This window comes from Ditibartonella apihabitans (genome assembly GCF_002007485.1).
GTDB lineage: Bacteria > Pseudomonadota > Alphaproteobacteria > Rhizobiales > Rhizobiaceae > Bartonella > Bartonella apihabitans.
This window is the reverse complement of the sequence record NZ_CP015820.1, coordinates 576,715-634,385: the sequence shown is the minus strand read 5'-3', so window position 1 is coordinate 634,385 and position 57,671 is coordinate 576,715. Positions and strand designations below refer to the sequence as shown.

Below are 57,671 nucleotides of genomic sequence, written 5' to 3'. Positions count from 1 at the left end.
GAAATGATTCTTTATGGCGGGTTGAAGGCATGGATTGCGCAGCCTGTGCAAGAACCATTACCACCGCTTTGGAGCGCATGTCGGGCGTGGAAAATGTCCATGTTTCGCTCACCAGAGAAAGACTGACTTTAAAAGCGGATAAAAGCCGTGTGAGCCCGGAAGAGATAGAAAAGACAGTCGCATCGCTTGGTTATCGCCTGCATAAAATCGACAATGACCAGCCGCTTGAACAACAAGAAGAAAAATACTGGTATCAAACACAAAAAGGCCAAGCGGCGATCTTGTCCGGTGTTCTCCTTGCTCTTGCATATATTGCATCGACGTTTTTACCACATTTGTCATTCTGGTTTTTTACGATTGCCGCACTCGCTGCACTTCTTCCGGTTGCAAAACGGGCGTTTGCCGCATTGAAAAATGGCAGTCCCTTTACGATTGAAATGCTGATGACAATTGCGGCTATCGGTGCCATTTTCATTAATGCAACCCAGGAAGCAGCCGTGGTTGTCTTTCTCTTTTGTGTTGGCGAAGTGCTTGAGGGAGTTGCAACAGGTCATGCACGTGCGGGCATCAAGTCATTAAGCAAGCTTGCGCCTAAAACCGCTTGGAAAGAAGTCAATGGCAAGCTTGAAGAAGTCCCTGCCGAAAGCCTTCAAATTGACGATATTGTTCTTGCAAGACCGGGCGATCGTTTGCCGGCAGACGGCGTTGTTATTGAGGGAACCTCCGGTGTAGATGAATCGCCGATTACAGGCGAATCGATTCCCGTAACAAAGACAATCAACAGCAAGGTTTTCGCCGGCTCCATCAACAATGAATCAACATTGCGTATTCGTGTGGAAACCAAGCCCTCCGATAATACCATTGCACGCATCATCTCGCTTGTCGAAGAAGCACAGGATGCGAAAGCCCCGACAGAACGTTTCATCGATGCTTTTTCTAAAGTCTATATGCCAATTATCGTCGGTATCGCTATCCTCGTCGCCATCATCCCTCCACTCTTTGACGGGCAATGGAGAGAATGGACCTATCGCGGATTGGCTCTATTATTGATCGGTTGCCCTTGTGCGCTTGTTATTTCTGTACCGGCAGCTATTGCATCCGGACTTTCGACCGGCACCCGTCATGGTCTTCTTGTCAAGGGCGGGAACGTGGTCGAGACTTTATCGAAGGTCGATTGTATAACATTCGATAAAACCGGTACTTTGACCAAAGGCACACCTGTTGTCACAGATGTTGTTGCAACCGAATATTCGGAAAACGAGGTATTGCAACTTGCCGTTGCTTTGGAACGGGAATCGAGCCACCCGCTTGCTGTTGCCATTATCACCGAAAGCGGAAAACGGAAAATCGAAGCCGTTTCGGTGAAAGATGTCAAAGCCGTTGCCGGTAAAGGTATTATTGCCGAATGGAAAGGCAAGCCGGTTTTCATCGGAGCACCGAGATTTTCAGGCGATTACGGTGTTATCGGCCAAACATTGCAAAAAAGTGCTGACAAATTCGAAAGCGAAGGAAAAACCGTCGTCGTTGTTCATCATGATGGTAAGGCAATCGGCGTTATTGCAATGCGCGACGAGCCACGGGACGATGCGCTCGCGGCTTTGGAAGAACTCCGCCGGTTGAACATTGAAGCCGTTATGCTGACCGGTGACAATAAACAGACCGGAGAAGCCATTGCAAGAAAACTCGGGCTTGCAGTCAAAGCGGAATTGATGCCGGGCATGAAAGTGGAAGCCATCAAGGAACTTGGCAAAAATCATATTGTTGCTATGGTGGGCGATGGTATCAATGATGCACCGGCACTGGCAGCGGCAAATGTCGGCATTGCCATGGGCTCGGGAACCGATGTGGCATTGGAAACAGCCGATGCAGCCATATTGCGCAACCGCGTGAGCGATATACCGACACTGATTTCGCTTGCCCGAGCTACCATGTTGAATATCAAGGAAAATGTTGCCATAGCGCTCGGTTTGAAGTTGATTTTTCTTCTGACAACAATCTTCGGCATTACAGGACTTTGGCTTGCTGTTATGGCCGATACCGGAGCGACTGTTCTCGTCACACTCAATGCTTTGCGGCTTTTATTATTCAAAAAATAAAATGGCTCGAACGAGCCATTTTTCCAAATCATAGTGAGCGAATGATTATAGAGTTGCCGAATTATTTTTTAGTGCATTCAAGCGATCAAGAGCCGGGCCGAAACCATCAAGCTGCACGAAGAGATTATCCAGCGGCTGTTCATTATTTCCGGCCGAAGTTGCTTTGACATTGAGTTGTTTACCAGCGCGCAAAGCCTGAGTTGACGTTTTGTCAAAGGCAACAGGAACAATGCAACCGACAGGCATACAGGTACGAACGCCGGTTTCGACAACCGCCTTGGTATCATCAACCTGAAGCTTTACGGGTTTGGAAACCAGAATGCCGAAAGGTACAACAATAACACCGGAAACATCGCCGTTATTATTTGTCGAAACATTCATGCTGATGACCGGCTGGTTCTGGTTGTTAACTTCCTGACGGAGCAGAGCGCAAGCTTTTTCGCCATTTTGTATGGCACAATTGACGGTCCACAACCCATAGGTTTCAGTCAACGACGATGCACCATTCGGCAACGTCGCGGCATTGGGCCTGCCCCCCTTATCATTAGCGGCGGCGGCTGATAAAGTAGAACAAAGTAAACCGGCCACAAAAAAGGAACAGAGTAAACGTTTCATATTAAAATTCTTTCTGGAAGTATTTTCCCCGATATTCGAAATTCAGCCAAAATGTATAAAGAAAGTTACGTGTTAAAACCAGAAAAATTTCATTCACTTGACAATATCAAGCAATGATATGCCGGAACTCGGCAACAACTTTTTCGTAAACGGCTTGTTTAAACGGCACAACCATCATCGGAAGTGCTTCCAGATCCACCCACTTCCACTGATCGAACTCTGCTGTATTGTTTGCGGGAGGTGGATTGATCGCAATTTCTTTGTCATCACTGGTGAAGCGGAATGCAAACCATTTTTGTGTTTGCCCGCGATATTTCCCCTTCAACGCAATGCCGACGAGCTCCTTAGGCAAATCATATGTCAGCCACCCTTCAGTCTCCGCAATCAATTCTATCGAACGGACACCGGTTTCTTCATAAAGTTCACGTTTTGCCGCTTCAATCGGGAGTTCACCCTTGTCAATTCCCCCTTGCGGCATTTGCCATATTTTGGAAGCACCTTCGAGCTCGCTTAAACGGTTGGTAATTCGCCGTCCGGCCCATACCTGATTGTCTTTGTTAAACAAGGCGATTCCAACGCACTTACGGTAAGGCAAATCTGTCTTGTTTTTTTGTTTATCCATATCGTTTTTTGTCATCTTTTATTACCAAATGTGTTGCAATCCGAAATCATATCAAGATTCTATAACGGTTTGATCAAGCCTGCCACCCCTAAGTTATATTTTAAAAATCGGGACCTTCCGTTTCAGATCTTTCCTTTAGAGGGCAAGCTTCCAAAGCACGATTTTGACAAATAAAAAGCGCGTTGAACGCGCTTTTTATTGTATTCAATTCGGAACGCCTTTTTGCGGATTTGGCGGAAAAGCAGCATTGGCCATTTCACCACGAAGCAATTTATAGGCTTCATTCAGTTGGATATCATCTTTCTGGTCTTTCGGGACAAAGGCGGCAGAACCCGAACCCTTATCATCTTCCTGATTACCCTTGATATGTCCCTTCAATTCGGATTCGCCCAAATTGACGTCATAGCCTTTATATTCATCAGGCAATGGCTGGTCGACCTTGATATCCGGCGTTATCCCTTTACCCTGAATTGAAGCGCCCGAAGGTGTGTAATAAAGCGCCGTTGTCAGACGCAAAGCACCATTATCACCAAGCGGAATAATTGTTTGTACCGAACCTTTTCCGAATGACTGTGTACCAAGAACTGTCGCACGGCGATGATCCTGCAAAGCACCAGCGACAATTTCGGAAGCACTGGCCGAGCCACCATTAATGAGAACAATTAACGGCTTGCCATTAGAAATATCGCCCGGCTTTGCATCAAAACGCATGACTTCTGCCTGATCACGCCCACGCGTTGAAACAATTTCGCCTTTATCAAGGAATGCGTCGGATACACTGACAGCCTGATCCAGCAATCCGCCCGGATTCAAACGCAGATCAAGGACATATCCTTTGAGCTTGTCTGACGGAATTTTTGACTGGATGTCTTTAATGGCTGCCTGAAGGTCATCATAGGTTTGTTCGGTAAACTGGATGAGACGCAAATAACCGATATCACCTTCGACCCGATATTTGACGGCCTTGACTTTGATAATATCGCGAATGACAGTAATTTCGAGCGGTTTATCGACACCATTACGGATAATTGTCAGTTTGATCGGTTTGCCGACTTCGCCACGCATTTTGCTGACAGCATCGTTCAAAGTTTGCCCGCGCACCTGCTCGCCATCAATTTTGGATATAAGATCGCCAGCAAGAACACCGGCCTTGGAGGCGGGTGTATCCTCCATTGGCGAAACAACCTTGATAAGGTCATTTTCCATTGTTACTTCAATGCCCAAGCCGCCAAACTCGCCTTTGGTGGAAACCCGCATATCTTTTGCTTCTTCGGCATTCATATAGGAAGAATGCGGATCAAGCGAGGTCAACATACCATTGATCGCATTTTCAATGAGCTTTTTGTCATCCGGCACTGTCACATATTGTGCCCGCACGCGCTCGAAGACGTCACCAAAAATGGCTAGCTGTTTATAGGTGTCACCGTCATTATTAGCTGCAAAGGATTGCATCATAATCATCGAACTTGCGCCCAGCAATGCACCGGCAGCTAAAACAGTCAATTTACGAATCATTCTGGTTCCTTCCCGACTTACCAGCCATCCACCATGGTGCCGGATTTACAGGTTTACCTAGTTTTCTGAACTCAATGTAAAGCATCGGAGTAGTTTTGCCTATATCCAAAGACGCCGCGCTAGCAATTTGTTGATTCCCCATCGTGCCAAGCGGTTCACCTGAAAGCAAAAATTGTCCTTGCACAACATTAACCTTGTTCATGCCCGCAAGCAATATATGATAATTTTGTCCCGTATCAAGAATAACCAATTCTCCATAGGAACGAAAAGGTCCGGCATAAGCAACCACACCATCGGCAGGTGCAGTTATAATAGCACCCGGTTGCGTTTCAACAGTATCCCCAAGGACTGCCCCGTTGTTTTCCCCGAATTTCTGCACAATTTTTCCGGCTGCAGGCAGAACAAGACTTCCCTTTTTCCCTTCGAAATCGAGGTTGCGTGTCAATTCGGTATCTTCATTTTTGAAATTATTGTCCGTTTTGTCCTGACGTGATTGACGCTCGAGCTCGGTTAACAGATCTTCAAGCGATTTGGCTTTTTCGGAAAGCTCGAGAACATTTTTACGCTGTGTTGCCAATTCGTTTTCCGAAGTTTTTTGCAATTTTGCTTTTTCTTCAACGAGCAAACTTAAACGTTTTTGTTGTTCTGCCTGTAATTGAACCTGATTTTTCAACTCGTCATGTTGTGCTTTGATAGAGTTTTCAACTGCTGTCATATCCTTGAGACTAGCCGACAAGGACAATGTTTTTTCGCGCATTTCCGGAACAAGCGTTCCCAAAAGTGCAGCACTACGCACAGATTTCAGGGCATCACCCGGTTCAACCAGAATAGCCGGCGGAGGATTTAGGCCCATGCGTTCAAGAGCAGCCAGAACTTCAGAAAATTCTCCTCTGCGACTTTCAAGATCCTGTTTGACTTTCGACTTTTCATCATAAAGTCTTGTTAATTTTTCCTCACTCTGAGCTATTTTTTCGGAAGTTTCACGCTCGCTTTTGGCTGCTTTGACAATCTCGGAAGTCAAGGTTCGCTGATCTTTTTTAAGACTATCAACCTGACTGGCCAATTGCGCCATTTTCTGGCGTGACAGCGTCATGGTCGCGCGAATGTCATTTAATGCTTTATTAGCAGCTTCCTTATTCGCATTTTCATCTGCAAAAGACCAATATGGCCAAAACAATATCAAGCATGCAACGACACCTCCCCGACTTAAAGAGGATAAAATCTTACCAACACGCATGATAATGCATTTTATCATTCTACCAATTCGAACTGCTCTAAACGAAAAAGTTATAAACGCATCAGACTAAGATCGTGTTAACAAACAGGTAATTTAACAGTTTTTCGCTAAAGCCCGATTTTACACGCGATGATAGGGGTGTCCACTTAAAATAGTTGCGGCGCGATAGATCTGTTCGCTAAGCAAAATGCGCGCGATCTGGTGAGGCCATGTCATTGCGCCGAATGATAACAATAAATCGGCCCGCTTTCGTACTTTTTCACAATGCCCGTCGGGACCACCCAAAGCTATCGTCAGATGTTTGCAGCCGGCATCACGCCAATCTTGCAATTTACGGGCAAACTGAACCGATGTCATTGACTTGCCGCGTTCGTCAAGAACAATAAGACGACTCCCCTCTTGCAAAGTGCCAAGAAGGTTCTCCCCTTCTTCTTCCATCCTTTGATTGGCGTTTTGTGACCGGCTCTCCACAATTTCATGGACATTTTGAAAGCTCAGCCCCAATGACGGAGCCAATTTTGAAAAACGGTCAAAATAACGGGTGACAAGTTCCTGCTCGGGCCCTTTTTTCATACGGCCGACGGCAAATACCGAAATCTGCACGTCAATTTTCTCCGACTCGCAAATGAATCCGGTCACCCTCGTCGGACGTGTTCCACATCTTTTCGAGATTATAGAATTCCCGTGTTTCCGGCCGGAAAAGGTGCACAATAATATCACCGAGGTCAATCAGCACCCAATCGCACTCACTCAAGCCTTCCACTCTGGTTTGACCTTTATTACAATCTTTCATGGCATAGAGAAGATGGTCCGCCAATGCCGAAACATGGCGCTGCGAACCGCCCGAAGCAATCACCATATAATCGGCTAACGGGGAACGACCACGAAGATCAATAGTAACAACATCCTCCGCCTTTGAATCATCAAGGCTCGAAAGAACGCGTTGCAAATTATTTTCAACGATCAAACCGGTATTGTCGGCTTGTAAATTTTCTTGGGTCGCCGCGTCTTTGCCAATTCTATTTTTCTTTTGTGTCACAATAGTTTTTTTCAGATTATTCACCTTTCAACCCGATATAAATTCTCGTTTTTACCACCAGTTTCTTGATTAATAAAAGTTACAGACTTGCCGCTTTTTTTCAAGGAAATCAGTATTTTTCTTATTTTGCCCTTGCTCGCCGCTTCCTCTCTACTTCGCGTTTTTCTGCCGCAAGCCCGTAGAAGATGCATAAGAGCGTCGGCCATGGATATATCCCCATGCGGGAGGTTTTTTATAGGGCAGAGCGCCGACATCATATTCTTTAACACGGAATTTCCGGAATGTTTCCGCCATGGGAGAAGAAAGTGCCGACATTGAGGCCGATGGCCGGTCAATAATAACAATCGGGATCATGGCCACAATCTTTTTCCATTCCTGCCATTGATGAAATGTCGCAAGACTATCGGCACCCATCACCCAGACGAAACGAATATTGCGATGGCGAGCGAGTATATAGGAGAGCGTTGTGATCGACGTATAGGATTTGATTTTCTTTTCAAAGCCGGTAATTTTTATGCGTGGGTCGTCAACAAGTTCGGCACTTAAACGCATTCTCTCATGAAGTGGCAAAAGCCCGCTTCTGTCTTTCAGAAGGTTTCCGGGGGTCACCATCCACCACAACTCATCAAGTTTCAATCGACGAAGCGCAATTTTTGCAACGAGGAGATGTCCTTCATGCGGCGGGTTGAACGACCCGCCAAAAAGGCCTATCCGGTTGCCGCTTTCGCAATGCGGCATTTTGTTTTCATATCGAAAAAAGTCATTCAAGGACGTATCTGCCCGTTACCGTTGACATGATATTGAAATGTCGTCAATTGTTCGACACCGATCGGACCACGCGCATGCATTTTGCCCGTTGCGATACCGATTTCACCTCCGAAACCGAATTCGCCACCATCAGCAAATTGTGTCGACGCATTGTGCATCAGAATAGCGGAATCGAGACTTCTGAAAAACAGGTCAACTGCCTTTTTATCTTCGGCAATAATCGACTCTGTGTGGTGGGATGAATAACGGTTGATGTGATTGATTGCACCCTCTACACCATTGACTGTCTTTATCGATACAATGGCATCAAGATATTCGGTCGACCAGTCAGCTTCTGTGGCAAGCTTGGCACCCGGAATTTTATCGAGGAGATCGTCACTCACACGAATTTCGCAACCAGCCTGTTGAAGTGCAATAATAACCGGAACGATCTTATCGGCAATCGCTTTGTCAACAAGAATAGTTTCCACCGCACCGCATATCCCTGTGCGCCGCAATTTGGCATTGATAATTATCTTTTTTGCCATGTCGAGATTGGCAGATTTATCAACATAGATATGGCACAAACCTTCAAGGTGGGAGAACACCGGAACACGTGCTTCCTTCTGTACACGCGCAACAAGACTTTTTCCTCCTCTCGGAACAATAACATCGATATTTCCATCAAGACCGGTGAGCAATTCTCCCACCGCGTCACGATCGACTGTGTCGACAAACTGGATAGATTGTTCCGGCAAACCGGCAGACTTCAAGCCTTCAACCATTGCTTCATGAATAGCTTTGGACGACAGGAAACTATCGGAGCCACCACGAAGAATAACGGCATTGCCGGCTTTCAGGCATAAGGCGCCTGCATCGGCAGTCACATTAGGCCGGCTTTCGTAAATGACACCTATAACGCCAAGGGGTGTGCGAACGCGCTGGATTTCTAACCCGTTCGGGCGTTTCCATTCACTCATAATTTCGCCGACAGGGTCGGGAAGACCGGCAATTGTATGAACGGCATCGGCTATCGAAGAAATACGTTTTTCATCAAGCAAAAGCCGGTCGACAAGAGCTGCACTCATGCCATTTTTTTTGGCTTTCTCTATATCTTTGGCATTGGCCGCCAATATATCAGCTTGATGGTCGCGAATATTTTTAGCAATTGCTTCAAGTGCTTGCGTCTTTTGCTTTGAGGGGCTAAGCGCCAATGTCCGGGAAGCCGAGCGGGCATCTTTACCCATTTTCAAAAGATTGTCGTGCAAACCAGCCATGAAAAACTTCCCTTGTTAACCACCGTTTTCCGGCAGTTAGCCACATCACATCCGATAACTCAATATATATTATGACCGGCAAAGTCCGTTAAGCTCAAGGAACGATATTTATAATATAAGCCCGACAAATATTATTGATAACGAATGTTGACTAACTCCGCAAAACCATGTCATTGCGATGAACCATTGCAGATCTTGGTTCATAACCTAAGACAGCTTCAATCTCGGAATTTTTCAATCCGATAATTCGATCAGCCTCATCGCGATCATAACTGACTAATCCTCTTGCTATTTCGAGGTTGTCCTTGTCGACAATCGCCACCGTATCACCATGGTGGAAATCCCCTTCGATGGCGACAACACCGGCTGCAAGAAGTGACTTGCCTCTTTTCAAAGCATGAACCGCCCCCTCGTCAATCGTCAATGTACCGGATGGATCAAGCTGTCCGGATATCCATGTTTTCCATGCACTTACGGGCTTTTCGCTCGCTGCAAAAAAGCTTGCTCTTTCACCTTGATCAATAGCCGCTAGTGGATGGAGGCGCTTACCCGAAGTAATAATCATTGCCGTTCCGGATTGATTGGCAATTTTGCCTGCTTCAAGTTTTGTCTTCATTCCGCCCCTCGATAATTCGGAAGCGGCAACACCCGCCATTTTTTCAATAGCCGGATTAATCGAGCGGATATAGGGGATGAACTGCGAATGGTCGTCAAGATGCGGCGGCGCAGAATAAAGACCATCAATATCGGATAAAAGAATGAGGAGATCCGCCCCCATCATTGTTGCAACGCGTGCTGCCAGACGATCATTATCGCCATAACGGATTTCACCGGTTGCAACCGTATCGTTCTCGTTAACGACCGGAACTGCGCCAAAATGAAGTAACGTATTGATTGTTGCCCTTGCATTGAGATAATGGCGGCGCTCTTCCGTATCGACGAGTGTCAGAAGAATCTGCCCCGTCATCAAGCCATGTTTTAACAATTGCGCCCCATAGGCTTTGGCAAGTTCGATCTGACCGATCGCCGCACATGCCTGACTTTGTTCAAGTTTGAGCGAACCCGACGGAAGTTTCAAGAGTGTCCGTCCCAAGGCAATAGCACCGGAAGAAACCAGAAGAATCTCTACGCCCTTTTTCTCCAATGCAGCGACGTCATTAATCAGGCTTTCAAGCCAATCGGCTTTAAGACCGTGCTTGCGATCAACAAGAAGAGCTGACCCGATTTTGACAACAATACGTTTATATTGATCGAGTTTTTTTAATTCCTGCACCATGAATGCCTATTCTCCGGCTTCGTTCACCACCTGCTCTTTGCGACTTTCTTCGATAATTTTAGCAATGGAACGCAAAGTTTCCTCTATTCCTGCGTGCGTCACTGCTGACAATAGATGGATTTTTTTCCCTGAAATTTGTTCGAGCTGTTTTTGTTTTATCTGTTTTGTTTCTTCATCAAGAATATCAATCTGGCTCAAAGCAACAACTTCCGGCTTTTCGGAAAGCCCGTGACCATAGGCTTCCAATTCGTCACGGATAATCTGATAAGCTTTTGCGACATCTTCTTCCTGTGCAGACACAAGATGAAGGAGAACCTGACAGCGCTCGACATGGCCTAAAAACCTGTCGCCAATACCAACGCCCTCATGGGCACCTTCTATAAGACCGGGGATATCCGCAAGGACGAATTCACGCCTGTCGATACGCACCACGCCAAGATGGGGATGCAATGTGGTAAATGGATAATCGGCAATTTTGGGTTTTGCAGCTGTAACAGACGCAAGAAAAGTGGATTTTCCGGCGTTCGGAAGGCCGACAAGTCCACAATCGGCAATCAATTTCAAACGCAACCATATCGTACGTTCTATTCCTTCAAGTCCGGGATTGGCTCGACGGGGCGCGCGATTGGTCGACGTGGTAAAATGCAAATTGCCAAAACCGCCATTTCCGCCCTTTGCCAGACAAAATTTTTGCCCGACCTCTGTCAAGTCACAGATAAGCGTTTCGTTATCTTCTTCAAAAATTTGGGTACCGACCGGTACTTTCAAGATAACATCTGCGCCTTTGGCACCTGTCATATTGCGGCCCATACCATGCGTACCGGTTTTTGCCTTGAAATGTTGCTGGTAGCGGTAATCGATCAAGGTGTTGAGACCATCGACCGCAACAGCCCAGACATCACCCCCCCGACCGCCATCACCGCCATCGGGCCCGCCGAATTCGAGAAACTTCTCGTGCCGGAAGGAAACTGCACCTGCTCCGCCATCTCCGGAGCGGATATAGACTTTCGCCTGATCGAGAAATTTCATTTTTTATACTCTTCGTTGATCTTCGCCTCTCTCATAGCGCAAAGTTCCAGACAAGGCTATAGAGTTGGAAAGCGAAAAAGCCCTCCCGATTTTTTAGCCTGATCTGCAAACGCTGTCAGTATGATCACATCGACTCTTTTGGCAAAAAACTGCTCTGTCGCGAAATCATCCGGCCAGACAACGAAACGCATTTTAACTTCAAACATATCCGAACCGAGAGATAGTCATTGTCTCTTCAACAGTTTTTCGAAACCCGTCCGGTCGCAAACATGATTTTAGACAACAGGCCAAAATTGCAACAATCCTTTTGATCTCGCGGGCGATTTTTGTCTAGAGCCCGTTTTAGAACATGTTCAATTTTATAATTTTCTGCCCGAACCATAAAATCACATGAAATGCACGGCTTTGGAGCCTTTGAAAGTGGCTCCACAAGCAGCCATTTATCGCCCGTTCAAGCAGTTTTACCTTTAAAATCATAGGCCAGCAAATAAAGCTCGACCGATTCCGCCCGACTTGCCGGCGGCTTGACGTGGTAAATCTTTTTGAAATTCTTCTTCAATATTGTCAGCAATTCATTTTCTGCGCCGCCCTGAAAGGTTTTGGCAAGAAAATGCCCACCCGGTTTCAAGACAGACACGGCAAAATCGGCTGCCACCTCACAAAGGTGGATGGTTCTGATATGATCGGTTTGCTTATGACCTATTGTCGGTGCAGCCATGTCTGAAATTACGAGATCAGGCTTGGCGCCAAGAGCATCCATCAGTTTTTGAGGTGCATCATCATCAAGAAAATCCATTTCCAGCATTGTAACACCTGGCAACGGGTCTACGTGGAGATAATCAATACCGACGACAGAAGGATGATCATTTGTAGAGCCGACAATTTTGGCTGCTACCTGACACCAGCCACCGGGGGCAGCACCAAGATCAATAATCTTTTGTCCTTTTTTCAAGAGATGATAGCGTTCATTGATTTCGATAAGTTTATATGCCGCACGGGAACGGTAGCCGTCTATTTTTGACTGATGCACATAAGGGTCGTTCAGATGTCGCTCAAGCCACCGGCGTGATGAAGCCTTGATTGTTCCGGCTTTCTTTTTTACCCTTGTGTGGAGTTCATGTGTACCGGCACCGCCTCTTCCACCTGCATGTGTTCCAGTTTTTTTCATTGTCATAGGCGCTCACTTTCACGATTTTTCCGCAAGTGAAAACGATCATTGATATGACGGCGTTTTCTCCATGCTCCATCACGTGACATCAATTCTGTCAATATTCCTTCTCGCAAGCCACGGTCGGCAACGCGTAATCGTTCGGATGGCCATTCTTCTCTGATCACATCAAGAATGGCACAACCGGCGAGCACCAGATCGGCCCTATCGTGCCCGATACAGGGATTGGCAATCCGTTCTGCCAAATTCCATGAAAGCAAACGTTTGGTCATACGTTCAACATCGTCATTATTGAGCCAAATACCGTCGATGAGGCGACGGTCATATTTCGCTAGTTCCAGATGTATGCCTGCGAGAGTGGTTACCGTACCCGACGTACCCAATAAATGAAAATGCGGACTTTTTGCCAAGGCACCCAATTTGTCACGGCCTTTAAATCCCATGAGCAAATGGCGGACATAATTCTTCATATTTTCGAAATCGTTTTTTGTAACGTTTTCACCGCCAAAACGCTCGGCCAAAGTAATGACACCAACAGGCAACGATGTCCAGGCAATGATATGTTCTGCCAGACGCGGAGACCGTTTCTTTGAGCGGTCAATCAATACAATTTCTGATGAACCGCCGCCAATATCAAAAACCACAATGGCATCGGTATCCGCTTCGACCAATGTACCACATCCGGCAACAGCAAGACGCGCTTCGGTTTCCCGGTCGATGATTTCAAGATTGATACCGGCTTCTCTAGCCGCCCGTTCAATGAACCATTGGCCATTTTCCGCCGCGCGACATGCTTCTGTTGCAATGAGCCGACACCGTTTGATTGTTCTTTGATCAAGTTTCGAACGGCAAACTTTAAGCGCTTCTATGGCGCGTTCCATTGCATTCTCGTTAAGACGACCGGTACGAGAAAGCCCCTCCCCCAAACGTACAATCCGTGAAAATGCATCAACAACATGAAAATGGCCGGGTTTCGTAGGGGCAGCTATCAATAAACGGCAATTATTCGTTCCAAGATCAAGTGCTGCGTAAAGCGGCACCCTTTGCGCTGGTGGACGAGCCGAATTGTGATGTCTTCTCGTCTCTTCCTTGGAAGCACCCGAATGCGCACTCTTTAGAACAGTGTCGTTATCATGAGGTTTGGTAAGTATTGGCGTTTTGCGTGAACGTTTTTTCGTGCGATTGTTTTTTTCCGCTCCACTCTCCGATGTGCCTTCATGCAAAACGCGCAGCTTTCCCTTCTGGCGCCGTTTTGCGCGCTTTTTCTTAGACGGGGGAACAGCAAAAGACTCTGTTAAAGGCGGTTCGTTACCACCATTTTCGTGCCTTTCCGGGCGTTCGTGCAAACCTTTTGCATCATCTACGCCAAGCTTTCCCCGCTCCGACCCTTTGGAGTTGTCGATCAACGGAGTCATCATCTTCTTTCCTTAAAAGAGCCATGGGGACATTTCCTCGCAATGGACACTTCATTATCTTTCGTTGTTTCTAATGTAACAGCCTTGCCCGTTTTTACCAATAGCTTGAACCACGGTTCTTCATTTTTTTGGGCAGTTAGCCTAGAAAATCGGCGAATCTTTCGCGAGAGCTCATAAAAAGTTCGTCACATTCCGAAGCTCTTTCTGTTTGAATTCCGATCACTAACCGAAATGGAGAGGCAAAAATTATTTTCTGAAGTTTAGGCTTGTATCTTGAAATGGATATGCTAAAAGCCATCCTGTTCTCGCTTGAAGCAGAAATGCTGGGGAATAGTTTAACGGTAGAACTGCGGACTCTGACTCCGTCAGTCCTGGTTCGAATCCAGGTTCCCCAGCCAATATATCTCCTTGAAAAGATTATATAATTTACTTTCCGATTTTTTTATGGTGAAAAGGTTAGACACTTTTTTTTAACGTGGGGTAGACAATTTTTATGTCGCTCATTTACCTCTTGTTTGAATTGTCGAACCACTTTGCCAAGCTTTTATGACCGCTTTCACCGATTGATTTAATAGCGAGCCATAATGCTATCTTTTTAAAAGACTCAATGTTTTTTCGAAAGGCTTCCCGCTATCAGCCGGTTTTTTGCATTCATATCCGGATAAGCGGCAAATATTCCCATTTCGTCCGCATAATCATTTGCAATTATATAAAATTGAAATTTTTACAGAGAATATTGTCAGGGCCATTCGTGATAACAGAGTTCCCGTCTAAAACTTTACAGAGCTACCATTCTAGGCTTTTTCACCATGCCCCGTAGCTTGAGACCGGCCATTAAATTGTTGTTATTCTTCTACCAAACAGGCCATTCCAGACTCTAATGTTCGAAATATCAAAAAAACTGACAAAACGGGCAGAAAGCACGAGACTGTTACTCGTGCAATAATGGACGAGTTGTCGTATTTTATAATTGCCCCATTTTACTCGAATGATAAAAAAATGATCTAATCTTGCAGTCTGTCCAATTTGACCACACATTTAATCAGGCTAACGAATACAGGAATTTTATGATGACCCAAGATGATAAAAGCAAACACATAAAAGTCGTCGACGTCGAAAAAATCGATGAGCAGGATGACGAAAAAAACGGTCCTGTCGATACTGTCGATATTTTTGATGATGTTACAGGCGACGATAATGGTGTGTTTCGTCCCCGGAACAAGAAAGCTGAAGACATTGAAAACCCGTTAAGTGACGAGGATAGAGATGTCGTCGGGGAAAATCTCTTCACCAGCGAACCAGATAAAGGTGAACCCGACTGATCGGTTGGTTTTCATTAAGAACTTAGATGGACCAAAGGAATGGAGGTTTATTGCTGACCTCCCGTTCCTCATTTATTGCCGCATTCGTTATGCAAGGCGCGATGATTTATTCGCCAATTGTCCGTTATTCCGCCAATTATGTTCTATGTCATTTGTTTTCTATAATGACGATAGCCACGTTTTATTTAAAAATATAAAGACTTGAAACAATCTGTTCCTGACAGTGCAATCCCGACAGACATGTTCGGTTGTTTCCTTGCTGGTCATACAAGAATATTATTTGACCCGCTGTTTCTTGGGGGCGGCATTTCTATCAAGCGCTGAATGCCACACTGCTTTTTAACTTTTCAACCGCTTTGGTTTTAATAAACTTCCTGTTTTATTTTATAGATTTTTATAGAAAGAGTTTTGAAGTTATTTCATTTCTCGGGATATTTGATGATCGGGTAAAGGCTGATTTTCTGATGATAATGATTGAAGAATAGATAACATTTTATCGACAGCAGAATTTACATTTCCCGAGTTATCAATATAACAATATTTTGCTCCTTCAGGCAAATGGATAGGAATATTTGCTCTTTTAAGACGTTCCTCAATATCGGTTATTTTTTCTCTTTTACGACCTAAGAGACGTTCCTTCAAAATTCCAATTGGTGCATTGATTTCAATTACATAAACCTTTCCAAACAGTTCTTTTGCGTGCTCGAGCTCTGCTCGTGAGACATTGGCAATGACGATTTTCCCTTTATGAACCTCGTCAACAATCCCCATCGGTAAACCATAATGGATACCATGGGCAAACCATTGCAAGGAAAATGAAGCTTTTTCAGAAAGTTCTAAAAACTTTTCGAGCGAAACGCCTATATTATCTTCATTTCCAATATTATCTTCCTTTCCAATATTTCGCGATGTCTCAGCATGATCGTTAAAGCTGTTTACGCCAGCCTTTCGCGTAATCGTACGGCGAACAAAGAGAAATTCCGGATTATTTTTGAGAGCATGATGAACAGCGTTTATAATTGTGTCTTTTCCGGCACCACTCGGCCCGACAATAGCTACAAACCACCCCGGTTTTTTATTCGATAACAATTTAAATCATGCCAAATAGAGTTAATGAACCCGATTTTGTTTCTTCACAAAATCCTTTTCATTTTATAACCGGATGCGGAAAATTGCTATGTTTATAAAGTGGAATATGGGTAAATCGGAATTTTTCAGAAAAGAATATTAAACCTCGTTTTCAAGAAGAGAAAATAACTTTATATTCATAATATTTGCTTAAACAGGCCTTTGAGCGGACTTTATATCAATAGGCAAGCAAAATGAATAACCGCAATTTGACCGATAGGACAGTTTTCTGAATGACCATGTCTAGTTTCGTTTTGACCGTCATATGCCCCGCAAAAAGAGGAATTATTGCTGCAATTTCCACGTTTTTGGCAAAAAATACGTGCAATATTGTGAATAGCTCACAATTCGACGACCCCATTTCTAAAAAATTTTTCTGTCGTATCGGCTTTGACAGTGAAGGCGGTAAAGCTATTCATGATCTTGAAGATGCATTTCGGCCAATTGCCCAAGAATTTTCTATGAAAGCCAATTTTTTTGATACACGAGATCACATGAAGGTTCTCGTTATGGTGTCGAAATTCGGTCATTGTCTCAACGATTTACTCTATCGCTGGCGGATTGGTGCTTTGCCAATCAATATCGTCGGGGTCGTCTCCAACCATTTGGATTATCAAAAATTGGTCGTTAATAACGATCTACCATTTTACCACATCCCTGTCCACAAAGACCGCAAACAAGAATCCGAAGATAGATTATTCGAAATTATCTCCGAGACGGGAACCGAACTTGTTGTCTTGGCGCGCTATATGCAAATCCTGTCGGATCGGCTTTGTAAAGAAATGCCGGGACAAATTATCAATATTCATCATTCCTTTTTGCCCAGCTTCAAAGGCGCAAATCCTTACAAGCAGGCTTTCCAGCGTGGCGTAAAGATTATCGGAGCAACAGCCCATTACGTAACTGCCGATCTTGATGAAGGACCAATTATAGAGCAGGATATTGTGCGCGTGACACATGCTCAAAATGCTGACGATTATGTTGCTCTGGGACGCGATGTTGAAGCTCAGGTTCTCGCACGTGCTATCCATGCCCACATTCATCATCGTGTTTTTATCAACGACAACCGGACCGTCGTCTTTCCGGCGACACCGGGAAGTTATGCTTCTGAACGAATGGGGTGATCAATTTTTTCAATAAAATTGCTTGATTAAACTATTTACTTATACAATTTAAAAAAATACTTTTTAAGCGTAATTTCCAATTCTACGTTGATTTTTAAAAATAATATATTTTCATAATTATCTGATTAAAAAGATGTTTTATATTTCCATATCCGGTTTTTAAATAAAATTTTTAAGCTCCAGAATGAAAAGAACATTGTTAACAGCAAATCTGTTCTAACAAAAAAGCGTAACAAAACTTTTTTAAAGGTTTATCTCTTTCTTTATATTTTGTTTGATAAATCAAAAAATAACGAGAATTGTTGCATTTTCCGGATAAATAGAATACTATGCCATTAAGGCTTATGAGGAGCTCGAAACATAACAAGGAAAATCATGAAGATTGGGGCTTGTTAAGAGTTTTGGAGAGTAATTATGCAACCGGTTGATGCTACATCTGGCGCCCGTTCGTTGACGACAGTGCGAGTAGCGACGCCTTCTAACCAGACGGCTCGGACCGACTCGGTTGTCGAACAAATACCTATCGTAGAACCGAGGCCACATTATCCGATATCTGCAAGCGTCGCAGAAATAATGGCTCACATTACCGAGCTTATAAAAGAACAACAGACTGCTTCCGAAGAAGCTTTTCATCAAAAAAATCTTGATGAAGCGCGCGCTGAAATGGAAAAGCTTTTTGAAGCAGTCCAAGGACGATCTGATAATACTGTTGATGGAAAAGCGGATAATAATAATGGCTTGGATCCGCATGAGAAAGTCAACGGAATTAACAATGAAACATTGAAAGTTTCAGACAATATTACTGATAAAAGTACTTTGTCGGATAGTTCTTCTGATGCTGAAAATGCTGATGGGGTCGATGGTCGCAGTTCAGTTTCTGTCAATAGCGACAATATAACCAAGACCAGTCTGAAGACAGCAACAAAGACAAATTCCGATTTGCCGCCCTTGCCTTCTGACGGCAAAGATACTGGTAAAAAAGTTAATGCCGCCAAAGCTGTCAAGACACATCATGAAACTTCGTCCATAAAGACGGAGAAGGGTGCAACTATGCCGGCGGGAGATGCCAATATTGGCTCGCGGGAAAATATACAACGCGACACAAATGTCTTGGCAGCCAACAACGAGAAGGAAGATATCTGATCTTCCTGATTGAAGTGTTGTTAAATTAATCGAATGAATGTGGAAATAGCCCTCTATGGTTATTTCCATTTTTTGTTTTGAGGCAGATATGGATAAAGGGGTGAAAGATAATCATTTTCCCCTGCAAACAGTGTTTTTTGTGGTTGTCAGTTTGCCCGCTATTCAAGCGCCATTCATAGTCTTCGAGATAGAGATGAAAAATATTCTTCCGGATTGCTGTTAAAGCGATGCATATGCCGTTTTGCTGGTTACCCACTCGCTTCCATTGATGAGATTGCATTCAGGAGCAAAAACTTTCGGCTGTTAAATATGCCATGAAAAAATCCTCAAACAACTAATTCATCCTAAGTGGCAAAGTTTGCTTCTGTAAACAAAATGAAATCTGATTGAAGAACGGGTTTTGATCGACTGGAAAATAAACGCAAAAACGTTTCAGTCTAGTCATTCGGGATAGAAAAGGCTGAAGGCTATTCCATTGCGCTTTAATAGCTCGAAGAGAAGATTCATTTCACCTCCTCTACGTTCTCTTTTACCTTTCGCCACACCACTAAAAATAGCTTTTACCAAGTTCGATTTTACGGTTCATTAATTCGCGCTTTTCTTGTTCAAGCCTGACATTGGCCTTTGGCAGCACATAAAAATAACTAATGAACGGAAAGCAGCGTATTTTAATAGCCCGAAGAGAGGATTTGTTCCACCTCCCCCACGTTCTCCTCTTCCCCTATGCACACCACCGAATACAACTTTTACCAAGTTTGAATTTACGGCTCATCAATTCGCGCTTTTCTTGTTCAAGTTAAGCAGTAGCCTTTGGCAGCGCGTGAATATAATTTATGAAACGAAAGCGTTATCGCATTCCGGTTTAAGCATGCAAAAATGCCAGCCGAAAGCGCTGATGAGCGGAAAACACAATAAGTGATGCGTTTATTTAATTTTACTTTTCTATGCGGTTTTTGACGAGGCTAATGACAGGGCACCAAAAGCTTTTTCTCGCTATCAATGCCGGGCCATTTCTACTTAAAAGCTCGATTCAATTCGCCCGTAAATCAATTGCGTGAAAGAATAGATTTGCCCGCCGACAAAAGAAGCGGTCAATGCGAGAACAACGAAAATGACAACTATTTTAGGTATAAATGTCAATGTCATTTCCTGTATCTGGGTAAGAGCTTGAAAAAGAGCGATGATAATGCCTATTGCCATAGCAGCGCCAACGGCCGGACCGCTTGCTACCAAAACGGTCCAAATCGCAGCAGTTACCATATCGACGGCATCGGCTTCATTCATTCTCAAGCTCCCGCAACAAAACTCAAGCTTGTTTCGGTTGACTATTCATGACTGTAACACCCGGCCCGATAAGCAAGTCTTTTCCATTATCAAGTTTTGCGATCAAACCATCGCTATAAATTGTAACCGACTGGACAGTACCGGAAGTAACAACCCCTTTTTCGTCAGTAAACGAGAGATATTTGCCGACATAACCTTCAGCACGGGAAATTGGCCCATCAACCATAATGTTCTTGAGCGACTGTGCCATTGAATCAAGTTTGGTATTTGTCTGCTGTTGCTGCTCGACAGCCGAAAAACTTGCCAATTGTGAAACAAATTCGGTCGAATCCATTGGTTTGGTCGGATCCTGATTTTTCATCTGGGCAATAAGCAACTTGATAAAAGTATTATAATCTGCATTCGGCGTCTTGGTAGTTGTGCTGGTGCTTCCAGTGGTATTATTGGAAGAGGGTGTACTACTCGTACCAGAAGTTGAAGGCGTTGTTGATGTTGTCGAACTATTTGTATTTGCCGAAGCATTTGTATTTGTCTTCGACGTATTATCCTTGTCGGATGCAGCTTGCGTTTCCGAAGCGAAGTTGGATGTTGCTGCAGCGGACTTTCCGGCAGCCGCATTGGTTGCCGGAGTATATTTCATAAGGCTTGATGTATTGTTGTCTACAGCACTTATGGTCATGAACTTTCTCCTAACATCAGGCGGTTTTTTGTTCCTTTTCAACCGCAGGCTTTTTGCCCATTATGGTTGCTTCTCTATCGAACAATCCGCGGATGACTTTCAAAACGTCAAAAATCTTATCTTGTTCGGTCAAATCAATGCATTTGCGTAGACCTTCCAGAATGATCGGATCATCGTAAGTGCGGAGCATTTTGCCAAGCATTTCAATGAAAATCATTACTGTCTTGTCGGCTGTATCGGGATCGATCAGCATAACCTGTGCAGTGAAATAAAGCTGCTTTAATGGTGTGTTTGTATCTTCCGCTTGCATTACATGAGCTTCAAGAAGAAAGGTCGCATCATTCAAGAGCTCTAAAGTTACCTTCCGATCGGGGCGTAACACAGCGCCGTTCAGGTAAAACTTTTCATTTGGCCGTAATGTTATATGCATCGTCTTATCAGTCATTTTCACTTTTCTCCGGATTTGTAGCAAGACCGTCTCTGATGGATTCAGAGATTTCCACCAAAGCATCAAAGTCTGCTGTTTCCCCATTCTCCAATCTCTGGATTTCTTTCAAAATAAAGAAACCGATAGAAATCAGAGATGCCTTCAGTTCTGTCGGCAGTGCATTTTCCGCCAGCCCCAAGTCTTCAATTAAAATAATCCATAATTTACGTGTGAATGCTACCGCTTCATATGTCTCTCGTGTGCTTGGCCCGGCCTTCTGGGCAGCCCGCAGCATTTTTATACAACGATCGAACAAAATACTCTCGCGTTCGCGAGCGCCCATCTGATCGTCTTCCATTACATCTTCGTACCGCATCTGATACATCAAAATTCCCCAGATATCATATCCGTATTATTTAACCCAAAAGGATTAATTTAAATATAATTGGCCAATGTCATCTTACTGATACGAGCTGTCATAGTGTATGAAATTTGTAATACGTTCTGAAGCTGGATCATCTTTGCACTTGCTTCGGTTGGATCAGCACCAATCATGTCATTGCGTGTCTGGTTCAAAATACTGAGCTGTGCATTAATATGATTAGTGGCATTGGTGACGCGACTTTGCGAATTACCAAGATTGGACGCCGACGTAATAATCTCGTTAATAGCACTACCCGTCGATTTGTTGTCCGAAGAAGCCCGTGCGCGATCAGCAATTGCCCCCTGAGCGTTCGAAGATAACCCGATATTACCGAACTCGGCCACAAGAATCATATTTTTCATGGCCTGACGGAAGCCCGCATCATTGGCGCTTGCCGAAATATCAGCATTTTCACCGCTGGGCGAAATGCGTCTTGCGACTTCGCCATCTTTGGCACGTGAAAAATTTGTACCCCAACTCGGATCATCAAAAAGTTTACTGAATGGTCCATCAATGAAAGATTTCATGTCATCGGCAGAAATATTGGCCACCTGAGGGTCATCCACATTAAAGCCGAAATAATCTCTGAACGTATCCTGCACAATTTTACTTGTGCCGGTATTACTCCCCGCTCTATAATAATCGAACGGTGGCTGACTGGTATTGGTGCCGCCAAAGACATATTCACCATTATAGCTCGTATTCATTGCCGAGACAAAGGAGTCGAGTGCTGTTTGTGCAGCAGATTGCATAGTCGCCGGAGTTGCAGCAACATTGTCGCCCATCAGCGCTTTATTAAACTGTATAAGGCTACCACCGGGTTTATCCTTGCTGCTTGCTTCCACCAGACTTTGCAGTGCCGTTTGTGCCGAAGCCATACGTTGCGCTGCCAAATTGTTGCTATCTCTCAATCCTTGCAATGTTGAAATCTGATTTTCATTTTCAACAAAACGACCCGTCTGACGACCAAGTTTCAAGCCGGGATCCCTGATCCGTTGTGTTGCGGCCTCATAGCTTGCTTCATCAAGTTCTGACTGCGCTTGCGAGACAATCGAGCGTTGTGAATTATTCAATACATAAGTAGAAATCGGGTTAATTTTCATTTCACACCTATCTTACCGCACTCATCAAGTCATCCAACATTTTGCCGACTGTCGTTATTATACGCGCAGTTGCTGAATAAGTCTGCTCTAATTGAAGCATTAGAGCCATTTCATCATCAGTATTTACACCGGTTTCATTAGACAAAGCTTCGCCCGCACGGCTGAACATTGTGCTTTTATATTCGTTATCCGAAGTTGCGGACTTGCGTACGCCTTCCATCCATGACAAAGATTGCTTGGTGTAAGACGCGATGCTTTGAGTATTATCAAGCCCTGTATCATTAGCGAAATTACGCGGCTTATCGAGATTGTCGACCAGTTTCTGAAGATCTTTACCGAGCTTTTCCGGACCACCGTCAACCGTATTGCTATCAAATTCCGGATTAACACTAATTCTACCCGCCGTTCCGGTAACGTTAGTTTCGTCACCACCCTCGAATAGAGCGGGAGGTCCTTTAAAAATATCGGTCAGTGCATTTGCTATTTCATCAAGTTGTTTTTGATATTGCGGCGCTATATCATCACGAACCTTCAACAAACCACCAAGCTTGCCAGACCCATTAGGAGAATTGAAAGCATCATGCGAAAGAGGAACGCCATCAACAAGGACAGGGTTACCCGCTTTTCCTGCCACTAATGGTGCGCTTGGAGAATATGAAACCTGACGCGGTACCTTGTCATAAAGCGTGCTGTCATCCATCCCGTAGATCGACATTGTCCCGTCGGGATGAGTAACAGTGGTTATACCAATTTCCTGAGACAGTTCCTTAAGAATTGCATCGCGTTGATCCATATAGGCATAGCCATCGCGCCCCGACCCTTTTTCATTGACAATTTCTTTCTCGACTTGCTGAAATTGCTTTAAAAGATCATTGATGTGATCGACAGAATCCTTGATTTCACTATCGGTATCGGTGCGTAATTTATCAATTGCCTTGGAACCGGCATTCAAACTGTTGGCAAGATCTTTTGCCTTGTCAATGGCAGCGTCACCGGCTGTTCTTTGACTTGGATTATTGGCGTAGAACTGCAAAGCTTTTTTAAAATCATCAAGCAAACGCGACGGAGAATTTTCAAAGTCGTTTGTACCATAGATGTTCGAGAGCTGTGTTGCACCGTCATTTATAGCCGCAGCCGCTGCCGATTGACTCGACTTGAGAAGGTAGTTTCCAAGAAGTTCGGGATTGTCATCCCGAATAAGCTTGGAACTCACCATGCCATTGGCGCCAGATAGGACATGGGTAGTGCGATGAGTATAGTTTGTGTCACGCGCACTACCAATATTCTGGGATACAACACTCATCTGTCCAGACGATGTCTTGAGTGAATTTCTTGCTGTAGAAAGTGCTGTACCTAGTGTCATTTTAGCCTTCTTTTATCTCATGTAATCGGCAGTCGAGCCGGTTTCAAGTAAGGTTAGTCCTATCGTTTCAAATTGACAATAACATCCATTACTTCCGAACCCGTCTGGAACACTTTCGAGTTCGCAGTATAATTGCGCTGTGCTTCGATCATGTCTGTCAATTCATCACCGATATCGGCATTTGACTCTTCCAACATACCGCTTCTTAAAACGCCGAATGTACCTTCACCCGGATGTCCGAATGTCTGACCACCGGCTTCCGGTACGGCCTGGAACACTGTTCCGGTAAGAGGAATAAGCGAATCAGGCGCTGTCACTGTGGAAAGACCAACGGTACCGATTGTTCTTACCTGACTGTTACTATAGCTGACCTGTATTTCGCCGTTAGTACCAAAACTGAAGCCTTTATAGGTCCCTGGTGCATAACCGTCAGATTCCGCATCGAATGTGAAGTTGGCACCAATCTGCGTTAAACTCGTTTTCCCGTCTTTATCGGGATTATAGAGATCGATGGCTACAGGAAAAGTCGTTGTAGTTGTCGTCCCATCAGCGTTAACTTGTTTATTCACGTTCGGTACTAAAATAGTCAATTTGTGATCAAGTGTAATTGGATTGTTATCTTTATCCTTCATACCGGTCAAATTGCCTTTGTTATCGAAAGAAAATGTTACAGGATTAGCAACATTAATCGGATTATTCGGATCAGTCCTATCTTGGGACGTCAAGGGGTTATCGCCAACATAGGTCCACATTTCCCATGTGTTATCTGCTGTTTTTGTAAAATAAAAATCTACATCAACGGCTGTTCCCTGTTCGTCATAAACCGTCTTAGATTTTTTAAAATGATAGGATTTTTCGTCATTCGGATCAAAGTTCACCGGCGGCGTGCCTGTACGGTTAATTGCTTTTTTATCCGATTGAAGATTTGCTGTTAAATCGATATTTTCGGTCACTTTACCTTGCATCAATTCACCCGCGCCACCTTTAATTATGACGCGTTTGCCGGTTTCATCCAGCAGATAAAATCCTGCTGCATTTTGTAGATAACCTTGACCGTTTCTCTGGAAAGAACCGGCACGGGTCAGATATTCGGTTCCGGCTTCATCTTGCACACGGAAAAAGCCGTTGCCTTCAAGCATAATATCGCCTGGCTTTCCCGTTCCACGCCCTGCACCCTGCATTGAAATATCATGGCGAACCGTTGTCGTGACACCACCGGACTGATAAGCGTTACGCGTTGATGGCATAACCAGATCGGAAAACTGGGTATCCGTCCGCTTGTAACCTGCCGTACTAACGTTAGCGACGTTATCTGCAACGCCTGTAAGTCTGTTTGCCTGTGCGTTCATTCCTGCAACGCCGGTACGCATCATACCGTAAATACCCATTGTTATCTCCTTAAGTTGAGAACCATAGTTGCACCATAGAGGCGCTTCCTTGTGCGAAGCTGGCGTTGTCACAGTTTACGAAGGAAAAATGGTCACCCAAGAAGACAGTTGACAGCATTCAAAACTGTTTTTTCCAAAACATATTTACGGACTTAGCTTTCAAGGCCAAAGTAAAAATAACGAATATATGTCGGTATGATTGGCTGCGAAACTTTCCCTATTGAGCTTTGATCAAGGTAACATACCCCAAGAAAAACTATGATCAGAGCCCTTTCTATAATGAAGATAAATCCGGTATTTTTCAAAAAAAGCTGTTTTCAAAAGATAAAAAAAAGCCTGCAAAAAATGCAGGCTTCAAGAAATCGTATGGAGTTACGAAATGATTAATCAATATTCAAGCTATAACCGAGGAACCGTTTTGAATCAATAACATCGGTTCCAAGTTTGGCTTTCAGTTTTTTACGCAATTTGCTGATGTGACTTTCAACGACATTTTCTTCTACTTCAGCATCAAACACGCCATATATCGCATTGAAAATCTGTGTTTTGTTAACACGACGGCCATGATTGGCTACAAGATATTCAAGAATGCGACGTTCGCGACGGGGAAGAACAAAATCGACACCATTGATTTTCGGGTCACGACCGTCATTGAACACGCTGATCGGCCCAAGAACAACGGCAGCATCCGATTGGCGGATTTCGCCACCCATGCGACGGCGTATTGCTGCAACACGAGCCAATATTTCACGAACATGAATAGGTTTGCGCAATACATCGTCAATTCCGGCCTGAAACAGTGCCAGTGTCTGTTCAAGCGAATTGGTTTCTGTGACGGCCAATACAGGAGCATCACAATGAGCGCGAATTTTCTTTGGCAGCTCGATGCGATCTTTGCAATCACCAAGAAGAATCGCTTCGACTGCTGACATTTCCGATTTAGGGGCGGTTTCTACCCAATCATCAAAATCGGCAGATGATAAACCTGTTGCCGAGATCCCTTCCCGTGCGAACAAGGCAGAATAACCATCAGTCACCAGCTTGCGTTCGTCTACAACTATTATCATGTTCCTATTCCTATGAACTTCCTCACTAAGTCCTAAAACTCAAGAACTTATCCTTAATGAGGACTTTTCTTTAAGATATCTTTCGCGGCAGAAATTACAAGTTGTTTTTAACTTTTTCTGCCAAGAATCCGCCATACTTTCCCAAAAATAGACGATTTTTTTAATAAATTCTTATTTCAAACCGTCATTTTTCGTATGAAAATCATTGATTTTCAAACAGTTAGTCACATGCCAGCACGTTAACTATAAAATTTAACCATGCTTATTAAAACGTCACCTACAGTTCTCCACGACAAAACTGGCGCGAAGCTTGCGTCCATTTACCGAACCCGGAAGCGATCATATTGGCGATGACCTGACAGACATATCGTTTTTGTGCCGGATTATTATTCGGGCCGGCATGGTAACGTGCCACTGCCATGGTCCAGCTACCTTCCCGTTCCTTCAGTTCTTTAAGGAAACGCGCGGCATAATCTACGTTGAGATGTGGCTGGAACATTGCCGCCACAGATGGAAAACGCTCTCCGTGATAATAGTGGTTAATTTGCATGCAACCAACGTCAATGAGTTTCGCTCCGCGACGTTTTGCCTCGTAAAAAATCTTCAGAGCCTGCGACTCACTTTGTGCAAATACTGCTTTTCCATCAATATTGAGCGCATAAGGCTGGAGTGAGTCTTTGTTGCCTGTTTCAGTCAATCCAACGGCATACAATATACCGAGCGGAATATCGTAACGTTTGGATGCTTCAATCATTTCTCCTTCACAGGCATTGCCTGCAGAAGCCTCGAAAACAACTGTCAGACTAGACCACCAGACGGCGAGGATCGCGACGAGTATTTTCGACACGTACATCTTCTTCCTGCAAAGGCGTGTCAGTGAAAGGAAACTCGCTAAATGTTTGCCTTGAAGCATTATGTCCACCTTGACCTTGCTGACCTGCAGACTGCCGCTGACCATTAAAATTCTGACCACTATTATCCTGAGAGTTGGATTGGCCGGAATTGGCTGATTGTCCTTGCTGGACAGTTTGTGAACTTTTATCAACAATCATGATTGACAGCTGGCCATTATCACTGACCCCCGACTTTTCCAGAGCTTTATGCAGAGCATGATTATCGGCTGCAAGGAGGCGTGCCGTTTCCTGACGTTCGGCATGAATTTCAATCTGGAGACCATCATTTGTTTTGCGCAACCTTGCTTCGACCATACCAAGATTTTCAGGATTCAACTGTATGCGCAATACACGCATATCCCCGACCTGTTTGTTTTCGGTGACTTCAACGCCGGCAATACGGCCGAGTACATTCTGGTTTTCGGCCCTCGCAGTGTTGGTTGCAATTTTATCTCCGATATTCAATGTTTGACCGGCCTGCATTTTATCTGCCGCGTCGTCGAAATTTAATTGTTGCGAATTATTGGATAGCTGGCTTGCAATGTCTTGCGTGCGTTTGGCGTTACTTTGTTTGCGGCCCGATATAGTATTACCGGACTTGTCATCAGCGGTTTTGAAGTCGTTGGCATTCTTGTCGCCAAGTGGTGCGTTTTCATCTTCCAACGTAAGACCGGATTTGCCCACAAAATCATCATCTGCCACCGAAACGTTATTGTTATCAGAAGGTTCGGCATTTCCATTATGTGCGCCAGCTACTTTACCGGTTCCCGCAGTTGCAAGGACACCGGTCTCTAATGCGGCATTGGCTTTAACAGTTTCGTTCGTCTCTAAAGCCGGAGCCGAAGCGTCGCGAGTATTTTTCGAAGCAGCATCGCCAGCCTTATCAGAAGAACCTGCAATCCCGATATTGACATCTATCTGATGCTTGCCGTCATTGTTTTTATCACCATTCAAAGAGTCACCGTTTTTGACACTATTATCCGGATTGACGGTAGAATGGTTCAATGTCGGCAACGGGCCGAATGCCACTTTGACATTATTTTCGTTACCATCTTCCTCACCGTCGGCATCGACTGTTTTTCCATCCTTCGGCTTGAGCGAATGCGGTTTATTCGGGGAGTCTGTCCCGACTGTCAAAGCCAGATTGTCGTCTGCCCCTTCTGTCGAACCGGGTTTGGCACCATTTTTTTCGTTCGATGCCAAATTTTTATGTGTATCCAACTGTTCGAGAATGTCATGAACAGATGAAGCCGACTGATCATTCAACTCGTCATGACCATCAGGAACCGAGGGCTTGGCATTTTCCTTATTCTTGTCACTTTCATCACGGACTTTATTTTTGTCAGAAGCGTTCGTTTGCGCAGATTGGTCAGAATGCGTTTTATTGTTTAGAGCTTTGTCAACAGCAGCCTTGTCGCTTGCAATCTTGTCGTTTATAATCTTGTCGTTCGCAGCCTTATCCGCAAAGGCTTTATCCGAATTTGACTTGGCCGATTGGCGGTCTGCTTCTCTTGAAGAGCCGAGCTTGTCGTTTGCAATCTTATTGTTTGCAGCCTTGTCGTTTAAAATCTTGTCATTTGCAGACTTATCCGCAAAGGCTTTGTCCGAATTTGACTTTGCCGATTGGCGGTCTGCTTCTCTTGAAGAGCCGGACTTGTTATTGTCTCCAGCCTTATTCAAGACGTCACCGAAGCTGTCGTGTGACGACTGTGGGATTTGCTGGGACTTTTTATTATCAGTCCTGATTTGATTGAAGTTTGTATTAATGCTCGTAAATTCCCCCGATATTACCATCATTTTTTCTCCAATAATTTGTCTACATCATCTATTTTCTTTTGTGTCTGCTGCATAAATTGATCAATTTCGCCTGAAATCTTTTGTTCGTCTTTTTTCCCCGAAGTGGTATTTGTTGGCGTCGGTAAAGGCTCATTTGTTTTCGTACCGACCTGATCAACAGGCACGCCCACCGCTTCTTTCAGTGCCGATTGATCGTCATCTTCTTCATCATTATCAGTTTGCTTTGGCAAAATACTTGTATCAAGAACAACACCTTTTGCTACAGCCTGTGCAGCCATCAGCAATGGCCGGTCTTTTTCCGGCAATTCGTTCACGGAAATTGTTTTCAACATTGCTCCGGCATCTTCTGCCGCTGTCGAACCTACCGAACTTGCTGCATAATAAAGACGCGCCGACGCGTCCGAGACATTCAGGCTGTGGGCAATATCAATTGCCTTTTCAGCTCCGAAATGGGCGCGTGCCATACGCGCATCTATCAAAGCGGTACGGCTAATCTTCAAATAGATAACCAACTGGATTGTTTTAGGAGCAAAATTAACAAACTCGGTTAATTGTTGATCATCAAGACGATTATCCAGCGAAGGTAAAGTTGTCGCAAAATCACGCCAGAATTCATTTGCATAGGGAGATCTTGAGAAACGTGTAACATAATTTCTGGTAAGAAGCCGTAAAAGCTTGATATCTCCGGTCATGGAAGCAACTTTGATCTGGCGCCTTATCGCTGCTTCTTCAAACAATGAACCGGGTGCTGCCAATCTTACCCAGTTGAGACGTTCGGATGCTTTTTCCGGACTCGCCTCGGCCATATCGGCAACAGTGCTTAAAGTAATGGAAAGTAACAATGCCGCAGGAATTTCTGAATCATCTTCCGGCAAATCGTCAAAAGCTTTTAGAAATCTATTTTTTTTGTGGTGGGCATAGGCACGGGCACCATCAATATAATTCTTCGGAATAATCCCGTCCGGTGCATTCTTGAGAATAGTTTCTACGACATCGGGGTTTCCACCATTAAATAGATAGGTCAATGCTGCAAAAATATTTTGCGCATTTTCCCAGGTCGATGGATCCTCTTTTAAAAATTTTTGTCCGATATCGGCAAGAACACGCGGCTGCATTTGCAACGCACCGGGCTGTCCGCTGGCAATGTCATCCTGCAGGCTTTCCAGAGAGCGGATAAGTTGAACCGGTCCCAAAGAAGATTCGGCAAGCTGGGCTTGTAGCGGAGTCGATGTCAGGAGTGGCAATACCACACCGGCAAGACATATCATTTTAAAGAAACGATTTGTCATTGTTTCTTCTCCACTTTAGTTGCGTCATCTGCCTTATCCGTATTGGCTTCGCCGCCTTTCCCTTCCGTTCCACTTTGTGGCAAGCGCATGAATATTTCTATGCGCCGGTTTTCTGCCGCATAAGGATCAGCTTTGTTTTTCAATTGACGATCTGCGTAGCCCTCAACGCGGAGAATACGTTTTTCATCAAGCCCGCCACGCACCAGCATGTAATAAGCCATTTGGGCACGCGAACTTGATAACTGCCAGTTGTCATAAGTGGCATTTCTATAAGGGCGGGAATCTGTATGGCCTGCAATAATAACATCGCCTTTTTTATCTTGCAGAATTTTTGCAACGCCGGCCAAAAGATCGACCACTTTCTTATCCGGTTTCGCAGAACCGACAGAAAACATTCCGTAATGCGCCTGATCCATCAATTCAATAGCGACGCCATCCTTGACCGAGACAACCCGAACCATCGGTTGTTGCGTACTTTTCGTATCCTTGATCAGTTTGCTCAACTCGCCCGAAATTTCACGAACAACCTGCGGCAATGATTTATCCTTGGCAGCGTCTTGCGGTGTTTCGGCCTTGCTGAAATTGACTTGCGGTTCGGCTACCTGCGCCGAATCGCCGCTTGTTTCCCCTGTCTGCTCATTTTTATTTGTCTCCGTCTGTTGCTGACCGTTCTTTTGAGCTTCGGCATTTTCAGCATTTTCAGGCTTGTTCTCATTGGAAGACTGATCTTTCGGTGTTTGCTGGGTTTCCTGAGCAGCCTGTACCGGCTTACCTTCATTTCCGGGAACAGTGGGTTCGCTAGCCGCTTGTTGCGGTATTGCAACTCCAGGCTGGCTCGGCTGATTTGGATCACGCCCACCCGAGTTCTGACTTGGACCTCCATCGGTCTCGGCTATTTCATGCGAAGCATTTTTGGTCCAGTAATCCGGTGAAAATGGATCGCGATAAGCTGTTCCTTCGCTTGCTCCTTTTTGTGAGCCGCCTTCGGCATTTCCACCTGCCCCATCCCCTTGAGAGCCTTCTGCTGCCGATTTTTGTGCTATCTTGTCGAGCTCTTCATAAGGCTCGCTCATCATTTTTTGCTGGTCGGCACTGGATTGGTCGTCACTGCTTTCCTTGGCACCGGGTTCGCCGTGGGCTTCATTGCCCGATTTCTGGTCATTGTCGCCCACCGCATCATTGTCCTGAATGCCTTTCGGATTGGTACGACGGTCAACCAGTTTGATAGGATTGAAATAGCTCGCGACGGCTGCTTTGGTTTCTTCATTTGCAGCATTGATCAGCCACATAACCAGAAAGAATGCCATCATCGATGTCATAAAATCGGCATAGGCAACTTCCCAGGCGCCGCCATGGTGCTCGCCCTCGCCCTGTCCACCGCGACGGACTATAATAATTTCATTGTGTTCTTCGGGCTCGTCGGAGTTCATTGTACCAGCCCCTTCAATTCTTTCATGACCGGTTCAAGACGCGTCGCAATAACCTGATCTCCAAGCTCGAGCCGGATATCGGAAGAGTCTGTCGGCTTTAAAACAAATTTCGTCTTATTAAAATCAGGACGCTTTTCCAAAGCCTTCAACAGGTCGCTGTTACCTTCAATGACAAGTGGCTGTTTCGCCGACAAAGCTTCCCGGGCAATGCGTTTGGCAAAATCGGCAAGAGCATCGTCATGCATTTTTTCGCCAATAAAGACTGCCAGAATTTTTGCGACATCTTTACTGATATCTTCAACTATTTTATCAAGGCCGTTCTTTAAATTTTCATCAAGATTGGCGGCAACTTCCGCTATTGTCTTGTCTTTAAGTTCACTCATAGCCTTTTCATGTTCTTGTATGAGTGCGTCTTTTTCCCGAGCAAATCGGGTTTCAAGCTCGGTCTTGGTTTTCTCTACAGCTTCGTCAATTGCTTGTTGCCTGAGTTCTTCCGCATTGACTTTGGTTTGAGCTACCAGAGATGCTTCGTCAAAATCATCTTCCGGCTTGCTTTCCGCCTGATGGAAATCGACCATCGGATCGGCTTCTTCAACCGTTGCTTCCTCGTGAAACGGAACCTCCGCATCCATTGGTAAAACTTCAACTTCGGTGTCAGGAATTTGGCGTGGTGCAAAGTCGCTCAAAAAATGGGAAAGCGTAGTCGCTTTCTTATTTTCCATTTTTGTATCGCTGTTATCCATTACACTCATCGTCTTTCACCAGAGTATCTTTTTATCAAGCTGCTTGTGCAGGCGTTCCTTTATTATTATCTTCCTGTACCCATTCACGTAAGACATTTGCAAAACGGTCTTCATCCATAGAAATCATCTGATCAAGCCGATTTTGCGGCGGAACACGCATACGGTTGCGTAAATCTTGTAGGCCATCTTCATCCGGTATCATATTACCATCAAACCCTTCATTTTTGCTAGCCTCATTCGGCAAAGCAGGCATATTCTCGGGGCCTGCCAATGCACTTTCGTTACTGCCGGCAAGAGCAAGCTGATTGCCATGCATTTCCCGCATAAGCGGACGTACACCTAAGAACATGATAAGCAAAACCGCAATGACAAGGGCTGCTCCATTGACCAGACCCGATGTATATTTCGAAATAGATTGCCAGATCGGTGTTGCAACAGGTTGCATATTTTCATCGTCATTTGCGACAAAATCGACAGCCGTTACATTGATTATATCACCACGGTCAGGATCGAGCCCCGAAGCTGTAGCCACCATCTGGCGTATACGGTTGACCTGATCATCAACATAGTTGGCCGGTGCGGGAGCTTCTTTGTCGCTTGGTTTCAAGCGTGACCGGTCGATAACAACAGCAACAGCAAGCTTTTTGACGTTGAAACCGTCGCTGACTGTAGAAATTGTTTTCGAGTTGATTTCGTAATTGGTTGTTTCTTCACGGCGGTCCTTTTTATCGGAAGAGTTTTCACCCGAGCCGCCTCCGATTTCTTCTTGCGGAATGTTCTGTTCAACACCGACAGCGCCGTTATTACGATTGTTCTGGGAGTCGCCCTGATCCCGAACACTGCGGACCGAACGGGCAACCTGAGAATCCGGATTATAAATCGTTTCATTCGTCTGGCGGCGGTCGGTATCCAATGCAACCTGAACGCTGGTCTGGAAGTGATCCATGCCGAGGTAAGGAGCCAATTGTTTGCGAATATTTTCGTCAATCTGGGCAGCAACCTGACGTTCAAGAGATGCCATCATGACAGGAGCGCCATTCATGGCATCTGTCCCTGAAGCCAACAATTTGCCACTGGTATCGAGCACCGTAACCGAACTTGCTTCCAAGGACGGAATGGCTGCCGCTACCAACTGGCGAATAGATTGTGCCGACTCGGTAGCAAAATTGCCATCAGTGCGGATAACAACAGAAGCAGAAGGTTTCTGATTGGCACGACGGAAAGAGCCTTTATCGGGTAAAACAATGTGGACACGTGCAGCCTTTACGCCTTGAACAGCCTGAATTGTGCGAGCAATTTCGCCTTCCAGAGCACGTTGACGGGTGATTTCCTGCATGAAGGAAGTAAGGCCAAGCGAACCCATATTATCAAAAAGTTCGTAGCCGGCATTGTTGGATGTCGGCAGACCTTTTTCAGCCAAAAACATACGTGCTTTTTCAGCCTGTCCAACCGGCACCTGAACGGATGTTCCATCAGAAGAAACGTCGAAAGCAATGCCTGCTTCACCCAAAGCCATGCCCATACGGTTCACATCATCCCGTGTTAGTCCGACATAGAGTGTCTCATAAGTCGGGCGGGTGAGATAAAAGCTTGAAAACAGAATCGTTCCGAATAATGCAACTCCGACCAGACCTAGCGCAATCAGGCGTTTGGCGCCCAATTTGCCAAGAGCCGAGCCAATTGAAGAAAACAGAGCCAGTATTCTATCCATCTATCTTTACCGTATTTATTGGGCAAAAACCCGTTGGTTTTCGTTAAAGATATAGCCTTCAAAAGCTGATATATCCCTAACTTTACTTTGCACAATAAAAGCTGAAGCTTGCGCGAGGGTGATCAATCCGGCAAGGTTCAAGCGCCAATTTTTCGAAAGCGACTTTATGGTTAATATTATTGTCTCTGTCCGATTGACGTGATACCCACAACGTGTCAACCTTGTTGACCTGTGTAAAACAGCTATCAATAAAAGTGTAAACAATGCCGCAACTGTAATGTTGTTTCGTCGGGGGATGGTTAATTGTTGCAAATAAAAAGGATAATCGATGTACCGTTTATTTTTCACAGCAATTTTGTGTTTGCCGCTTGTTGCCTGTGGCGGCTCGAAAAAGACCTGTAGTTCAACAGCCGTGTTGGACGCTCTTCACGACAAATTGGTCATTGGGATGAACTATGAAATCGGAGTTGACGACTATTATAATGGGCAGAAGGCAAAAATTACTTTGACCGACCCGCGTACTATTGGCCCGAGTGGTGACGTTATTCGTTGTTCTGTAGCAATGAAATTGACCCACTATGTCGACCCTAAAACGAATGTACGCTATCCACAACCCGTGGAAAAAACTGTTTCTATGCCTTACAGTTTTAAAAGTGTCGATGCGATGATTACTCAAATCAATGTTGCACAATAATTCAGGCCTGTCATTCTGACTGCGTTTTCCGATCTATCTGTTCTTTTTGAAGCTTAACGATGAATAGATCGCAAAACAGGCCTGATATTACATTCCGGAATAAATGTTAAAATTATAATCAATAAGTGCTTATGCCACCGGCAAAAAAGCGTGTAAGAAAAACAGAATGCAAGAAGTCTATTCAAGAAAAAGGCCGTGTCGGAAACGCGGCCTTTTTTAATTGATAGAGCAACTCCGGTTGCATTTGCAACCGGAAAAGCATGATTGCCATTATTGACGGAACAGCGACAAGATGTTCTGGCTGTTCTGGTTGGCAATCGACAAAGCCTGAATGCCCAATTGCTGTTGAACCTGCAAAGAAGCAAGGCGGGCAGATTCTGCATTCATATCGGCATCAACCAGTGAACCGACACCTTTATCAACGGCATCCATCAACTTGCTGACATAGTCGATCTGGCCTGTAACCTGCGCTTTCGCAGCACCAAGTGTTGCACCAGCGGTAACAACAGCAGACGTTGCACCTGTGACTTTGCTCTGAACACCTTTCAGGATGAACTCCATCGTAGCCGCATCAACATCCGTAAAATCCGCCTTTACGAAGTCATTAACCGTTATTTTGTCAGTGATGTCGGTAATGTCTTTTAGCTTTCCTGAATTATCTGCAGTAGGGTCGGCAGCTACTGCTTGGTTATAGGTACTAACTGCTGCCTTGAGGTCTGTCAAATTAATGCCATCTGTAGTTTCAGCAAAAACATTTTTCAAGACGCCTTTGGTCAAATCGAATGTACCATTAGCACCCTTGGTTGCAAAATTAAGGTCAGCACCGCCAACGTCGATCATATCGACATAAACATTCGAGCCTTCACGACGATAGGAACCGGCAATACGGACTGACTCACCACCATTACCAAGAATGTTCTTTTCAGCCAAAGATGCCGAATAAACAGCGGACTGGATATCATTCATATTGGCTTTGATATCAGCCTGAATCTTCTTGATATCGCCTGAGCCTTTTTGATAGGCAGTGGTCAAAGATTTCTGAATGTTATCAAGATATTCTTTCGATTTATCAATGGTTGCGTTAGCAACATCAATCTGGCTTTTACCCAAAGCCATTGCATCGGAAACAGAACTTAATGCATTACGGTCGGATTTCATCATGGATGAAATTGACCAATAAGCGGTGTTGTCTGATGCTTCGTTAATGCGCAAGCCCGTCGAAACACGGCGCTGCGTTTGATCCATACTATCGCCAATAGAACGCAGAGTTTGCAAAGCATTCATAGCGGATTGGTTGGTAAGTAGACTTGTACCCATAATAGTTGTCCCTTCGGATCATATAAGTTTAACGGGGACATGCTGGCCAACCAGCGGGTGACAGAGCGGCATCATGCCTATTAGACTTTCAGGTTTTCTTCACCCCCCTAACCTGTCACGTCTTATATATACTATATATATGTCTGGTTGTAAATAATATTTTCCAATTAAAAACAATACCGTTCTCACGATCAACTGCTGAACCTTTACGTTATTGTTTTTATTCATATTTTTACACTAAATTTTGTTATATTCTTTTCAAGAATATCTGATTATTCGACAATAAACATAAAAACATATGAGGCAAATATAAAAATGGCCGCGTTTCTAACGCGGCCTGTTTATTTAATAGAGCAACTCCGGTTGCATTTGCAACCGGAAGAGCATGATTGCCATTATTGACGGAACAGCGACAAGATGTTCTGGCTGTTCTGGTTGGCAATCGACAAAGCCTGAATGCCCAATTGCTGTTGAACCTGCAAAGAAGCAAGGCGGGCAGATTCTGCATTCATATCGGCATCAACCAGTGAACCGACACCTTTATCAACGGCATCCATCAACTTGCTGACATAGTCGATCTGGCCTGTAACCTGTGCTTTTGCAGCACCAAGTGTTGCACCAGCAGTCACAACATTGGACGTTGCAGTCGTGACTTTGCCCTGAACAGCTTTCAGGATGTACTCCATCGTTTCCGCATCCGCAGACGAAAGATCTGTGTTTACGAAGTCATTAACCGTTATGTTGTTAGTGATATTGGTAATACCTTTTAGAGCGTCTGCTTTTGTTGCATCTGTAGCATCGGGATTAGCTAATGCTGTTTTATATTCTCCAATTTTTGTCTTGAGGGCTTCTAAATCAATAGCAGGTTTGGGCTGATGAGTAGCCTCGTCTGTACCATTATCGGTTTTCGCAAAAATGTCCTTCAGCGCGCCTTTGGTCAAATCGAATGTACCATCTGCGCCCTTGATTGCAAAGTTGAGTTCTTTACCGCCAACATCGATCATATCGACATAAACATTCGAGCCTTCACGACGATAGGAACCGGCAATACGGACTGACTCGCCACCATTACCAAGAATGTTCTTTTCAGCCAAAGATGCCGAATAAACAGCGGACTGGATATCATTCATATTGGCTTTGATATCAGCCTGAATCTTCTTGATATCGCCTGAGCCTTTTTGATAGGCCGTGGTCAAAGATTTCTGGATGTTATCAAGATATTCTTTCGATTTATCAATGGTTGCGTTAGCAACATCAATCTGGCTTTTACCCAAAGCCATCGCATCGGAAACAGAACTTAATGCGTTACGGTCGGACTTCATCATGGATGAAATTGACCAATAAGCAGTGTTGTCGGATGCTTCGTTAATGCGCAAGCCTGTTGAAACACGGCGCTGCGTTGTGTCCATACTATCGCCAATAGAACGCAGCGTTTGCAAAGCATTCATAGCGGATTGGTTGGTAAGTAGACTTGTACCCATAATAGTTGTCCCTTCGGATTAGAATTTAACAGGGACATGCTGGCCAACCAGCGGGTAACAGAGCGGCATCATGCCTATCAGTTTTATCGGTATTCTTTCAAATACACCACTAACCTGTCACGCTTTATAATATACGTTATAATGGTTTAAATGTAAATATACTTTATAAAAAATAATATCGATTTTATTTTTATTTATGTTTTACATTTATCATTATGATTTTATTACGCTTTTTAAGAAAATGATAATGTTTTAGTTAGCCGGCTTATGTTTTTATTTTCGCTACATCCTGCAATAAATATCAAATGGCCATAAAAAAAGGCCGCGTAAATGACGCGGCCTTTTTAAATTAATAGAGCAACTCCGGTTGCATTTGCAACCGGAAGAGCATTATTGCCATTATTGACGGAACAGCGACAAGATGTTCTGGCTGTTCTGGTTTGCAATTGACAAAGCCTGAATGCCCAATTGCTGTTGAACCTGCAAAGAAGCAAGGCGGGCAGATTCTGCATTCATATCGGCATCAACCAGTGAACCGACACCTTTATCAACGGCATCCATCAACTTGCTGACATAGTCGATCTGGCCTGTAACCTGTGCTTTCGCAGCACCAAGTGTTGCACCAGCAGTCACAACATTAGATGTTGCATTCGTAACTTTGCCCTGAACAGTTTTCAGAACCTGTTCCATCGTTGCCGACGAAACTTTACTGAAATCGGCATCAACAAAATCCTGAACGGTCATATCCTTGACAGCATTAGTAATGGCGTCTTGAGCATCTGTTACGCCTTTCTTATCATCTTCAGTGGCAGTATCACCTTTTGATGCAAGGGCAGCCTGAGCTTTTTGAAGATCATCGTCCAATTTCGCAAAATCCGGTGCAGTTTCTGCTTTACCAAAAACGTCTTTCAAGACGCCTTTGGTCAAATCGAACGTACCATCAGCTTGTTTTGTTGCAAAGTTAAGGTCAGCACCACCAACGTCGATCATATCGACATAAACATTCGAGCCTTCACGACGATAGGAACCGGCAATACGGACTGACTCGCCGCCATTACCAAGAATGTTCTTTTCAGCCAAAGATGCCGAATAAACAGCGGACTGAATATCATTCATATTGGCTTTGATATCAGCCTGAATCTTTGCAACATCACCTGAACCTTTTTCATAGGCAGTGGTCAAAGATTTCTGGATGTTATCAAGATAATCTTTCGATTTATCAATGGTTGCGTTAGCAACATCAATCTGGCTTTTACCCAAAGCCATCGCATCGGAAACAGAACTTAATGCATTACGGTCAGACTTCATCATAGATGAAATTGACCAATAAGCGGTGTTGTCGGATGCTTCGTTAATGCGCAAGCCCGTTGAAACACGGCGCTGCGTTATGTCCATGTTATCACCAATTGAACGCAATGTTTGCAAAGCATTCATAGCGGATTGGTTGGTAAGTAGACTTGTACCCATAATAATTGTCCCTTCGGATTAGAATTTAACAGGGACATGCTGGCCAACCAGCGGGTGAAAGAACGGCATCATGCCTATTAGCTACAACCGGTTTTCTTTGTGAAGACCTCGCTAACCTTTCACGACTCTTATTTAGTCGGCTTACTAACGTATGTAAAGGTTTTTTAGAAAAAAATTTTTTCAAAAATATGTTAATTAGTTTTTTCGTCTAATTAAATGAGCGTATCAAACTTCCTACCAGCAAATTCCACCCGTCGATCAAAACAAAAAACAGAATTTTGAAAGGCAGGGATATAACGGTTGGCGGCAGCATCATCATGCCCATAGACATTGTCAAAGTTGCAACGACAAGGTCGATAACCAGAAAGGGCAAGACAATGAGAAAACCGATTTCGAAACCGCGCCGCAATTCGGAAATCATAAAGGCAGGCACAAGAACACGGTAATCGACCTGTTCACCGGAGCCAACCTGAAACGAGGGGTCTGCCAGATCGACAAAAAGATCAAGATCCTTTTCCCGCACCTGACTGAGCATGAATTCACGAAATGGCTGGCCAATGCGTTCTGCCGCTTGTTGTTCGCTAATCTCGTTATTCATAAGCGGTTGAACGCCGCCGGTCCACGCCTGATTGAAGGTCGGAGCCATAACATAGAATGTCATGAACAATGCGAGCGAAATCATGACCAGATTGGAGGGAGCTGTTTGCAAACCGAGGCCGGAACGCAAGAGGGAAAACGCAATGGCAAAGCGGGTGAAGCTTGTTACCATTATGAGCAACCCCGGAGCCACGGAAAGTACCGTTAACAAACCGAAAAGTTGGACAATCCGCCCGCTTATCGAACCCCCCGCCTTCGGCAGCAGATTTGACAGCGCCCCGCCGCCTGATGCTTGTGCTGCTGCGGCATTGGTTTCCTGCGCAAAGGCACTGTCAACGCCCAAAAGCAATATAAAAAATGCCAGCAGGAAAAGGCGTTTCATTGCTCGACCACCAGACTAGAAATCAGAACATTGGTCACTTTGCCCTGTGAACGGGTACGCGCCCGATCAACTAGATCTTCCCGCAGATTCATAAGTCCGGAAGCTCCTTTGATTTGCGCAATCGTGCTATTTCGCAAATAAGCCAAAAAATCATTTGAAATTTCAGCAGCAACAGAAGGAGAAAGCACTTCACCGGGTTGTGATACGAGAGAACATTCAATACGGATCCAGGCGTTATTGGGCGCAGCCATATTGGTAAGAATAGGATTTAAAATGGTAACACTACTATTTGACGCGATCGTGTCGGCATTTTTCTGGGCCTCGGTTTTTACCGGCTCTGGCGGAGGAGCAATTTCCTTACCGATTTGTGTTCCCAAAAACCAGCCGCCGCCAGCAGCAACCAAAGTTAAAATAACACCGGCAAGAAGCAGTGCTTTGAAACCGCCAGCCTTTTTTCCTTTTCCGTCACCTTTTTCAGGCTCTCCTGCCATAAAAACCTCTTAATTTAAAGTTCAAGGCATTTATGCCCTTTTTTCCGTTTTATCAGTATTCTATCAGAGAATAGATGAATAAACCTTAAAGTGGCAAGCTTTCAAGTCCTTATACAGAACTTGAATAAAGGGAGCCTGTTGAAGATGAAGCTCCCTTTATTATCATATCTACCAATTCTATCAGAATGGCGATATCTGGTTCATAATCTGCTGGCCATAAGGCGGTTGCTGGATCTCGCTCATGCGACCACGCCCACCATAGGAAATGCGGGCTTCAGCGATTTTATTGTATTCGATCGTGTTGTTACCGGTAATATCACGCGGGCGTACAACGCCAGCAACATTCAGAACACGCAATTCGTAGTTGACGCGAACTTCCTGCGAACCGTTGATAACCAGATTGCCATTCGGCAATACATCTGTAACAACTGCTGCAACCGACAATTTGATGTCTTCCTTACGCTCAACCTTCGCATCACCCTTCGAGTGGGCGGTTGAATCACCATTCACGCTACCACTGTTTTTACCTATCAGCGGGTAAGTTGCGCCTAACGTATATTTGCCATTGGCATCACGTTTCAGATCACTCTTGTTATTCAAATTGGCGCGGTCATTGATCGAAATCTGGACAGTTAATACGTCCCCCGGTTTCATCGCACGCGGGTCGCGGTAAAAGCTGTTCGACGATGAACGGTAAAGCGAATATTTGCTTTCTTTCGGTTTTGTCGGATAAATATCGGGGTTCATCGAGGGAGCATAGCCGAGATCTGCCCGAACCGGTGAAAAATCCGGCACCGAGTTAAAATCTTTTGTATTGTAAGAACAGCCAGAAAGCGCAACCGTTGCCAGAACGACACTGATAAGCGCGACTCTTGATTTACGGGTGTCTAAAACGTTTTTCATTTGTTTAACTTTCATCATTGGCCTGCTTTTACAGACTTAGGTGCCGGCTTGTTTTCCGGCGGAAGTTTTTGTGCACTCACCAGAACTTTGGTGAGGTTGGCCGATTTTTCCGGTGGCAATTCATTCATAATGGCACTCGAAACACGCGGCGTCAGTTTCAACATAATGGCGGCTGCGGCAAAATCATCAACCAGCGCCAATTGGGCAGCAGCAGCATCAGGGCGCATTTTGGAAATGATATTGACCAATGAATCCTGAGCTTTTGCCAAAAATTCGTTACGTTTGTTCAGCCAGTTCTCGTATTCCTGACGTTTTTCTTCCAGAACCTTGATGCGATCATCGATCTGCATGCGTAATTGCTGCAATTGCTGACTCTGTAGTTCGAAGCGGGCATCTGCCGCCTGACTGTCAATATTGCCGCAGAATTTTTCAATTTCATCCTGCGAGGCATTGGCAGAGGGAAGTGTACGCTGCGGCGAAGGAGCCGAAGGAATGGTGGATGATTTGTTCGGGCTTGAAGTCGCAGCACCTTTTTGTGCAAAAGCGTTATTCATGAGCCCGCACAGCGGAACCAATCCCAGAATTGCCAGAACTTTACGCCGAGATCCGATCATTGAACCACAAGCTCCGCATGAAGTGCACCGGACGTTTTAATCGCCTGAAGGATGGCGATGATACCGGTGGGCTTGACACCGATCTGGTTCAACCCTTTTACCAAATTATCCAGATCGGTTCCGCCGAGAATACCTATATTGGACGTTTGTTCATTTGCATCGACGGCTGTTTGTGGAAGGACTACAGTGTCTCCCGTTTCACTGAACGGCTCGGGTTGTGACGCATAAGGCGTTTCGGTAACGCGAACAGTCAAACTGCCATGCGAAATTGCAACACGCGAAACACGGACCTTTTCACCGATAACAACAGTACCTGTACGTTCATCAACAACAACACGGGCAACTTCGTCTGTCGGAATGGGAAGCCCCTCGATTTCGGCAATGAAACGGGCTGCCGAAATACTTGCCGGTTTTTTCAAAACAACCGTTTTTGCATCACGTTCTTTTGCAACGCTTTGATGATAGCGTTTATTGGCAAAAACATTGACCAGGTCAGCAACGCGGATAGCTGTCGAAAAATCCGGATTATGCAATTCCAGAACAATATCGGCATCGCGGTTGAAATTGCCTTCGACTTTACGCTCGACCAGAGCGCCATTCGGAATACGACCGGAGGTCGGAACCCCTTGCGTTACAGATTCTGCGGCACCTTGTGCAGCAAAACCGGAAATGATCATATTACCTTGTGCAACAGCATAGGTTTCGCCATCTGCACCAAGAAGCGGTGTCATAACCAGCGTACCACCCTGTAAGGACTTTGCATCACCCAGTGATGAAACACTGACATCAATTCTTGAACCCGGCGTTGCAAAAGGTGGAATATCGGCGGTAACAATAACCGCGGCAATGTTATTTGCACGCGAAGCACCAGCCGGCGGGCTAATTCCGAGATTATCCAACATGGCACGTAAAGATTGTTCTGTAAAAGGTGAATTACGTAACGAATCGCCTGTGCCGTTAAGACCGATAACCAAACCGTAGCCGACGAGCTGGTTTTCACGGACGCCCTGAATTTCAGCAATATCTTTCAATCTTGCAACAACTCCGGGGCGTGAAAGGTCGGAATAGCGCATCTTTGCCGGATCACCGCCCGAACCGAGCCATGAAGCATCGGATGCTGCTTCGGAATTGAAATGGCGTACATTGCGGCCACCTTCATCGGCAAATGCGGGCATAACACCCATCAATAAAGCCGCAACAATTCCTAACGAACGACCAATCCTTAACGAACAACCAATCATTGCCCACCTACCCTGACGCTGCCGTCAGACAAGACCGTACCGCTTACAATACGACCGGAATCGACATTGCGAACCTTGATAAAATCACCTGCACTGCCGGGTTCCATCGAAACGCCCGAAGCGGTTATTACCAAATCACCGGCATTGAAAACCAGTTTTGTAGATTGACCACGTTCAATCAGAACCGGATCTCCCAAAGAAGATAACGAGATCGGCCGGCCGGCTGGCAATGTACGTTTAGCAACCTTGTTCAAAGCCTGCTTGACATCGGTTACATATAAAGGAGCCGCATCAACCTTGATGTAAAACATCCTTTCACTAAGACCGACATTGCTTACAGGCTGTCCGGCATAGACTGTCGTGGTCGGAACGAGAAAGCCTATCCTATCCGCATAGGCTTGCGTTATCGACGCTGTCGACAACAATAAACCTGCAATAAGGAGAGAAAGCTTTTTCATTTTAAATTACCTTAAGTTCTTCGAAACAACTGCCGACATTTCATCTGCGGCCTGAATAACTTTCGAATTCATTTCATAAGCACGTTGAGCCGCGATCAATTCGGTAATTTCTTTCACCGGATCAACGTTCGAAGCTTCAAGATAGCCCTGCATGATCGTTCCATAGTTTTCTTCACCCGGATTACCCGCAATAGGTGCACCCGAAGCCTGTGTCTCACGAAAAAGATTGTCACCAACCGGCTCGAGGCCTGCTTCATTGGTAAAATTGATCATGTTGAGACGACCGGCTTCAACCGGAGCAGCATCGGCATCCGGCTGATAGGTTACGCGACCATCTGCACTCACTGTAATAATGCCGTTTTTGCCGAGTTCGTTCGGAACAGTAATAACCGGCTGGACGAGATTGCCATCAAGGGTGACAACCTGTCCGTTTTCGTTCAGGTTGAATGCACCCGAACGGGTATAAAACGTGTTGCCATTCGGATCCTGAATTTCAAAATAACCTCGTCCACGGATCGCCAAATCAAGCGAGTTGGTTGTCTGAACGAACGAACCCTGCATATTGTTTTTGCGAACGGCAGCAGTACGAACACCAAGACCGACAATGGCACCTTCCGGAATAGTTGCTTCATTCATCATATTCGGGACGCCAACAGCGCGATCTGTCGTGTACATAAGATCACTGAATTCGGCGCGGGAGCGTTTATAACCAGTGGTGTTGATGTTTGCGATGTTGTTTGCAATCACATCAAGATTGGTCTGCTGGGCGTTCATACCGGTGGCCGCAATTGATAAAGATCTCATAACCATTGGACTTTTCCCTTTATTTCTTTCATTTGCTCAAGTGTTACCCGAACCAACCGGTTAAATTTGCATACGACTAACTTCGAGATAGGCCTGAACGATCTTGTCTCTGATGGCAATCGCTGTGTTCAATGAACGTTCGGCATCCATTACCGAATTGACAACTTCACGAACCGACACGTCGCCACCTTCCATTTTTTGCATTGAAAGGCTTTCGGCCTTTTCAAGATTGTTTCCGACGGCGCCGCTAACTTCAGCGAGTACCTGATCGAAACTAGGACTTTTTACACCCTGAGCCTGACCTGTAGCTTGCGTGTCTAATGAAGTTGTCTGGCTGGCATTAGAGCCGTATGATTGCCCCAACCTTTCAAGAGCGGCACGTGTTGTTGCTGATGTTAACGACTGTATCATCATCAAATCCCCGTCATTTTCAGTGCACTTGCAAGCAAATGTGCAGAGCGGCAGATAACTTCGAGATTGGCTTTATAGCTACTTTCATCGCTAATCTTTATAGTCTGGCCTTTGATATTGATCTCATTATTACTCAATTGTTCTTCAAGCTTCGAAAGATTTTCATCTTTATTTATAATTATGGTTTTCAACTTATTAACCTCTCAGCAGGTCAATTGTCTGGGATACGAGATCCCGGGCCTGACGAATAACTTGTAGATTTGCTTCATAAGACCGGTTTGCTTCACGCATATCTGCCATTTCAACGATTGCATTCACATTCGGATATTTCACATAACCATTAGCATCGGCGGCCGGATGACCCGGTTCATATTTGACAATGTAAGGTGATTTATCCGTGGAAATACGGGCAATTTCTACGCCTTGAGCTTCGGCATAAGGATTAAGAGCGGCCTCGAAACTGACTGTCTTGCGTTGATAGGGATTTGCTGCGGCAGTATCTCCTGTCGAATTCGCATTGGCCATATTTTCAGCAATAATACGAAGGCGGGTTGATTGGGCTGCAAGCCCTGTTGTTGCGACCCGGCCGGCTGCAACGAGTGGATCAGACATGATCACGATCCTCCTTTAACGGTAGCCATCATCATTCGATGAAAGGCTTTTACGATAACGGTATTGAGTGACATTTGCTGGCCGATTTCACCACCTTTACGCATTTCTTCTTCCAGATTGACATTATTTCCGGAATGGGTGGTTTCAATCGTATCTTCAGGCCGCATTGCATGGGATTCCATGCCATTATCCGTGACATCCATGTGCTTACTGTTTGTTACAGCCATTGCCATGGTATCATTGTTGAGAATTGCAGCGAAGTCTTTTACGTCACGCGCTTTGTATCCGGGAGTATTAACGTTAGCAACGTTACTCGCGACAGTCTTTTGGCGCGTTGCCAACCAGTCTGCTTGTTTATTTGCTATATCGAAAAGATTTACCGGACCCATTGTCGTATACTCTATTGAACAGAATAAACAATAGGCCCTTAAACTTGCGCGAGACTTGCGTTTGAAATGTTTTTTAAAAAATATAAATATATAAAATATTTCAATGAGTTATCATAAAAACAAAAGCTGTTTTTAAGAATCCGGTGGCGCTAAAGCAATGAATTTTGTCAATCTTCACCCAAAAACTTCATCTAACACATTTCATTTACCGGATCGCTCTCTTCATATATCGGATAGCGCCCTCAAGCGCATTTTAAATTCTGAAAGGAAACCCAAGAATAGAACAAAACGGAAGAACCAGCGCCATCTTACCGAAAAGGTCTTCCCTTCAAATGACTTACCTAACAGTTTCGGCAAAATATGGCTTTTGTGATAATTTGTGCTTCTCAAGGCTTCACATTCAATTTATTGATTGACCGGCAATTTATTGATTGACCGGCAACTTATTGATTGACCGGAATTATTCCTTTCGAGGTCTTGAGAGCAACTTTACCGGTTTCGCTATCTTTCATAACACGGACATAATAACTTCCATCAGGAAGTTTGCTGCCCGGTCTGGCGAACCAATACCCCTGATCATATTCTATCATTGCCATTCCATTGACAACGTCTTTGACAACATAGGGTTTCGACTTTGGAGCTGTCGGTTTCAAGCTTCCGTCCGTCTTGTCAGGATTTTCGCTTTTTGGAAGCCCCCGTCCGTTTGACATAATCGCTTTCTTTGAATCATAGTCACGCGTGGCATAAGGATCGACGCGATCGACAAGTTCGAAATGCGAGCGCTTGTACCAGCCATCATGAGGTTTGAATGTACCTACCGCTGCCGGCTTATTGTCGGATGCACCTGCCCCGCCCTGTCCACCAATCTGGAACGCATAAACAACAAATGGCAAACTGCCGCAGCCAATTGCCATAGCAACCCCCATGGCGCGCAACATGGAATCAACAGAACTGAAAATTCCAAAAAACACACCTGTCGATGAACTTGCTGCCGAATTTGCAAATGTGAATGCCTGCAGCCCTGCTACACCGGCAGATATTGCCGCAACCACTCTCTTGAAAACACCAATATGCTTTTTGTCCTCAGCAACTCCATTTGTGCTGGCGCCGATTGGCGAAAGCTCGTCGGGATTACGCCAGGATAAAAACCACTGGCCTTTATTTTTTTCCCTATTATTCTGGTTTACTCGATCAGTTTCAATATTTTCGAGATCAGACAACAGTTTTGCCAATTCTTGTTCCGTGGCATCGCTGCGTTTTTTATTGGCCAGATTTTTCATCCTGAAACCACTGAACTTTTGATAGGTTTCGCTACCAAAGCCCGGAAAGGATGAACCAAAATTTGTAATATCAGTCATGATTGAAATTCTCCTGCGCCGTTTTTAGGCCGACTGATTTTTCAGGGCTTTGGCAAGATCATCATAAGGATCGCGGGGAACCGGCGTATCCGGTGACTGGTTCATAGCATCATAAATTCTCGGCACCATAACCACCGCCTGATCAAGAACCGGATCCGATCCGGGACGGTAGGCACCCATAGCACGTAGATCGCGCGTTTCTTCATAGCGTGAAATCATCTCTTTCAAACTTCTTACGAGCTTTTTTTGTTCGGGAGTCCAGCTATGCGGTGCCAAACGGGAAATTGAAGCCGGAATATCAATTGCCGGATAGCGGCCCTGTGCTGCTATTGCTCTGTCGAGCACAATATGTCCGTCAAGAATACCGCGAATAGCATCAGCGATCGGATCATTATGGTCGTCACCATCAACAAGAACCGCGTAAACGCCGGTAATTGACCCTTTTCCTTCCGGCCCCGGACCGGCGCGTTCCAACAAACGCGGCAGATCGCTGAACACACTTGGCGGGAAACCGCGGGAAACCGGTGGTTCACCAGCCGCAATTGCCACCTCGCGGGCAGCCAGCGCATAACGGGTAATGGAATCGACCATCAATAATACATTGTCACCCAAGGAACAAAAATATTCGGCAATTGTCGTTGCCATAGCCGGCGCTAACCGGCGCATCATCGGACTCTCGTCTCCTGTCGCAACGACTGTGACAACTTTGGATAGCTTTCCCTTCATCGTATCGTCAAGCATATCGCGAACTTCACGACCACGTTCTCCGGTCAATGCCAAGACCACTGTGTCGAAATCATCGGTTGAGGTCATCATTGCCAATAATGTTGATTTACCAACACCGGAACCGGCAAAAATACCGATACGCTGGCCGAAACAGAGCGGCGTAAATATATCAATAACTTTAACGCCTGTGCGCAATCCTTTACCGACCCGTGCCCTTTTAAGGGCTGGTACAGCCTGCGTTTCAACCGGCATTTTTCCGGGCCCTGTAGCAACAGGCCCCAAATCGTCAATGGCCTCTCCCAATGCATTGACCACCCGACCTTTCCATGATTTGTCGGGAGAAACGAGCAAAGGCCCGTTTGCAAATACAGATGCATTAAGCGCCGGAACAAGAGTTTCATCGTAAGGCTTGATCAACACATGATCTTCATTCACACGAATGATTTCTCCGCGCGCCATGTTGTGTCCGCAATCGATCAGGACACTATCACCAAGCGCAACATCATCGGAAAGCCCGCGTGCTTCGACAGCAACGCGCGAAACATCACTCACCAAACCGCCTTTGCTGACCAAAGGCGACTGTTGACGTTTTTCATGTTCGGCAAAAGCAACGAGCAAAGACAAGGCATTCGTACGGGAGATACCAAGATCACTATTTTCTTCCGGGCTCTGTTCCATAAAATTTTTCCACAAAAATGATAATCTCAAGCGGCTGAAATTTCAGTCCTGATTATCTGTTATTGGTTTTTACCACCCAAAGTCTGAATTGCCTGCGAACTTCTTTCTTCCTGCTGACGCATCATCGCTTCAACACGCTCAAAAGCTCTTGAAACTTCGATAAGACGGGTCATCTCGACAACACCATTGACATTGGAGTTTTCCAGAAAACCCTGTACAACGCCGTTTGCCGCATCACCTTGAACCGGAATAGGTGCCTTGTCGGGAATTACGGAAGCATTGGGGCCATAATGCAATTTGCTGTCGGGCTGGAATTGATAAAGACCGATAGCTGCTACCTGCAAATTATTCTGATAAATTGCACCGTCGGCAGCAATGCGCGGGGTGCCGTTTGCGGGATCAATCTGTATGGGTGCACCACCATTATCCAGAAACGGATATCCCTGAACCGATACGAGCCCACCTTCCTGGGTCATAACCATACGCCCGTCACGGGTATAGACCTGACCATTCGGCGTTTGTAGTGAAAAATAGGAATCGCCATTAACGGCGACATCAAGAGGATTGCCGGTTTGCGTAACCGGCCCACGATTGGTCGAGATATAAGTTTTTCCGGCGCTACTAAAATTAACGTTCTGGTTATTGTCGCGGGCAACAGGGGAAACAAGAGATTCAAACTTCATCTCTTCCGACCGGAAACCTGTTGTGTTTACATTGGCCATATTACGCGCAATGGTTTCCATGCGCCTTTCTAAACTGATTTGCCCCGAAACACCAACATAGATCGGATTTTGCATCAATCTTTGTCCTTTCTTGCCCAGACAGTGTCACGACGTCTGGCTTCCAATGAGGCGGACAAAAGATCAACGCAAAAAGCGCTATGATCAATTGCCGCCCGGTTTAAGCGACTGCATTGCAATCATCGAGGCATTCGAAAAACCGAATGTGCTCCCCGTATTTGTGCTCTGCAGAAGAGTTAATGCAGGACTTACCTGCGGTTGGTTTTTGGCGTCATACATCGCCGAAAACCGACCAATGAATTTTTCCAATTTTGTCGCGTCAGCCAGATCATCAAAGCTCATTTTCTGTTCGAGAAGTCGTTTTTGCGCGTCGACATCGGAACCGCGCACGCTGTCGGGAATACCAAGAGCCGTATAGACAACCTCTGAAAGTGCTTTATCCGCAATGATCTGGTAAGCCCACTCATCTTTTGACAAGCTGCCATTTTTAGCCATGCCACCAACAGTACGCGTAAAATAAAGTGCAAGACGCGTACCTTCATTCTGGTCACCCACTTCTGTTTCCAGTGTCTGCTGCATGTATTTATTGACTGCAGCTTTTGTTGCACTGTCCTGAGAAGTGGCCTTAACTCCATATTTGTTGAAGTTGAAAGCAGCGGCAAATTGTTGGTAGCGCTTGTCTGTAAGAGCTGTGGCATAATTCGCGTCGGTTAAAACCTTGCGCATCATGCCTTTTGCATAGGTCATATCCTCAAGGCCATAAGCCTTCATCGCATAATTGAAAAGGCGCGTATCACCAAGAAAATCGTCAACTGTTTTTACGCTTTTTATGTTCTGAGTGTAATAGTCTGTTTCGCGCTTGACATTGGGTTCACTCATAACCCTGTCAAGCGTCTTTGACATATTATCAATTGTACTTCTATAGCTGACATAAGTGCCAATCATAGGATTACCTTTCCTCAGTAATTGTTATGTAGCGGATGAAACTTGCCCGAAACTGAATTCACCGTTACAACAGCTCATGACTGTTTTGTTGTCGTCATCATATTTATTATGGATAATAGCATAACAGTCATTATAAATATAATATAATATCAAGAATGTCTGTTTTTTAGCGTTCTGGCAAGAAACTTGCGATAATGTCATGACTGAATTATAGATTTTGATCTGGCAAGTTTCACGCAAGGCCATCATTCTATAGATTAGTTGACTTAAGACATAGGAGCGTTTGCGTTGGGTGTTATTCTCGGATTAGCGATTGCACTTGGCTGTATCCTCGGAAGCTTTATGGCAATGGGGGGGCATGTATCTGTTCTTATGCAGCCTTGGGAATTTGTGATCATTCTAGGTGCTGCATTCGGCACATTTATTATTGCCAACCCTTTTTCTGTTATAAAAGACACGATGAAAGCCACCTTGGAGGCAATGAAAGAAGCTGTTCCCAAACAAAAGGACTATCTTTCATTACTCGGCCTTCTCTATGCCTTGATGCGCGAAATGCGTTCAAAATCACGTTCGGAAGTTGAAGGCCATTTCGATAATCCGAAAGAATCTGCCATTTTTCAACAATATCCGACAATATTGAAAGATGACTCAATCACCAATTTTATTTGTGATTACTGCCGTCTTATACTTGTCGGAAATGCCCGTCCTTTCGAAATCGAGGCTTTGATGGATGAGGAAATCCATACCATTTCACAGGATGCGCTCAAATCCGCTTCGGCCTTACAAACAGTAGCCGATGCTTTGCCTGCTCTTGGTATTGTTGCGGCCGTTCTCGGTGTTGTTAAGGCGATGGGCCATCTGAATGAATCACCTGAGGTTTTGGGGCATTATATCGGTGCAGCTTTGGTCGGTACTTTTGGCGGTATTTTCTTTGCTTATGCCGTGTTTGCTCCGATTGCGTCGAAAATCAAACTTGTTCGTGGCAAGAAAACCCGTATTTATACCGTGATAAAACAGACACTTCTGGCTTACATGAATGGTGCAATGCCACAAATTGCCCTTGAATATGGACGCAAAACGATTTCTGCAAAAGACCGTCCGACAATTGACGTGGTCGAGCAGGAAGCTATTTCCGGCCAACCTTCAAGTAAAGAGGCTGCATAAAGATGTCGGAAGCAACCCCTGACAACACGACTAAAAATGCCACAACAAGTGACCAAAAACCCGCCGCTTCTGCCGCAAGCAACGCTGCCGGCGAAACAGTGGAAGAAAAGAAAAAAGATGTTTTGGCCGAGCATATTTTGCGTGCTGCCGGGCTGTCGAGCGACGACCTTATGTCGTTTCAACATGTATTTGGCGATGCTGCAACAAATTTAAGCGCAAGGTTGGCGCAATATACGTCTGCTACATTCACCATAGAAGTTAAATCGCTCGACACTTTGAAAGCCGACGCATTACCCCAAATTATCTCGGGGGATACGCTGGTTGTCAGGTTCGAAGCAGACCAGTGGGGTGGTGACGTATTGTTTGTTCTGGATGCAAATCTTGTAAGCGTTGTAACAGACGCCTTTTTCGGAGCACCCGAACCGGCGATTCTCAACCGCAATGGTCGGCCGTTCAGTGCCGTTGAAACGCGGACAGGTGAGACATTGGCCAAAGTTTTATCTCTGGCAATGGATGATGTTTTCGGGAAGGGTGACGGGACGCTTTTTAACTATAAAGAAACGACGGATGCGCAACAATTCGACATGGAAGAGTTCCAGCAATTAAGGATGTTTTCCTGTGTCCTTTCGTTCAAATCCGGAGAGGTCGAAACAACCCTTACTCTGCTTATGCCGAGAAGTTGTCACCGGCCGATCCAGGAGGCCGTTACCAGAGTTTTGCGGGCACCTTCGACGCGAACCGATCCGTTATGGGCCAAGCGTTTGCGTCAGGAAGTCAGCCGGGCTCATGTAGCGATTGAAGCTTATATCATTGAAGGCTCGATGACCTTGAATGATTTGATGCATATCGAAGTAGGACAAGTCCTGCCATTACCGGCAAATGCCGTTAAGCAGGTAAGATTGCGCAGCGGCGACAAACCGCTTTACAAATGCTCTTTGGGCAAAGTGGGATCGAATTTTTCTGTACGGGTTACCGACCCGATTGATGAAGAAGAGGAAATGTATGATGAACTGGTTCATAATTAATATTATAGGTGCCGTCCTTGCGATGACATCTGTCGGTGTATTTGTCATTACATCACGCAAATTGGCCAGTACCATTCGTCTCGGGCGTCAATTGGCCGAACAGGTTCATGCTGCAACATCAAGCCTTGATCGCGCTGTCAGGGCGCTCAGAGAAGAACATCAGGATTTTCGGGACGAGAACAAGAAACTTGATGCACGCATCACCGAGTCATCACGGATCCGCCGCGAAGTTGATCGCTCGGTTGCCCATATGGAAACAATCCGCAATCAGTTGCAAGGAGATTTTAACCGTCTTCGTGGTATATTGACTGCCCAGTCGCATGGACCCACAACAAATTCTGCCCCGACAACCCATTCGGTTAATCAGCAAACAATGCAGAATAACGGTCTGCCGGTTTTTGTCCAACGCAGAGTTCATAAATCGGATCTTGGCAACAGAGTACAATTTTAATCGCAAACGGCCTTGGGCCGTAATGAAACGGTGAAATAATGGCAGACGATACGAAACCGACAACGACCCCGCCTCCGATGGGAGCCAAGCCGACTATGCCACCACGTCCGGGAACAGCTGGCACTGCAATGCCAGGCGGTTTCAAACCGAACGCTCCGGCAGGCGGCGCAGCACCATTTGGTGGTGCCAATCCGGGCAATACAGGTCAATTCGGAGCCAATCCACAAAAGCCGGCAGGAGCCGGTTTTGGTGGAGGCGCCGCCTTTGGCGCAAACGCCGCCAAACACAATACCCAGGCACAGCCAAGCGAATCTGCAAGTTCCGCAAGTAATGCCGATCTTATCATGAGTATTCCTGTCGAGGTTCAGGTTGTTCTGGGCGGTACCACAATGCCGGTTGCAACATTGATGGATCTCGGACGTGGAGCGGTTATCACACTTGACAAACAAATCGGCGACCCGGTCGACATTGTCGTCAATGGACGGGTCATCGCGCGCGGTGAAGTCATCGTCATGGAAGATGATTCATCCCGTTTCGGGGTAAGCTTGACGGAAATCATCGGCAAATAACTTTTTAAATATATTTGAAAGACAGTTATGGCGTCATCGGAACAGGAAAATCCATCAGCAAAAGAGGGACCTGCCGCCCCAACGGTGGCAGCAAGGAAAACTTCGTCCTCGATTATCGACGGCCTGACCGGACAACAGAAAGTTGCTGCCCTTCTCGTCGCTATGGGTAAACCTGCAGCGGCAAAAATACTCAAGCATTTTTCGCCTGATGATCTTCGCCGTTTGAGTGGACAAGCCCATACGCTTCCCAATATCAGTCTTGCCGATTTCGATGTTCTGGTGCACCAGTTCGAAGATGCCTTTGCCGAAGGTGTATCTTTTTCGCAAGCCGGCGAGCGTTTTGACAATCTCGTTCAGGAAACACTTCCCGAAGACGAAGCTGCGGCTGTGCTTGATCCGAATGCAACGCCCGCTATTCCCGAGGAAAGCCTGTGGGAGATCATGGGCAAAATGTCTGCAGAAGAATTGCAGGACCACATCTCGCAGGAACATCCGCAAGTCATCGCCTATATTGTTTCGAAACTTCCTTCCGATCTTTCTGCAAAATTGCTGCTTCTCCAGACCATGGCCGAACGCGGAGATATTATTTACCGCACGCTACATTTACGTGCCGTTCTACCGGTTGTCGACGAACTTCTCGATAAAGCTTTACGACCCGTTCTGATGAAGAAAAACGAAGCTGCCGAACAGTCACATTATGGCGAGGTGGCGAACATTCTCAATCAGCTCGACAAGAGCGAAATCGACGAGATGTTGGCAAGTCTTGATGGCCTTGATCCGGAAGATCTCGAAAAAATCAAATCGAAACTTTTTGTCTTCGAAGATATTCCTCGTCTTTCGTCGCGTGCACGTTTGTTGCTTTTCGATGACATTCCGTCGGATGTTATCATCACTGCTTTACGGAACGCTGATAGTGCAACGGTCGAGACTATTCTCAGCTCGTTATCACAGCGTAGCCGCCGCATGGTGGAAGCCGAACTGAAATCACCGAACGACATGATAACACAAGCCGACATTACAAATGCCCGTCGCACGATTGCGCAACAGGCAATTAAACTTGCAGGGGAAGGCAAAATCAGCCTGGCAGCCGATGAGTCGGCAGATCAGGCTGGTGGTGATGCAAAATCGGAAAATAATGCCACTCCTCCGGCTGATGAAGCCAAGGGGGAGGAAAAGCCGAAAGAATGATAATAAATGGCTGAGGACAAACCCGACAAGGAAAGTCAGACCGAAGAACCGACCGAGCACAAAATAAGCAAGGCCGAAGAAAAAGGTAATCTTCCTTTTTCACGGGAATTGCCTACTTTTGCCGGCCTTGTCGGCTATAGCATGATTGCCATTTTTATCGCTTTTCCTGCAATGTCCAAGCTTTCGAATTTCCTCGTACAATGGATCGAGCGCCCCGAAAGCTGGCGTCTCAATGGTGCCGAAGACGTTAAACATTTGCTGCTTTTGGTGGGAGGCCATGTCGGACTTGCTCTCGTCCCGATACTTGTGATCATTCCCGTTATCGGCATTGCAGCTTCGATGGTGCAGAATACACCGCGCATTGTCGGCGAACGAATTCGACCACAATTTTCCCGTATTTCTCCGGCTGCCGGATTCAGTCGTATTTTCGGCAAATCCGGTTTTGTCGAATTTTTAAAATCGTTGGCAAAGCTGATAGGTGTGAGCCTCATAGTCTATTTGTCTTTTTTCAAAGGCAATACGGTCTTTACGGACGCTTTAGGAACCGTTGCCTCGGCTTTGCCGGAATATATACGTTCGGAAGTTGCCCGACTTTTAATCTCTTTTTCTGTAGCTGTTGTTGCAATTGCCGCGTTTGACTTTGCGTGGTCGCGGTTTAACTGGCGGCGTCAATTGCGTATGACAAAACAGGAACTGAAAGATGAACAAAAAGAAATCGAAGGTAACCCGATGGTCAAAGCGCGTATGCGTTCACTCGCACGCGATCGCATTCGTCGACAAATGATGGCGAATGTTCCAAAAGCCACAGTTATCGTTGCCAACCCGACCCATTTTTCCGTTGCGCTACGCTATAAGCCACCGGTCGATTTTGCTCCTGTGGTCATCGCCAAGGGACAGGATATTCTGGCTTTGCGCATCAGGGAGATTGCTGTCGAACACGACATACCCGTTATTGAAAACATACCGCTTGCCCGCGCCCTTTATAAACAGGTTGAAGTCAATCAGGTTATACCGCAAGAGTTTTATCAAGCCGTAGCGGAATTGATCCGCTATATTAACAGTCAGAAAATACATTAAACAAACTAATGCAGCCCTTATCTTTTATAGTTGTTGTGAAATAAAATGAATCAAGATGACGTACACGAAATGCGCGAAATGATGATCGCAAAACAAGTCGCGCGAATTATTCCCGAACTGAAACTGGTCGATCCGGCCGATTTTATCGTTTTTATCCATGACGAACATTTTGCCAATATCAGCGACATCATCGACGCTGCAACAGAACTTCATTTCTATCCACATACAGTGCGCTTTGCCAATGGTGGCAATTATCAACTTGATTGGAATACTCCGCCGACGATTACGCTGGACATGGAATTTTCAAATGATGGTGTAACAGCATATTTCCACATTATTATGTCGCCCGAAGGCTTCGGCATAGAGCTTGACAATGTTGTCTTCGAAAACCCGCAGGATGATGAAGCCGATACAAGACAGTTGATCGATGCTTTGAACAATGCACGGCTGAGAAAATCTGCAAACAAATAAGTCTAATTTTTTTACGTGACTAAAAGGCGCCGTTCATGCCCTTTTAGTCTCCCTCTATCAAAAATGACTTATGCTAACATAGCAAATAACATCACGTTCACATTTCCGCCGTCCGCAATTGCCAATTGCGGGCTTGCTTTTTCGTTCCAGATTTTTCGGATTCCCATTCCATTTTTAATGTCATTCATTGTCGAATATTGATGCTGTCTACAAACTTCTATGATAAACCGAGTACCTTCTTTGCGATTGCTTTTGTCAGCCGGCTAACAGAATAAAAAATATTAACAAGAGAAAAGAACGTAAAAGAGATCAGAGATTGGTTGTCGCATTGGTGAGAAACCAATCAAAGTGCCAAAAGAATATTGATGAGATTGAATACCGATGCATTGCAATCGGATTTCAGTTTTCTTTGCTAGTTAATCAGACTAATGGCATTACTATTAATGCCCTGATATTTCATTTTTTTGAAATGTTAACGCCCTCTCCACTCATTCATTTCGAACGGAGTGAAAAAATAATTGGCATCACAAAAACTAGGATATATCGGAAAAATACTGCTAAAATCGGGTATGTCCATATGAATTTTTATATCAATAAAATATCTCTTTATATTATTACTCTTCAATATTAATTTCTATATTAACCAATATTTTTATGAATTAAAAATTCTTTTAACCAAGTTTATTGAATATAATATATACGTTTTTAAAATTGGTTTTTACAAAAACATAAACTTTACGATACAATTATTTTTTTATTTTACTTTATTCATATCTCTAACCTGATCGGCAGGTATATAATTGAACTGTTCGACCATGAGATCTTTAATAACAGGTTCCGGAAAGCGTTGATTGACGCCGTCAATAATTTTTTGTTTCACATCCTCGAATTTTATACGTTCTATTTGTTTTGTATCCGAATAGGAACCGAAAAAAGCATTGAAGACTTCGTCATTCACAAATAGCCCCAAAGGAACAGTCAACTTATTTTTGACTTTTGAATCAACTGTATAAACAAGTTGCGCGATAATATATCCGTTCACTTTGCCATCGGCCAGTATAGGGACA

58 protein-coding genes and 1 tRNA gene (2 of these 59 only partly in view) are annotated in these 57,671 nt (G+C 45.1%); 13 read left to right on the top strand and 46 right to left on the bottom strand.

Translation table 11 applies throughout. The features are described from left to right. Positions 1-2,096 carry the 3' portion of a heavy metal translocating P-type ATPase gene (locus BBC0178_RS02870; RefSeq protein WP_078040323.1) on the top strand. 343 nt of this gene lie to the left of the window's left edge, so the window shows 2,096 of its 2,439 coding nt (coding positions 344-2,439); its start codon lies off the left edge, out of view; its stop codon occupies positions 2,094-2,096. A gap of 45 nt (positions 2,097-2,141) precedes the next feature. Here BBC0178_RS02870 and BBC0178_RS02865 read toward each other — a convergent pair whose 3' ends face one another. From BBC0178_RS02865 to BBC0178_RS02810, 12 genes are all read right to left on the bottom strand, one after another. Then, a complete protein-coding gene (locus tag BBC0178_RS02865) occupies positions 2,142-2,711 on the bottom strand; it encodes an invasion associated locus B family protein (RefSeq protein ID WP_078039139.1) in 570 nt (189 codons plus the stop codon). Between the two features lie 106 nt (positions 2,712-2,817). Then, positions 2,818-3,333: an RNA pyrophosphohydrolase gene (locus BBC0178_RS02860; protein WP_077973442.1), complete on the bottom strand. Its 516-nt coding sequence runs from the start codon at positions 3,331-3,333 to the stop codon at positions 2,818-2,820. A gap of 204 nt (positions 3,334-3,537) precedes the next feature. Then, positions 3,538-4,848, bottom strand: coding sequence for a S41 family peptidase (locus tag BBC0178_RS02855; protein ID WP_078039138.1), 1,311 nt, complete (start codon positions 4,846-4,848; stop codon positions 3,538-3,540). After that, positions 4,838-6,085 carry a murein hydrolase activator EnvC family protein gene (locus BBC0178_RS02850; RefSeq protein WP_225868335.1) on the bottom strand — a complete coding sequence of 416 codons (1,248 nt, stop codon included), beginning with the start codon at positions 6,083-6,085 and terminating at the stop codon, positions 4,838-4,840. The genes BBC0178_RS02855 and BBC0178_RS02850 overlap by 11 nt, the downstream gene beginning before the upstream one ends. A 120-nt stretch (positions 6,086-6,205) precedes the next feature. Further along, complete coding sequence (rlmH, locus tag BBC0178_RS02845) at positions 6,206-6,688, bottom strand: 23S rRNA (pseudouridine(1915)-N(3))-methyltransferase RlmH (protein WP_078039136.1); 483 nt, start codon at positions 6,686-6,688, stop codon at positions 6,206-6,208. A gap of 1 nt (position 6,689) precedes the next feature. Further along, a complete protein-coding gene (gene rsfS / locus BBC0178_RS02840; RefSeq protein ID WP_246741773.1) occupies positions 6,690-7,052 on the bottom strand; it encodes a ribosome silencing factor in 363 nt (120 codons plus the stop codon). Positions 7,053-7,274: 222 nt separating this feature from the next. Further along, entirely contained in the window at positions 7,275-7,862 is a 588-nt protein-coding gene (locus BBC0178_RS02835; protein WP_077970558.1) for a nicotinate-nucleotide adenylyltransferase, read from the bottom strand. Between the two features lie 26 nt (positions 7,863-7,888). Next, a complete protein-coding gene (locus BBC0178_RS02830; RefSeq protein WP_078039135.1) occupies positions 7,889-9,148 on the bottom strand; it encodes a glutamate-5-semialdehyde dehydrogenase in 1,260 nt (419 codons plus the stop codon). Between the two features lie 151 nt (positions 9,149-9,299). Further along, entirely contained in the window at positions 9,300-10,424 is a 1,125-nt protein-coding gene (gene proB / locus BBC0178_RS02825) for a glutamate 5-kinase (protein ID WP_078039134.1), read from the bottom strand. A 6-nt stretch (positions 10,425-10,430) separates the two neighbouring features. Continuing rightward, positions 10,431-11,453 (bottom strand): GTPase ObgE, encoded by a 1,023-nt coding sequence (gene obgE, locus BBC0178_RS02820; protein ID WP_078039133.1) that lies wholly within the window; start codon positions 11,451-11,453, stop codon positions 10,431-10,433. A 451-nt stretch (positions 11,454-11,904) separates the two neighbouring features. Beyond that, positions 11,905-12,621, bottom strand: coding sequence for an RlmE family RNA methyltransferase (locus BBC0178_RS02815; RefSeq protein WP_078040321.1), 717 nt, complete (start codon positions 12,619-12,621; stop codon positions 11,905-11,907). A gap of 2 nt (positions 12,622-12,623) precedes the next feature. Next, entirely contained in the window at positions 12,624-14,036 is a 1,413-nt protein-coding gene (locus BBC0178_RS02810; RefSeq protein WP_078040320.1) for a Ppx/GppA phosphatase family protein, read from the bottom strand. Between the two features lie 324 nt (positions 14,037-14,360). Between BBC0178_RS02810 and BBC0178_RS02805 the strand changes: the two genes are divergently transcribed. Together BBC0178_RS02805 and BBC0178_RS02800 are read left to right on the top strand one after the other, a co-directional pair. Beyond that, positions 14,361-14,434: transfer RNA gene (locus BBC0178_RS02805), tRNA-Gln, on the top strand. Positions 14,435-15,103: 669 nt separating this feature from the next. Continuing rightward, positions 15,104-15,358, top strand: coding sequence for a hypothetical protein (locus tag BBC0178_RS02800; protein WP_149867409.1), 255 nt, complete (start codon positions 15,104-15,106; stop codon positions 15,356-15,358). Between the two features lie 414 nt (positions 15,359-15,772). Here the strand turns inward: BBC0178_RS02800 and BBC0178_RS02795 are convergent, their stop codons facing one another. Next, positions 15,773-16,447 (bottom strand): hypothetical protein, encoded by a 675-nt coding sequence (locus tag BBC0178_RS02795; protein WP_078039131.1) that lies wholly within the window; start codon positions 16,445-16,447, stop codon positions 15,773-15,775. A gap of 278 nt (positions 16,448-16,725) precedes the next feature. On the opposite strand from BBC0178_RS02795, the gene purU reads away from it, so the two are divergent. Beyond that, positions 16,726-17,610, top strand: a complete 885-nt coding sequence (gene purU, locus BBC0178_RS02790) for a formyltetrahydrofolate deformylase (RefSeq protein WP_078040319.1) — start codon at positions 16,726-16,728, stop codon at positions 17,608-17,610. A 414-nt stretch (positions 17,611-18,024) separates the two neighbouring features. Continuing rightward, positions 18,025-18,753, top strand: a complete 729-nt coding sequence (locus BBC0178_RS02785; RefSeq protein WP_078039130.1) for a hypothetical protein — start codon at positions 18,025-18,027, stop codon at positions 18,751-18,753. Positions 18,754-19,770: 1,017 nt separating this feature from the next. Here the strand turns inward: BBC0178_RS02785 and fliQ are convergent. The 14 genes from fliQ to fliF all read right to left on the bottom strand — a co-directional run bounded on the left by fliQ (position 19,771) and on the right by fliF (position 34,351). Continuing rightward, complete coding sequence (gene fliQ, locus BBC0178_RS02780) at positions 19,771-20,037, bottom strand: flagellar biosynthesis protein FliQ (RefSeq protein ID WP_078039129.1); 267 nt, start codon at positions 20,035-20,037, stop codon at positions 19,771-19,773. Between the two features lie 22 nt (positions 20,038-20,059). Beyond that, positions 20,060-20,716: a flagellar hook assembly protein FlgD gene (gene flgD, locus BBC0178_RS02775; protein ID WP_257787876.1), complete on the bottom strand. Its 657-nt coding sequence runs from the start codon at positions 20,714-20,716 to the stop codon at positions 20,060-20,062. A 16-nt stretch (positions 20,717-20,732) separates the two neighbouring features. Then, the gene (gene flbT, locus BBC0178_RS02770) at positions 20,733-21,167 is read right to left on the bottom strand and encodes a flagellar biosynthesis repressor FlbT (protein WP_417852113.1); all 435 of its coding nucleotides are present in this window, start codon (positions 21,165-21,167) and stop codon (positions 20,733-20,735) included. Next, positions 21,154-21,528 (bottom strand): flagellar biosynthesis regulator FlaF, encoded by a 375-nt coding sequence (gene flaF / locus BBC0178_RS02765; RefSeq protein ID WP_077970539.1) that lies wholly within the window; start codon positions 21,526-21,528, stop codon positions 21,154-21,156. Before flaF ends, flbT begins: the two co-directional genes overlap by 14 nt. A 50-nt stretch (positions 21,529-21,578) precedes the next feature. Continuing rightward, on the bottom strand, positions 21,579-22,670 hold the full coding sequence (locus BBC0178_RS02760; RefSeq protein ID WP_077970538.1) for a flagellar hook-associated family protein: 1,092 nt from the start codon (positions 22,668-22,670) through the stop codon (positions 21,579-21,581). 7 nt (positions 22,671-22,677) lie between these two features. Beyond that, positions 22,678-24,033 carry a flagellar hook-associated protein FlgK gene (gene flgK / locus BBC0178_RS02755; RefSeq protein WP_078039128.1) on the bottom strand — a complete coding sequence of 452 codons (1,356 nt, stop codon included), beginning with the start codon at positions 24,031-24,033 and terminating at the stop codon, positions 22,678-22,680. Positions 24,034-24,092: 59 nt separating this feature from the next. After that, positions 24,093-25,421 (bottom strand): flagellar hook protein FlgE, encoded by a 1,329-nt coding sequence (locus BBC0178_RS02750; RefSeq protein ID WP_078039127.1) that lies wholly within the window; start codon positions 25,419-25,421, stop codon positions 24,093-24,095. Between the two features lie 383 nt (positions 25,422-25,804). Continuing rightward, entirely contained in the window at positions 25,805-26,488 is a 684-nt protein-coding gene (locus tag BBC0178_RS02745) for a response regulator transcription factor (protein WP_077970533.1), read from the bottom strand. Between the two features lie 277 nt (positions 26,489-26,765). Next, the gene (locus BBC0178_RS02740) at positions 26,766-27,341 is read right to left on the bottom strand and encodes a transglycosylase SLT domain-containing protein (RefSeq protein ID WP_078039126.1); all 576 of its coding nucleotides are present in this window, start codon (positions 27,339-27,341) and stop codon (positions 26,766-26,768) included. Continuing rightward, positions 27,292-29,061 (bottom strand): flagellar hook-length control protein FliK, encoded by a 1,770-nt coding sequence (locus BBC0178_RS02735; protein ID WP_188317761.1) that lies wholly within the window; start codon positions 29,059-29,061, stop codon positions 27,292-27,294. The genes BBC0178_RS02740 and BBC0178_RS02735 overlap by 50 nt, the downstream gene beginning before the upstream one ends. Positions 29,062-29,174: 113 nt before the next feature. After that, positions 29,175-30,467, bottom strand: coding sequence for a hypothetical protein (locus BBC0178_RS02730; RefSeq protein ID WP_078039124.1), 1,293 nt, complete (start codon positions 30,465-30,467; stop codon positions 29,175-29,177). Continuing rightward, positions 30,464-31,897: a MotB family protein gene (locus tag BBC0178_RS02725; RefSeq protein ID WP_078039123.1), complete on the bottom strand. Its 1,434-nt coding sequence runs from the start codon at positions 31,895-31,897 to the stop codon at positions 30,464-30,466. The genes BBC0178_RS02730 and BBC0178_RS02725 overlap by 4 nt, the downstream gene beginning before the upstream one ends. Next, positions 31,894-32,649, bottom strand: a complete 756-nt coding sequence (locus BBC0178_RS02720) for a hypothetical protein (RefSeq protein WP_149867408.1) — start codon at positions 32,647-32,649, stop codon at positions 31,894-31,896. Before BBC0178_RS02720 ends, BBC0178_RS02725 begins: the two co-directional genes overlap by 4 nt. 25 nt (positions 32,650-32,674) lie before the next feature. Beyond that, entirely contained in the window at positions 32,675-34,351 is a 1,677-nt protein-coding gene (gene fliF, locus BBC0178_RS02715) for a flagellar basal-body MS-ring/collar protein FliF (protein WP_077970524.1), read from the bottom strand. 328 nt (positions 34,352-34,679) lie between these two features. Here fliF and BBC0178_RS02710 point away from each other — a divergent pair, with 328 nt between their 5' ends. Next, entirely contained in the window at positions 34,680-35,045 is a 366-nt protein-coding gene (locus BBC0178_RS02710) for a hypothetical protein (RefSeq protein ID WP_077970523.1), read from the top strand. Positions 35,046-35,315: 270 nt separating this feature from the next. On the opposite strand, the gene BBC0178_RS02705 is transcribed toward BBC0178_RS02710, so the two are convergent. The 18 genes from BBC0178_RS02705 to BBC0178_RS02615 all read right to left on the bottom strand — a co-directional run bounded on the left by BBC0178_RS02705 (position 35,316) and on the right by BBC0178_RS02615 (position 50,659). Further along, positions 35,316-36,362 carry a flagellin N-terminal helical domain-containing protein gene (locus tag BBC0178_RS02705; RefSeq protein ID WP_078039121.1) on the bottom strand — a complete coding sequence of 349 codons (1,047 nt, stop codon included), beginning with the start codon at positions 36,360-36,362 and terminating at the stop codon, positions 35,316-35,318. 395 nt (positions 36,363-36,757) lie between these two features. Then, positions 36,758-37,843 carry a flagellin N-terminal helical domain-containing protein gene (locus tag BBC0178_RS02700; protein WP_078039120.1) on the bottom strand — a complete coding sequence of 362 codons (1,086 nt, stop codon included), beginning with the start codon at positions 37,841-37,843 and terminating at the stop codon, positions 36,758-36,760. Between the two features lie 399 nt (positions 37,844-38,242). Further along, the gene (locus BBC0178_RS02695; protein ID WP_078039119.1) at positions 38,243-39,310 is read right to left on the bottom strand and encodes a flagellin N-terminal helical domain-containing protein; all 1,068 of its coding nucleotides are present in this window, start codon (positions 39,308-39,310) and stop codon (positions 38,243-38,245) included. Positions 39,311-39,518: 208 nt separating this feature from the next. Further along, positions 39,519-40,289, bottom strand: coding sequence for a flagellar type III secretion system pore protein FliP (gene fliP, locus BBC0178_RS02690; RefSeq protein ID WP_078039118.1), 771 nt, complete (start codon positions 40,287-40,289; stop codon positions 39,519-39,521). After that, entirely contained in the window at positions 40,286-40,780 is a 495-nt protein-coding gene (locus BBC0178_RS02685) for a flagellar basal body-associated FliL family protein (protein ID WP_077970517.1), read from the bottom strand. The genes fliP and BBC0178_RS02685 overlap by 4 nt, the downstream gene beginning before the upstream one ends. Positions 40,781-40,960: 180 nt before the next feature. Then, positions 40,961-41,683, bottom strand: coding sequence for a flagellar basal body L-ring protein FlgH (flgH, locus tag BBC0178_RS02680; protein ID WP_077973435.1), 723 nt, complete (start codon positions 41,681-41,683; stop codon positions 40,961-40,963). Between the two features lie 14 nt (positions 41,684-41,697). Next, positions 41,698-42,297, bottom strand: coding sequence for a MotE family protein (locus tag BBC0178_RS12245; protein WP_078039117.1), 600 nt, complete (start codon positions 42,295-42,297; stop codon positions 41,698-41,700). After that, a complete protein-coding gene (locus tag BBC0178_RS02670) occupies positions 42,294-43,538 on the bottom strand; it encodes a flagellar basal body P-ring protein FlgI (RefSeq protein ID WP_078039116.1) in 1,245 nt (414 codons plus the stop codon). The genes BBC0178_RS12245 and BBC0178_RS02670 overlap by 4 nt, the downstream gene beginning before the upstream one ends. After that, positions 43,535-43,996 carry a flagellar basal body P-ring formation chaperone FlgA gene (flgA, locus tag BBC0178_RS02665; RefSeq protein WP_077970511.1) on the bottom strand — a complete coding sequence of 154 codons (462 nt, stop codon included), beginning with the start codon at positions 43,994-43,996 and terminating at the stop codon, positions 43,535-43,537. Before flgA ends, BBC0178_RS02670 begins: the two co-directional genes overlap by 4 nt. Before the next feature lie 6 nt (positions 43,997-44,002). Then, positions 44,003-44,800 (bottom strand): flagellar basal-body rod protein FlgG, encoded by a 798-nt coding sequence (gene flgG / locus BBC0178_RS02660; RefSeq protein WP_077973434.1) that lies wholly within the window; start codon positions 44,798-44,800, stop codon positions 44,003-44,005. Positions 44,801-44,860: 60 nt separating this feature from the next. Continuing rightward, entirely contained in the window at positions 44,861-45,211 is a 351-nt protein-coding gene (gene fliE, locus BBC0178_RS02655) for a flagellar hook-basal body complex protein FliE (RefSeq protein WP_077973433.1), read from the bottom strand. 2 nt (positions 45,212-45,213) lie between these two features. Next, on the bottom strand, positions 45,214-45,402 hold the full coding sequence (locus BBC0178_RS02650; protein ID WP_077970510.1) for a hypothetical protein: 189 nt from the start codon (positions 45,400-45,402) through the stop codon (positions 45,214-45,216). Positions 45,403-45,406: 4 nt separating this feature from the next. Beyond that, complete coding sequence (gene flgC, locus BBC0178_RS02645) at positions 45,407-45,826, bottom strand: flagellar basal body rod protein FlgC (protein WP_188317780.1); 420 nt, start codon at positions 45,824-45,826, stop codon at positions 45,407-45,409. After that, positions 45,826-46,212 carry a flagellar basal body rod protein FlgB gene (flgB, locus tag BBC0178_RS02640; protein ID WP_077970508.1) on the bottom strand — a complete coding sequence of 129 codons (387 nt, stop codon included), beginning with the start codon at positions 46,210-46,212 and terminating at the stop codon, positions 45,826-45,828. The genes flgC and flgB overlap by 1 nt, the downstream gene beginning before the upstream one ends. A 443-nt stretch (positions 46,213-46,655) precedes the next feature. Next, complete coding sequence (locus BBC0178_RS02630) at positions 46,656-47,570, bottom strand: hypothetical protein (protein WP_078039114.1); 915 nt, start codon at positions 47,568-47,570, stop codon at positions 46,656-46,658. Positions 47,571-47,594: 24 nt separating this feature from the next. Next, positions 47,595-48,974 carry a flagellar protein export ATPase FliI gene (fliI, locus tag BBC0178_RS02625; RefSeq protein ID WP_077970506.1) on the bottom strand — a complete coding sequence of 460 codons (1,380 nt, stop codon included), beginning with the start codon at positions 48,972-48,974 and terminating at the stop codon, positions 47,595-47,597. A 59-nt stretch (positions 48,975-49,033) separates the two neighbouring features. Then, positions 49,034-49,774, bottom strand: a complete 741-nt coding sequence (gene flgF / locus BBC0178_RS02620; protein ID WP_188317760.1) for a flagellar basal-body rod protein FlgF — start codon at positions 49,772-49,774, stop codon at positions 49,034-49,036. A gap of 84 nt (positions 49,775-49,858) precedes the next feature. Then, positions 49,859-50,659, bottom strand: coding sequence for a DUF1217 domain-containing protein (locus BBC0178_RS02615; RefSeq protein ID WP_078039113.1), 801 nt, complete (start codon positions 50,657-50,659; stop codon positions 49,859-49,861). A gap of 288 nt (positions 50,660-50,947) precedes the next feature. On the opposite strand from BBC0178_RS02615, the gene motA reads away from it, so the two are divergent. The 7 genes from motA (at position 50,948) to BBC0178_RS02580 (ending at position 56,604) form a co-directional block, all read left to right on the top strand. Beyond that, on the top strand, positions 50,948-51,823 hold the full coding sequence (gene motA / locus BBC0178_RS02610; protein WP_077970501.1) for a flagellar motor stator protein MotA: 876 nt from the start codon (positions 50,948-50,950) through the stop codon (positions 51,821-51,823). A gap of 2 nt (positions 51,824-51,825) precedes the next feature. Next, positions 51,826-52,848 (top strand): FliM/FliN family flagellar motor switch protein, encoded by a 1,023-nt coding sequence (locus BBC0178_RS02605; RefSeq protein ID WP_078039112.1) that lies wholly within the window; start codon positions 51,826-51,828, stop codon positions 52,846-52,848. Beyond that, positions 52,826-53,299, top strand: coding sequence for a BAB2_0123 family type IV secretion system effector (locus tag BBC0178_RS02600; RefSeq protein WP_225867953.1), 474 nt, complete (start codon positions 52,826-52,828; stop codon positions 53,297-53,299). The genes BBC0178_RS02605 and BBC0178_RS02600 overlap by 23 nt, the downstream gene beginning before the upstream one ends. Before the next feature lie 128 nt (positions 53,300-53,427). Continuing rightward, on the top strand, positions 53,428-53,868 hold the full coding sequence (fliN, locus tag BBC0178_RS12300) for a flagellar motor switch protein FliN (protein WP_370541273.1): 441 nt from the start codon (positions 53,428-53,430) through the stop codon (positions 53,866-53,868). Between the two features lie 27 nt (positions 53,869-53,895). Further along, complete coding sequence (locus BBC0178_RS02590) at positions 53,896-55,056, top strand: flagellar motor switch protein FliG (RefSeq protein ID WP_078039111.1); 1,161 nt, start codon at positions 53,896-53,898, stop codon at positions 55,054-55,056. Between the two features lie 6 nt (positions 55,057-55,062). Then, a complete protein-coding gene (gene flhB / locus BBC0178_RS02585) occupies positions 55,063-56,133 on the top strand; it encodes a flagellar biosynthesis protein FlhB (RefSeq protein WP_077970493.1) in 1,071 nt (356 codons plus the stop codon). 45 nt (positions 56,134-56,178) lie between these two features. Continuing rightward, positions 56,179-56,604, top strand: coding sequence for a hypothetical protein (locus tag BBC0178_RS02580; RefSeq protein ID WP_077970491.1), 426 nt, complete (start codon positions 56,179-56,181; stop codon positions 56,602-56,604). Between the two features lie 754 nt (positions 56,605-57,358). Here the strand turns inward: BBC0178_RS02580 and BBC0178_RS02570 are convergent. Further along, positions 57,359-57,671 carry the 3' portion of a hypothetical protein gene (locus BBC0178_RS02570; protein ID WP_077970487.1) on the bottom strand. Its footprint extends 152 nt past the window's final position, so only the last 313 of its 465 coding nucleotides appear in the window; its start codon lies beyond the right edge, outside the window; it ends in the stop codon at positions 57,359-57,361.

Bases quoted from the DNA above. Each gene is read 5' to 3' on its own strand.
- fliN (WP_370541273.1), top strand. From the start codon at position 53,428: ATGCCAGGCGGTTTCAAACCGAACGCTCCGGCAGGCGGCGCAGCACCA.
- flgG (WP_077973434.1), bottom strand. From the start codon at position 44,800: ATGAGATCTTTATCAATTGCGGCCACCGGTATGAACGCCCAGCAGACC.
- fliF (WP_077970524.1), bottom strand. From the start codon at position 34,351: ATGGATAGAATACTGGCTCTGTTTTCTTCAATTGGCTCGGCTCTTGGC.
- fliE (WP_077973433.1), bottom strand. From the start codon at position 45,211: ATGATACAGTCGTTAACATCAGCAACAACACGTGCCGCTCTTGAAAGG.
- proB (WP_078039134.1), bottom strand. From the start codon at position 10,424: ATGGTGCAGGAATTAAAAAAACTCGATCAATATAAACGTATTGTTGTC.
- BBC0178_RS02730 (WP_078039124.1), bottom strand. From the start codon at position 30,467: ATGACAAATCGTTTCTTTAAAATGATATGTCTTGCCGGTGTGGTATTG.
- BBC0178_RS02800 (WP_149867409.1), top strand. From the start codon at position 15,104: ATGATGACCCAAGATGATAAAAGCAAACACATAAAAGTCGTCGACGTC.
- BBC0178_RS02810 (WP_078040320.1), bottom strand. From the start codon at position 14,036: ATGACTCCGTTGATCGACAACTCCAAAGGGTCGGAGCGGGGAAAGCTT.
- BBC0178_RS02670 (WP_078039116.1), bottom strand. From the start codon at position 43,538: ATGATTGGTTGTTCGTTAAGGATTGGTCGTTCGTTAGGAATTGTTGCG.
- BBC0178_RS02615 (WP_078039113.1), bottom strand. From the start codon at position 50,659: ATGATTGGCACTTATGTCAGCTATAGAAGTACAATTGATAATATGTCA.
- BBC0178_RS02605 (WP_078039112.1), top strand. From the start codon at position 51,826: ATGTCGGAAGCAACCCCTGACAACACGACTAAAAATGCCACAACAAGT.
- flgH (WP_077973435.1), bottom strand. From the start codon at position 41,683: ATGAAAAACGTTTTAGACACCCGTAAATCAAGAGTCGCGCTTATCAGT.
- BBC0178_RS02760 (WP_077970538.1), bottom strand. From the start codon at position 22,670: ATGAAAATTAACCCGATTTCTACTTATGTATTGAATAATTCACAACGC.
- BBC0178_RS02835 (WP_077970558.1), bottom strand. From the start codon at position 7,862: ATGCCGCATTGCGAAAGCGGCAACCGGATAGGCCTTTTTGGCGGGTCG.
- flhB (WP_077970493.1), top strand. From the start codon at position 55,063: ATGGCTGAGGACAAACCCGACAAGGAAAGTCAGACCGAAGAACCGACC.
- BBC0178_RS02850 (WP_225868335.1), bottom strand. From the start codon at position 6,085: ATGCGTGTTGGTAAGATTTTATCCTCTTTAAGTCGGGGAGGTGTCGTT.
- BBC0178_RS02700 (WP_078039120.1), bottom strand. From the start codon at position 37,843: ATGGGTACAAGTCTACTTACCAACCAATCCGCTATGAATGCTTTGCAA.
- BBC0178_RS02600 (WP_225867953.1), top strand. From the start codon at position 52,826: ATGATGAACTGGTTCATAATTAATATTATAGGTGCCGTCCTTGCGATG.
- obgE (WP_078039133.1), bottom strand. From the start codon at position 11,453: ATGAAATTTCTCGATCAGGCGAAAGTCTATATCCGCTCCGGAGATGGC.
- BBC0178_RS12245 (WP_078039117.1), bottom strand. From the start codon at position 42,297: ATGATCGGATCTCGGCGTAAAGTTCTGGCAATTCTGGGATTGGTTCCG.
- fliP (WP_078039118.1), bottom strand. From the start codon at position 40,289: ATGAAACGCCTTTTCCTGCTGGCATTTTTTATATTGCTTTTGGGCGTT.
- BBC0178_RS02720 (WP_149867408.1), bottom strand. From the start codon at position 32,649: ATGAGTGTAATGGATAACAGCGATACAAAAATGGAAAATAAGAAAGCG.
- BBC0178_RS02580 (WP_077970491.1), top strand. From the start codon at position 56,179: ATGAATCAAGATGACGTACACGAAATGCGCGAAATGATGATCGCAAAA.
- BBC0178_RS02815 (WP_078040321.1), bottom strand. From the start codon at position 12,621: ATGAAAAAAACTGGAACACATGCAGGTGGAAGAGGCGGTGCCGGTACA.
- BBC0178_RS02590 (WP_078039111.1), top strand. From the start codon at position 53,896: ATGGCGTCATCGGAACAGGAAAATCCATCAGCAAAAGAGGGACCTGCC.
- BBC0178_RS02725 (WP_078039123.1), bottom strand. From the start codon at position 31,897: ATGAACTCCGACGAGCCCGAAGAACACAATGAAATTATTATAGTCCGT.
- BBC0178_RS02685 (WP_077970517.1), bottom strand. From the start codon at position 40,780: ATGGCAGGAGAGCCTGAAAAAGGTGACGGAAAAGGAAAAAAGGCTGGC.
- fliQ (WP_078039129.1), bottom strand. From the start codon at position 20,037: ATGAATGAAGCCGATGCCGTCGATATGGTAACTGCTGCGATTTGGACC.
- purU (WP_078040319.1), top strand. From the start codon at position 16,726: ATGTCTAGTTTCGTTTTGACCGTCATATGCCCCGCAAAAAGAGGAATT.
- BBC0178_RS02745 (WP_077970533.1), bottom strand. From the start codon at position 26,488: ATGATAATAGTTGTAGACGAACGCAAGCTGGTGACTGATGGTTATTCT.
- flgD (WP_257787876.1), bottom strand. From the start codon at position 20,716: ATGACCATAAGTGCTGTAGACAACAATACATCAAGCCTTATGAAATAT.
- BBC0178_RS02865 (WP_078039139.1), bottom strand. From the start codon at position 2,711: ATGAAACGTTTACTCTGTTCCTTTTTTGTGGCCGGTTTACTTTGTTCT.
- BBC0178_RS02860 (WP_077973442.1), bottom strand. From the start codon at position 3,333: ATGGATAAACAAAAAAACAAGACAGATTTGCCTTACCGTAAGTGCGTT.
- fliI (WP_077970506.1), bottom strand. From the start codon at position 48,974: ATGGAACAGAGCCCGGAAGAAAATAGTGATCTTGGTATCTCCCGTACG.
- BBC0178_RS02750 (WP_078039127.1), bottom strand. From the start codon at position 25,421: ATGGGTATTTACGGTATGATGCGTACCGGCGTTGCAGGAATGAACGCA.
- BBC0178_RS02785 (WP_078039130.1), top strand. From the start codon at position 18,025: ATGCAACCGGTTGATGCTACATCTGGCGCCCGTTCGTTGACGACAGTG.
- BBC0178_RS02695 (WP_078039119.1), bottom strand. From the start codon at position 39,310: ATGGGTACAAGTCTACTTACCAACCAATCCGCTATGAATGCTTTGCAA.
- BBC0178_RS02830 (WP_078039135.1), bottom strand. From the start codon at position 9,148: ATGGCTGGTTTGCACGACAATCTTTTGAAAATGGGTAAAGATGCCCGC.
- flgK (WP_078039128.1), bottom strand. From the start codon at position 24,033: ATGACACTAGGTACAGCACTTTCTACAGCAAGAAATTCACTCAAGACA.
- flgA (WP_077970511.1), bottom strand. From the start codon at position 43,996: ATGAAAAAGCTTTCTCTCCTTATTGCAGGTTTATTGTTGTCGACAGCG.
- BBC0178_RS02705 (WP_078039121.1), bottom strand. From the start codon at position 36,362: ATGGGTACAAGTCTACTTACCAACCAATCCGCTATGAATGCTTTGCAA.
- BBC0178_RS02740 (WP_078039126.1), bottom strand. From the start codon at position 27,341: ATGTACGTGTCGAAAATACTCGTCGCGATCCTCGCCGTCTGGTGGTCT.
- BBC0178_RS02710 (WP_077970523.1), top strand. From the start codon at position 34,680: ATGTACCGTTTATTTTTCACAGCAATTTTGTGTTTGCCGCTTGTTGCC.
- flgB (WP_077970508.1), bottom strand. From the start codon at position 46,212: ATGGGTCCGGTAAATCTTTTCGATATAGCAAATAAACAAGCAGACTGG.
- BBC0178_RS02855 (WP_078039138.1), bottom strand. From the start codon at position 4,848: ATGATTCGTAAATTGACTGTTTTAGCTGCCGGTGCATTGCTGGGCGCA.
- flaF (WP_077970539.1), bottom strand. From the start codon at position 21,528: ATGTATCAGATGCGGTACGAAGATGTAATGGAAGACGATCAGATGGGC.
- BBC0178_RS02630 (WP_078039114.1), bottom strand. From the start codon at position 47,570: ATGACTGATATTACAAATTTTGGTTCATCCTTTCCGGGCTTTGGTAGC.